Origin of the sequence: Mesorhizobium vachelliae, from assembly GCF_033977325.1 — a bacterium.
GTDB lineage: Bacteria > Pseudomonadota > Alphaproteobacteria > Rhizobiales > Rhizobiaceae > Mesorhizobium > Mesorhizobium vachelliae.
The window spans coordinates 1-56740 of sequence record NZ_JAVIIR010000021.1; the positions used below are offsets into that span (position 1 = coordinate 1).

Genomic DNA, 56740 nt, shown 5'->3' on the forward strand with positions numbered 1-56740 from the left:
CAGGGCCCATCACCTTTACCCACGGCCTCAGACGCTTCAATGCCATCACAGACGGCTTCCTTCTAGCCTCACAAAATCAACCCGAAGCAAATGTGTGCGCACGCTAGCCCCGTTGGGGAGAAGAGGTTGGCGCCGGCGCTGAAAGTCTCCTCTCCCCACCGGGGGAGAGGTCAGCCGAGCGAAGCGGGGGCTGGGTGAGGGGCTCTTCGCGCCTCACCGCCGCCCGAACAGCCTTTCGATGTCGGCGAGCTTCAGCTCGATATAGGTCGGGCGCCCATGGTTGCAGGTGCCGGATCCGGGCGTCGCCTCCATCTGGCGCAGCAGCGCGTTCATCTCCTCGGCCTTGAGCAGCCGGCCCGAGCGGACGGAACCATGGCAGGCCATGGTCGCCGCGATCTTGTCCAGCCGCTCCTTCAGCGTCTCGACGGTGTCATTGTCGGCGATCTCGTCGGCGAGGTCGCGCACCAATTGCTGCACATTGGTTTCGCCGAGCATCGACGGCGTCTCGCGCACCGCCACCGCGCCGGGGCCGAAGCGTTCGAGGCCGAGACCGAATTTGGCGAGCGTCTCAGAATGCATCGCCAGCCTCTCGGCATCCTCTTCCGGCAGGTCGACGATCTCGGGCAGGAGAAGCATCTGCGACGGCACCGCGCGCGAATGCAGCGCGTTCTTCAGCGCCTCATAGACGAGCCGCTCATGCGCGGCGTGCTGGTCGACGATGACGAGCGAGTCCCGCGTCTGGGCGACGATATAGTTCTCATGCACCTGCGCGCGCGCCGCGCCCAGCACCATGCCGAGCAGCGTCTCGGCCGGTTCTGTCATGCCGGCGCGCGCATCGGCGCTGGCGAACGGTCCGGTGTCGAAGGCTGCCTGGTCGTTCTCGGCAAAACCATTGGTTCGGGGCCTAGCCTCGCCATAACCCATGTCGAGGGGGCGCTGCGTCGAGCGCAACGGATCGAAGCCGCCGGAACCGGAAGCGTGATAGGCGGCCTCGTAGCTGCGATGGCCGTTGGCCGGGCCGGGATGCGAATAGGGCGCCGCCCCCGGCCGGAACGCCGCCATCATGCCGGCGGCACCCGTGGTCGCCGCGCGGATGCCGGCGCCGGCAAGCGCTTCGCGGATGGCGCCGACGATCAGCCCGCGCACCAGGCCCGGATCGCGGAAGCGCACATCGGCCTTGGCGGGATGGACGTTGACGTCGACCGTCGAGGGGTCGAGCGACAGGAAGAGCACCGTCACCGCATGGCGGTCTCGCGGCAGCACATCGGCGAAGGCGCCGCGGATTGCGCCGGCGATCAGCTTGTCGCGCACCGGTCGTCCATTGACATAGGCATATTGCTGCAGCGCGTTGGCGCGCGTGTAGGACGGGATCGAGACATGGCCGGCAAGATGCACGCCGTCGCGCATGGCATCGATGGCGATGGCATTGTCGGGAAAATCCTTGCCCATCACTTGCGCGACGCGGGCGAGCCGGCCCTCCGGCGTATCGCTGGTTGCCGAAAGGTCCAGCGTCGATCGGTCTGAGCCGGCCAAGGTGAAGCGGACAGCGGGAAAAGCGATGGCGATGCGTTTCACCACATCGCTGGTGGCCGAGCTTTCGGCGCGCTCGCCCTTCATGAATTTCAGCCTGGCCGGCGTGGCGAAGAAGAGGTCGCGCACCTCGACCGTGGTGCCGCGGTTCGCCGCCGCCGGCTTCACCGCCGAGACGCGGCCGCCGTCGATGCCGATCTCGGCCGCGCTGTCGCCGCCGGCCGTGCGCGAGCGGATCGACAGCCGCGCAACGGAGCCGATCGAGGGCAGCGCCTCGCCGCGGAAGCCGAGCGAGCGGATATCGTGAATGTCCTCGGCGAGCTTGGAGGTGCAATGCCGCGCGACCGCCAGCGCCAGCTCCTTTTCGGGAATGCCCGAGCCGTCATCGGTGACGCGGATGAGATTCAGCCCGCCGCCGGCCGTGACGACCTCCACGCGCGAGGCGCCGGCATCGAGCGCGTTCTCGACCAGCTCCTTCACCACGCTCGCCGGGCGCTCGATAACCTCGCCGGCGGCGATCTGGTTGATCATCGTTTCGGAAAGCGGGCGGATGGGCATCGGGCGATTATAGGCGGATTCGATCGGCGTGGGGGAGGGGTGGAATGACGTTGGCAACAGCCAATGTCGCGATCCTTCGCGTCCCGCCAGCGTTGCCTGCATCGCCGAACGAGTGAAACCTAAGCCTGCGCCACCAGCCAGTCCCTTACCCTGCGCGCATTGTCGCTGAGGTCGCGGTTCTTTGGCCAGATGACGTGGAAGCCGATGCCGGTTCGCATGACATGGTCGGTCACCGGCACCAGAAGCCCCGATGCCACCAGGCGCTCGACCAGATGCCGCCATCCGAGCGAGATGCCTTGCCCCTCCATCACCGCCTGGATCACCAGGGCATAGTCATTGATGCGCAGGCCGCGTTCGGCATTGCGCAGGCTGGTTCCCGCTGAAGCGAACCATTCGTCCCAGTTCGGCGCCTCGCGATAAGGCTCCTCGAGGTGGATCAGCCGGTGCGTCGCCAGTTCCTCGACCGTCTTCGGCTTGCCGAATTTGGCGAGATAGCTCGGCCCCGCCACCGGGAAGATCTCTTCGTCGGAAAGCGACAGCGAATGATAGTCCGGCCAGTCGCGCGGCACGCCGCCGCGCACGCCGAGCGGAATGCCCTCGGCGATGATGTCGAGATCGCGGTCGGCGGTCTGGATGCGCAGATCAATGCCCGGCAGCTCGTCGCGGAACTGCTGCAGGCGCGGCATCATCCAGAACGAGCCGAAAGCGGTCGAGGCGGCTAACGTCACATGCCCGCCGGTCGCCTGCAGGCGCAGGTCCTCCGCCGATTTGCGGATGTGCGACAGGCCGAGCGAGACGTCGGCATGGAAGCGCTCGCCGGCTTCGGTCAGAAGCACCTGGCGGTGGCGCCGCTGGAAGAGCTTGGCGCCGAGTTGCTCCTCCAGCCCGCGCACGGCGTAGGAAACGGCTGCCTGCGTCATGCCGAGCTCGCGGCCGGCGGCGGTGAAGCTCGACAAACGGCCGGCGGCTTCAAAGACGATGAGGCTGCCGGCCGAGGGCAGCAGGTGGCGCAGGCTTCGCATAAGGTGAGCTTATACAGAAGATCAGGATTTTCCAGCGTCACAGCCATATTTTCCCTCGCTAACGTGAGTGGCGGGAAGAAGGAGGCTCCATGAACGCACCGGCCGCTGAATTGACTGAACAGACCCACCGCCGGGGAGGCGGCCGTCTTGGGCGCAAGGCGCTGCGCAGCGCTCCGATCGCCTCCTTTCCGACGCTGGTGCGCAAGATCCCGGTCTACGAGATCGTGCCCGACGAGGCGGTGGAGCTGATCCACGAGGAATCGCTCAAGATCCTCGAGGAGGTGGGTTGCGAATTCCGCGACGACGGGGCGATCGCGCTATGGAAAGCGGCGGGCGCCGACGTCCGGGAAACGCGCGTCCGCATCGACCGCGCGCTGCTGATGGAACTCGTCTCGAAGGTTCCGCCCGAATTCACGCTGAATGCCCGAAACCCCGAGCGCACCGTGCGCGTCGGCGGCAAGCACTCGATCTTCGTGCCGATGTATGGCGCACCCTATGTCCGCGACCTCGACAACAAGCGGCGCTACGGCACGCTGGCCGACCTGAACAATTTCCATAAGCTCGCCTACATGGCGCCGGCGCTGCATTCCTCGAGCTCGGTCATCTGCGAGCCGATGGAGATCGCGGTGCCGAAGCGGCACCTCCACATCATCCATTCGGCGCTGAAGCATTCCGACAAGCCGTTCATGGGCATCGTGACCTCGAAGGAGCGGGCGGAAGACACGATGGCGATGGCCGGTATCGTCTTCGGCGAGGAGTTCGTGCGCGACAACCCGGTGCTGGTGGCGATCACCAACTGCAATTCGCCGCTGGTGTGGGACGCCACCATGATCGACGCCATGCGGGTCTATGCGAGCCACAACCAGCCGCTGATCCTGGCGCCTTTCGCGCTGTGTGGCGCTTCGACGTCGGCTTCCGCCGTCGGCGCGGTGGCGCAGGTCAATGCCGAGGCGCTTGCGGGCGTGGCTTTGACCCAGCTCATCCGCCCCGGCTCGCCGCAGATCTACGGTCAGTTCATGGTCACCGTCGACATGAAGACCGGGGCGCCGATGGGCGGCACGCCGGAGGCGGCCCAGATGATGTATCTGATGGGCGCGCTGGCGAGGAAGTACAAGCTGCCGTGGCGCACCTCCGGCTTCCATGTCGGCTCCAAGCTCAACGATGCCCAGGCCGGCTACGAGGCGAACATGCTGATGCATGCCGCGATCCTCTCTGGCGCCAACTACATCTGGCACGTCGCCGGCTGGCTGGAGGCGGGGCTGACCTGCGGCTATTCGAAATTCGCGACCGACTGCGAGCAGCTGGTCGGCTGGTACAAATATGCCGGCGGCGTTCCCTTCGACGATTTCAAGGAAGCGATGGCGGCGATCCGCGAGGTCGGGCCGCAAGGCCATTTCCTCGGCACGCAGCATACGCTCGAGCATTTCGAGAGCGCCTTCTTCATGCCTAACATCATGGACTTCAATTCCTTCGAGCAGTGGAGCGCCGAAGGCGCCAAGGACCATGACACGCGCGGCATCGAAAAGGCGCGCAGCATGCTCGCCGATTACCAGGAGCCGAAGCTCGACGAGGGTATCGCCGAGGGTCTCAGGGATTTGATCGCGCGGCGTGAGGAAAAGCTGCCGGACAGCGTTAGTTGATAGACCACAGTTCAAGCAAACCGGGCGAAGACCCGAAGAAATCAATGGGAGAAAGAGAATGACACTATTCAGAAGCAATGGTGACCGGGTCCCGGCCGCTATCGAAGCGATGGCCGAGGAGGCGCGCGCGGGTCGGGTAGACCGGCGCGAATTCCTCGCCCTGGCGAGCGCCTTCGGCGCATCGACGGCTTTCGCCTATGGCATGATCGGCCTTGCCGCGCCGACCAGGGCGCTCGCCGACGAGCCGAAGAAGGGCGGAACGCTGCATGTCGCCATGTCGGTCAAGGCGCAGAAGGACCCGCGCACCTATGACTGGACGGAGATGGCGAACGTCACCCGCACATGGCTGGAGCCGCTGGTGCGCTACACCCACCAGTTCACTTTCGAGCCGGTGCTGCTGGAAAGCTGGGACGTCAATGACGACGCCACCGAATACACGCTGCATCTGCGCAAGGGCGTCACCTGGAACAATGGCGACGCCTTCAACGCCGACGACGTGGTCGCCAACCTGAACCGCTGGTGCGAAAAGGGGGCTTCCGGCAATTCCATGGCCGCCCGCGTCGGCGCGCTGATCGACACCAAGACCGGCAAGGCCAAGGACGGCGCGATCACCAAGGTCGATGACCACACGGTCAAGCTGAAGCTTGTCGAACCCGACATCGCCATCATCCCGGGCTTCACCGATTATCCGGCCCTGGTCGTGCATCGCGACTTCGACAAGGATGGCGCCGATCCGATCAAGAAGCCGATCGGCACCGGAGCTTTCGAGCTGGTGTCTTACGCGGTCGGATCGAAGGCGGTGGTCAAGCGCCGCGAGAACGGTAAGTGGTGGGGCGGCGAAGCACCGCTCGACGGCGTCGAGTTCATCGACTACGGCACCGACTTCAACGCAACGCTGAATGCCTTCGATTCCGGCGAGATCGACCTCGATTTCGAAACGCCGGCCGATTTCATCGACCCGCTCGACAAGATGAATCTGGTGAAATCGGAGGTGGCGACGGCGACCACGCTGGTCGCCCGCACCAACGTCACGCATAAGCCTTATGACGACAAGCGGGTGCGCAACGCGCTGCAGATGGCGGTCGACAACAACCAGGTGATGCAGCTTGGCTATAATGGCCGCGGTACGGTCGGCGAGAACCATCACGTCGCCCCGATCCATCCCGAATATTATCCTCTGCCCAAGAAGGAACGCGATGCCGCCGGCGCCAAGAAGCTGATGGCCGACGCAGGCCAGGCCGACTTCGAGCACGAGCTGATCACCGTCGAGGACGAATGGCAGAAGAACACCGGCGACGCGATTGCCGGCCAGCTGCGCGAGGCCGGCATCAAGGTGAAGCGCACGGTGCTGCCGGGCTCGACCTTCTGGAACGACTGGACGAAATATCCTTATTCCATGACGATCTGGTACATGCGCCCGCTGGGCGTGCAGGTGCTGGCGCTTGGCTATCGCACCGGCGAGGCCTGGAACGAGACCGCCTACTCCAACCCGGACTTCGATGCCAAGCTCGCGAAGGCGCTGTCGCTCATCGACGTCGCCCAGCGCAAGGAGGTGATGAAGGACGTCGAGGCGATCCTGCAGGACTCCGGCGTCATCATCCAGCCCTTCTGGCAGAAGCTCTACTGCCATATGAACAAGAAGGTGAAGAACTATTCGATGCACCAGACCTATGAAATGGACTTCCAGAACGTCTGGCTGGATGCCTGAACGTCCCTGGACTTCATGAGCCGCAAAAAAGGCGATATGCAGGATGCGTGGTGGCGAGCTTGCCGCCGCGCACCGAACCCCGGAGATCCTGCATGAAGCCGATAGTGCTTGCCGCTGCCATGTCGATTGCCTTGCCCGGCGCCGCGCTTGCCGGGCCGGCGTCCAACGCTGTGAAGTTCTTCTATGTGCCTTCGGTGAAGTTCGAGGCGGATGCCAAATACCGCGATCGCTTCACCGAGCCGGTCACCAGGCTGTTCGAAGCCAACGACAAGGCGCAGAAGGAGAAGCCCGACGAGGTATCCTGCATCGACTTCGACCCTGGCCTCGACGCCCAGGATTTCGACCAGAAGACCCTGTCGAAGACGCTGAAGCTCACCGAGGCGGTCAATGGCGACACCGCCGAGGTGACGGCAAGCTTCAATCTTTTCCCGGAAGGCGATGACTCCAAACGCGAAATGGTGTGGTCGCTGAAGAAAGTGGACGGCAAGTGGAAGATCGCCGACATCACCTCCAAGACCAGCGACTGGAAGCTCAGCGCGCTGGGATGCGGCGCCTCGACGGAGTGACGCCGTGCTTCGCCGTTTTGTCCTCGCGCTGGCGAGCTCGTCGATGCTGGCCGCGGGGCTGAACGGCGGCGCCTCGGCGCAGGGGCTCTTCGGCGCGCCGCCGCCCAAAGCCTCATCCGGCGACAATGCGCCGGCGGATGACGCGTCACCGCCTGCGGGCGACAAGTCGCCGCCTGCGGTCGGCACCTCGCCACCGGCCGCAACACCGGCGCCGGAAACCAAACCGGTCGAACTGCCGCCTCCCGCGCCCGTCCTGCCCGGATCGCCGACGGCGGTGGTAAAGCCGTTCTACGAGCATCTCGGGCTTGAGCTCGATCCCGCTCAGCGCAAGAACTTCATCGATCCGGCGAAAACCGTGCTCGACAAGAGCGATGCGCTGCGCGCTTCAGGGCAGGGCGAATGCCTAGATCCCAATATGGCGCTCGACAATGCCGACTATGACAAGCTCGCCATCGACAAGAGCCTGCGCACCATCGAGGCCGTCAATGGCGACGACGCCAAGGTGGTGGTCGCCTTCGTCGTCGAGGGCCACCAGCACCGGCTCGAATGGAAGCTGAAGAAGGTCGGCGGCGGCTGGAAGGTCTCCGACCTTCTCTCGGTGACGGGCGAATGGGCGCTCAGCCAGTACCAGTGCGAATGATGATGGTGATTGAAGATCAGGGTCGGCGATCCTTCGCGCCCCCCTCTGTCCTGCCGGACATCTCCCCCACAAGGGGGGAGATTGGCAGCTTCGGCGCCCCGCTTGTCCTGCACCGTTGGAGATTGGCGAAAGCCGGCGTGACATCTGATCTCCCCCCAAGTGGGGGAGATGTCCGGCAGGACAGAGGGGGGCGCTGTCCCGCCAGCCTTCCGCAACTAAGAATTTCAACCTCTTCCGCGATAGGGCGCGACGCCGGTGTCGGGCAGCCACACGTCCTTGGGCGGCGCGCCGGTCTGCCAGAAGACGTCGATCGGGATGCCGCCGCGCGGGAACCAATAGCCGCCGACGCGCAGCCAGAGCGGCTTGGTCGCTTCCACGATGCGGCGGCCGATCATGACGGTGCATTCCTCATGGAAGGCGCCGTGGTTGCGGAACGAGGTCATGAACAGCTTCAGCGATTTCGATTCCACCAGCGTCCGGTCGGGCGCGTAATCGATGACGATGTGGGCGAAGTCGGGCTGGCCGGTGACCGGGCAGAGCGAGGTGAATTCGGGGCAGGTGAAGCGCACGATCGCCGGCGGACCGTCGCCGCGCTGGAACGGCACGGTCTCCAGGACCGCCTGTTCGGGGCTCTGTGGCGTCTCGACGTGCTTGCCGAGCTGGGTGAGGTTCTTGGCGTCGGTCATGGGTGGCTCCTTGCTCCCAGCCGCTGGAAGCGCAGTTCAACGGCGGCGGGCGCGAAAACAAAAGTTGAAAGAAGCGTTGCAGCCCTCGCGGGCGCAGCGCGTTTGACCGCTCATTAGCATCGGACCGAAAAGTGCGCAGCGGTTTTCGGGTGAATCCGATGCGTGAAATGGAAGCGGGAGCGCTCCGCTCCCGCACAATTTGAAACGGCAGGAAGACAATGACCAGCAACGACCCGCTTCTCCAACCCTACCAGCTCAAGCACCTGACGCTGAAGAACCGGGTGATGTCGACCAGCCACGAGCCGGCCTATTCCGAGGACGGCATGCCGAAGGAACGCTACCGGCTCTACCACGCCGAGAAGGCCAAGGGCGGCATGGCGCTGACCATGACGGCGGGCTCGGCGATCGTCTCGCGCGACAGCCCGGCCGCCTTCGGCAATCTGCATGTCTATGACGACCGCATCGTTCCGTGGCTCGCCGAACTGGCCGATTCCTGCCACGAGCATGACTGCAAGGTGATGATCCAGATCACCCATCTCGGCCGCCGCACCGGATGGAACAAGGCCGATTGGCTGCCGGTGCTTTCGGCCTCGCCGGTGCGCGAGCCGGCGCACCGCGCCTTCCCGAAGACCATCGAGGAATGGGACATCGAGCGCATCGTCGCCGACTATGCCTCGGCCGCGCAGCGCTGCCAGGCGGCCGGCCTCGACGGCATCGAGTTCGAATCCTACGGCCATCTGATGGACGGCTTCTGGTCGCCTTTGACCAACCACCGCGACGACGAGTTCGGCGGCTCGCTCGACAACCGGCTGCGCTTCACCGACATGGTGCTCGACGCCGTGCGCGCCGCTGTCGGCGATAAATTCATCGTCGGCATCCGCATGGTCGCCGATGAGGATTTCGAAAATGGCATCTCCAAGGAAGTGGGCGTCGAGATCGCCAGGCGCTTGGCCTCATCCGGCAAGGTCGATTTCCTCAACATCATACGCGGCACGATCGAAACCGATGCGTCGCTGACCAAGGTCATCCCGGTCACCGGCATGCGTTCCTCGCCGCATCTCGATTTCGCCGGCGAGGTGAGGGCGGCGACGAAATTCCCGACCTTTCATGCGGCGCGCATCTCCGACGTCGCCACCGCCCGCCACGCCATCGCTACCGGCAAGCTCGACATGGTGGGCATGACGCGCGCCCATATCGCCGACCCGCATATCATCCGCAAAGTGATGGAAGGCCGCGAGCACGAGATCAGGCCTTGCGTCGGCGCCACCTATTGCCTCGACCGCATTTACGAAGGCGGCGAGGCGCTCTGCGTCCACAACGCCGCCACCGGCCGCGAGGCGACCATTCCGCACATCATCGCGAAGAGTGAAGGACCGAAGAAGAAAGTCGTGGTGGTGGGCGCGGGCGCCGGCGGCCTGGAAGCCGCGCGTGTCGCGGCCGAACGCGGACACCAGGTGACGGTGCTGGAAGCTTCCAGCCAGGCCGGCGGACAGGTGCGCCTGGCGACCCAGAACCCGCGCCGCAAGGAGCTGATCGGCATCATCGACTGGCGGTTGGCCGAGCTCGACCGCCTCGGCGTCGAGGTCCGCTACGACACCTGGGCCGAAAAGGACGACGTGCTGGCGCTGTCGCCGGACGTGGTGATCGTGGCGACCGGCGGCATGCCGCAGAACTCGCCGCTGACGGAAGGCGACAATCTCGTCACCTCGAGCTGGGACATCATGGCCGGCAGCGTCAAGCCGGCCGAGAACGTGCTGCTTTACGACGACAATGGCGGCCATCAGGGCATGGGCGCGGCCGAACTCATCGCCAACAGCGGCTCCCGGCTGGAGCTGGTCTCGCCGGAGCGCTTCTTCGCGCCGGAAATGGGCGGTCTGAACCACGTGCCGTATGTGCGCGCCTTCCATGAAAAGGGCGTCATCGTCACCATCAACACAAGGCTGCGTTCGGTGCGGCGCGAGGGCAACCAGCTCGTCGCCGAACTCGCCTCGGACTTTGCCGACGGCTGGCGCGCCGAGCGGCGCGTCGACCAGGTGGTGGTCGAGCACGGCACCGCGCCGCTCGACGATCTCTATCTGTCGCTCAAGCCGCTGTCGAAGAATGGCGGCGCGGTCGACTATGAGCGGCTGGTGAATGGCGGCGACATCTTCCCCGCGCGCAATCCCGAAGGCGGGTTCGTGCTGTTTCGCATCGGCGACGCGGTCGCCTCGCGCAACATCCACGCCGCCATCTATGACGGCATCCGGTTCGGGATCAGGATCTGATCGGGCAAGGCATGGTCGGAAGGGATCATGCAGAAACAAGAAGACGCGCAACGGACCGTTGCAAGGAGAGCCACCTGCCGCTTTGGTCCGTTGCGCGCCGCGCCCGGTCGGTTGCGCCGGCCGTGCGATGTCAAAACAGCTTGGCTGTCGCCATGCAAAACACGGTGATGACCAGCAGCCCGCCCGCGATGCGTTCGCCTCTGGTCATTTTCGCCCGCAGCGCAGTCTGCGTCGCCTGATCGGCGCCGGCCAGCTGCCTGCTGGCGGAGGCCACGAGGGCACCCTGCACCCCGGCGGCGATCAGCGCCGTCAAAATGCCGAGCGCCAGCACCTTCTCCATCGGGCCGAACGCGCCCTCATGGAAGAAATACCAAAGCAGCAGGCCGGTCAGGAAAACCAGGCCGGAGGCGCCAAGCTGCGGCCGGATGAAGCGCTCCGCCTTGATCTCCGGGTCGCGCGCGACAGCGATGGTCGTGCCGGCCCAGAACACGCCGGCCATCACATGCAGGCCGATCGTGATGATATAGACATATTGCATGACCGCATTCCTCTCATTTGCCCGCCGCCTGCACGCCGCGACAAGGATACGGCGTCATCAATAAGACAAAGTTAGATATCTAACGATTAGATGTCAATGCATGGAGCCGAGTACCACCTTGCCATTGCATGCTCTACTGTCACGTCATGACACCGTTTGACCGCCCGCCCGTCGGCATGAATCTCGCCCGCACCTCGAAAGTGGTGGCGCAGGCTTTCGATGCCGCTATGGCCGAGGCCGGCGGCACGTTGCCGGTCTGGCTGACCTTGCTGTCGGTCAAGTCGAAGGAACTCGCGAACCAGCGCGAGCTTGCCGGCATGATCGGCATCCAGGGCGCGACGCTAACCCACCACCTCAACGCCATGGAAGCGCAAGGGTTGCTGACACGCCGCCGCGATCCGGAAAACCGCAGGGTCCATCAGGTGGCGCTGACCGAGTCCGGCGAAGCGCTGTTCGAAAAGCTCCGCCTCGCGGCGGTCGCTTTCGACAAGCGGCTGCGGGCTGGCATTCCCGATGACAGGCTGGTCGAATTCGCAGAGATGCTGGCGATGCTGCGGGCGAATGCGGGGGGCATCTAGCCGGTTGTATTGATTCGATTGGCAGCCAATGCTATATGACCACAATGGTCATATGACGGAGCTTGGCATGCGGGAAATTCAACTGAAGGATGCCAAGGCAACGCTTTCGGCAGTAGTCGATAAGGCCGTCGCGGGAGAGCCTGCCGTCATCACGCGACATGGCCGCAAGCAAGCCGTGATCTTGTCGTTCAAGGAATACGAGAGGCTATCGCGCGTGCCGAGCTTTGGACGGTTGCTGGCGGCGTTTCCGGGGGGCGAAGACGACATTGCCCCTCGCGTCCGCAAACCAGTCCGGAAGGTTGACCTGTAAGGCGGCCTTCAGCCGATGTTTTTGCTAGACACCAACATCATTTCAGCAATGGCGCCGTCCAAAAGGAATGAGCGGACGGAACTGGCGGATTGGCTTGATCAGGCCAGCGACCATTTATTCTTGTCCGTAGTCACGGCATCGGAGATCACCTCTGGAATCGCGAAAGCCGAATGCGAGGGAGCAACGACGAAAACAGCACTCCTTCGTCAATGGTGGCAGGCAATTGAATATCTTTATGGCGAAAGGATACTGCCTCTCGATCTGCGCGCAGCGCATGCCGCAGGATTGATCCTTGATCGGGCCCGCGCGCATCAGCCAGGATTTGAGGACATTGCGATCGCTGCCACAGCCAAAGTGCATGGCTTGACGATCCTTACAGGCAATGAGCGCCATTTTGCACCTCTAGGCGTGCCGATGCTCAATCCGCTGAAGGTGCTACCGGCGCTGCCCGGAGAGCGGCCAGTTCAGTCGTAGCCCGCAATCGCGCCGAAGGCGTAGTGGCGCAGCCTGAGCTCCGCGATCAGCGCCGTCAGCTTCGCCTTGCCGTCGAAGGCGTCCTGGAACATCTCGTCATGCATGAGCAGGATCAGCTTGTTCGGCCTGGCGAAATGGCCGTAGCCGAACAGATGGTCGATCTCGCTGACCAGATGGTCGACGCTCTGCACCGGCTTGCCGCTGTCCTCATGCACCCATTCGTGGTCCCAGCCATAGAGCCAGAAGCCCGACGCCGCGACGAATTCGTAATCCGGATCCTCGCGACCGGCCTCCGCCAGCCCGAGCGAATTGTCGTCCTTCGAGTAATTGGGCAGCCGGAACACGTCGCGCCCTGGCAGCCGCGCATGCACGGCCGGCTTGAGGCCCAGCACGGCATTGGCCCTGAGCATGTCCGCGACCACGCCCTCGGTATTGCCGTAGAAATGCCGGTAGTGATTGTAGGCATGGCTGTAGCTGTGGTTGCCGATCGTCACCAGCGGCATCGATTTCGCCCGTTGCAGCAGCGCCCGGTTGGCGGCGTTCGCCTCGGCATGCATGCCGACCATGAACAAAGTCGCCGGCACCTGCTCGGCCTGCAGCACGTCGAGGATATTGCTGGTGCCGTTCAGCGGACCGTCGTCGAAAGTCAGATATACGGTGCGATCGGCGGCCAGGGCCGGCGCTGCGGCGAGCAGCAGGAACGGCAGGACATAACGAAGCGGCATCCGCAAATCCCGGTTGCGATCACGATAGGCCGCCATGCCCGCCCAGTTGTGTCAAGCTTGTTGACCTACGTGCTAGGCGAGGCTGCCCTGCAGTACCTTGAGCTTCGCCTTTTTTGGGCTGCGCGCCGTCAGCCATTCGCGGGCCTTGTCCTGCGGCATCGGGAAGGCGATCGAATAGCCCTGCACCTGGTCGCAGCCGATCGCCATCAGCGAGTCGAGCTCCGCCTCGGTCTCGGCGCCCTCGGCGACGATCGAGATGCCCAAGCCCCGGGCAAGCTCGGTGATGGCGCGCACGATCTTGGTGTTGTCGCCGTTCTCATTGATGTTCTGGACAAAGCGGCGGTCGATCTTCAGCCGGTCGATCTCGTTCGGGTTGACGTGGCTGAGCGAGGCATAGCCGGTGCCGAAATCGTCGAGCTCGAGATGCACGCCCGCGGCGCGGATGTGGCGGAGCTTCGCGGCGATCCCGGTCTTCTCGTCATCGAGGATGACGGATTCGACGATCTCCAGCGCCAGCTTCTGCGGCGGCAGCCCCGCGCGCTCCAGCGTGCCGAACAGGAAGGCGTCGAAATCGGGCTCGCGCAGTTCCGTGCCCGAGACATTGACGGCGATGCGCCCGAAATCGATGCCGGCGCGGTCCCATTCGGCGGCCTCGTTGATCGCCTTGCTGATGACGATGCGGCCGATATCCGGCATGAAGCCGCATTTCTCGGCAACGGGAATGAACTCGCCAGGCGAGATCATGCCACGCGTTTCGTGCTTCCAGCGCACCAATGCCTCGATGCCGCTGATCTTGCCGCTGGTCAGCGACACCTGCGGCTGGAAATAGACCTCGAAGCTCCGGTCGGCGATCGCCGTGCGGATATCCTGTTCGAGCTGCTTGCGATAATCGAGCTCGCGCCGCAGTTCCTCGGAGAAGAAGGAGAAGTTGCCGCCGCCGAGCTTCTTGGCGGAATAGAGCGCAAGATCCGCATGGACAAGCAGGTCCTGGGCGTTGTCGGCGTCGACCGGATAGACCGCGATGCCGGCGCTGGCGCCGGGCATGATGGTCGTGCCCTGGAAGATGATCGGCTCGTTGATCTCGCCAAGGATGCGCTTGGCCAGCGCATGGATGTCCTCGGTGGTGCCGGCGCCGTTGAGGATCATGACGAACTCGTCGCCGCCGAGCCGCGCGCAGAGGTCCGACGCCCGGCAGGAATCGCGCATGCGCTGCGCCGTCACCACCAGCACATAGTCGCCCGCCGCATGCCCCAGAGTGTCGTTGATCTGCTTGAAGCGGTCGAGATCGAGCTGGATCACCGCCAGGCGCTCGCGGCGGCGGTGCGCGCCCTTGATCAGCGTGTCGAAATGGTCGGTGAGGAAGGTGCGGTTGTGCAGCCCCGTCAGGCCGTCATGCACGGCGATGAAAGCCATCGAGTTGCGCGCGTCGACCAGCTCGCGCGTCTTGCGCAGAATGGCGTTGGACATCGGCCGGAAGATGAACAGCGCCACCAGCACGATGACGCCGAGGGTGGCGAAGAACAGCGTGCGGTGCAGGTCGAGGATATTGCTGGATTTCTCGTCGGCGAAGGCGCTGATGCGCTGGCCAAGAGCCGCATAGCCGGACATGGTCGCGTTGGCGACGGAAGCGTCGAGGCCGACGCGGTCGCCGCCGCCCTTGTAGCCGTCGCTCTGCATGCCGAGTTGCGACGCGAAGGACGAGACCAACCTGTCGCCATTGGCGACGAGACCGACCGAGAAGTAATCGAGGTGGAACGGCTTGCTGAACAGCACATATTCGATCGACTTCGGGTCGTTGCGCGCCAGCGAGAGCGGATCGGCGCCGGTCTCCTTGAGCAGCCGATCGTAATTGGTCTCGAACTCGCCCGTCGCCTGCTTGAGCGCGGTGACCAGCGCCGGCTGCTTGTCGCGCGAGGCGGCACCCGTGGCGCTGGCCAGGAAGACGATGCGCTGCGACAGCGCCTTCTGCGTCGAGACGATGTCGAGCAGCGCATGGTTGTGCTGCTGCTGCGCCATCAATTGCTGCAGAAGGACGAAGGAGGCGATCACCATGGCGGCAATGATCGTCAGCGCCAGCCAGTAGCCGGTCTTGATGAGCAGGATCAGCTTGCGCGAAACGCTCTGCACTGGCTGCTGCGACATAACTTGCTGACCCCTCCGGTCGACGGATTCCTGCCTTGGATTCGTGGCGGGAAAACGCTTGCCCGGAAAGGGTTAACAGGTTGGCAAGGGAGGCTGGCGGCGATTGCGGCGGCGCGGCAAAGCTCGCAAAATGGTTATCACCTGCTTTCCCGCATACCTCTTTTTTGATCGCATTGCCGTCGCACCGTCGCAAAGGATTGCGATCGGGCTTTCGCGACGCCACCGAAGCAGTCGCTTTTGCGATGGATTTTTTGCAGCCATAGCGCGACAGTCCGGCCTCGAACCGAACAGGGCCGGACCATGAGCAAAGCATTCCTTTCCCACATCGACAGCGAGCTCCAGGGCCTGAAATCGGCCGGGCTCTACAAGTCCGAGCGGGTCATTTCCTCCATGCAATCCGCCGAGATCGAGGTTGCTGGCCAGAAAGTGCTGAATTTCTGCGCCAACAACTATCTGGGCCTCGCCGACAGCCCGGATCTGCGCGACGCGGCTAAGCATGCGCTCGACCGCTACGGCTACGGCATGGCCTCGGTGCGCTTCATCTGCGGCACGCAGGAGGAGCATAAGGAACTCGAGGCGACGATCTCCTCCTTCCTCGGCATGGAGGACACCATCCTTTACTCGTCCTGCTTCGACGCCAATGGCGGCCTGTTCGAGACGCTGCTTGGCGAGGAGGACGCCATCATCTCGGACGCGCTGAACCACGCCTCGATCATCGACGGCGTCAGATTGTCGAAGGCCAAGCGCTTCCGCCACGCCAACAATGACATGGCTGACCTCGAGGCGCGGCTGAAGGAGGCGAAGGATTGCCGCTTCCGGCTGATCGCCACCGACGGCGTGTTCTCGATGGACGGCATCATCGCCAATCTCAAAGGCGTCTGCGATCTCGCCGAGAAATACGACGCCATGGTCATGGTCGACGACAGCCATGCGGTCGGCTTTGTCGGCAGGAACGGCCGCGGCTCGGCCGAGCATTGCGGCGTCGAGGGCAGGGTGGATATCATCACCGGGACGCTCGGCAAGGCTCTGGGCGGCGCTTCCGGCGGTTACACCTCGGGCAAGAGACAGGTGGTCGACTGGCTGCGCCAGCGCTCGCGGCCCTATCTCTTCTCCAACACGCTGATGCCGGCGATTGCCGGCGCCTCGATCAAGGTGTTCGACCTGATCCGCCATGGCGACGCGTTGCGCCAACGCCTGTATGCCAATGCGGATCGGTTCCGCTCCAAGATGGGCAAGTTGGGCTTCACGCTGGCCGGCGCCGATCATCCGATCATCCCGGTGATGCTGGGCGACGCTGCGCTGGCGCAGGAGATGGCGCAGCGCATGCTGAAGCGCGGCATCTATGTCATCGGGTTTTCCTTCCCGGTGGTGCCGAAGGGCCAGGCGCGCATCCGCACGCAGATGTCGGCCGCCCACTCCAGCGCCGATATCGACCGGGCGGTCGAAGCGTTCGGGGAAGTTGGGCGCGAGCTTGGTGTGGTTGGGTAGTTTCGGATGTTTTTGCTCTACGGCGCCCCCCTCTGTCCTGCCGGACATCTCCCCCACAAGGGGGGAGATCGGCAGTTTCGCCGCCGGCGTCTTTCTTCGACGTTGGAGATTGGCGAAGGCCTTCGTGACGTCCAATCTCCCCCCAAGTGGGGAAGATGTCCGGCAGGACAGAGGGGGGCGCGACAGAGCGCAAACTTTTACAGCGTTGGGAGATCCTGATGTCGAACATGATGAAGGCGCTGGTGAAGGCCAAGGCCGAGCCGGGCATCTGGATGGAAGAGGTGCCGGTGCCGGAGATCGGCCCCAACGACGTGCTGATCAAGGTCAGGAAGACCGCGATCTGCGGCACCGACGTCCATATCTACAATTGGGATCAGTGGGCGCAGAAGACCGTGCCGGTGCCGATGGTGACCGGCCACGAATTCGTCGGCACCGTCGCCGACTATGGCGCGGCGGTCACCGAATACAAGGTCGGCCAGCGCGTCTCGGGCGAAGGCCATATCGTCTGCGGCCATTGCCGCAACTGCCGCGCGGGCAGGGGGCATCTGTGTCGCAACACGCTCGGCGTCGGCGTCAACCGCCCCGGCGCCTTCGGCGAGTACATGGCGATCCCGCAGCACAATGTCGTGCCAATCCCCGACGACGTGCCGGATGAGATCGCCGCCATCTTCGATCCATTAGGCAATGCCGTTCACACCGCATTGTCCTTCGATCTGGTCGGCGAGGACGTGCTGGTCACCGGCGCCGGGCCGATCGGCATCATGGGCGCGCTGGTGGCGCAATGCGTCGGTGCCAGAAAAGTCGTCATCACCGACATCAATCCTGTCCGGTTGGACCTAGCGCGAAAACTCGGGGTCCAGCATGTCGTCGATGCCTCGAAGGAAAAGCTGCGCGACGTCATGCCTTCGATCGGCATGAGCGAAGGTTTCGACGTCGGGCTGGAGATGTCGGGCGCCGCACCCGCCTTCCGCGACATGATCGACACCATGAACAATGGCGGCAAGATCGCCATCCTCGGCATCGCGCCCACCGGCTTCGAGATCGACTGGAACAAGGTCATCTTCAAGATGCTGCACCTGAAGGGCATCTACGGCCGCGAGATGTTTGAGACCTGGTACAAGATGATCGCTTTGGTGCAGGGGCCGCTGGATGTGTCGGGGCTGATCACTCATCGCATCGGCATCGATGATTTCCAGGTTGGGTTCGACGCGATGCGGAGTGGCAGCTCGGGTAAGGTGGTGATGGATTGGTAGGGCCTTAGGGAGACGTCGAGTTCCTTCGCGCCCCCTCTGTCCTGCCGGACATCTCCCCCATAAGGGGGGAGATTGGCAGTTGTGGCGCCCCACTCAATCCTGCAACGTTGGAGAGTGGCGAAAGCCGACGCGACAGCTGATCTCCCCCCTTGTGGGGGAGATGTCCGGCAGGACAGAGGGGGCGCGCTGTCCCGCGGCCTGTCAGCCCTACTTTCCCCCCAACGCCCTCTCCAGCGCCGCCACCCCCTTCACGATCGCCGCGCGCTCCTCTGCCTCGAGCTTCCCCAGCAACTCTCCCTCAAACGCCTTCGCCAGCGGCACCATCTCGCGGTAGGCGGCGAGCCCCGCCTTGGTCAGCGTGAGATGCTCCACACGCCGATCATTCTCGTCCGGCGTGCGTGTAAGCCAGCGCCGCCGCTCCAGCTCAGCCACCGCGCGCGACACCTTGGTCTTGTGCATAGCCGACTGCTCGCCGAGTTCGGTCGCCGTCATCGTACCGCGCTGGCCGAGGCCGGAGAGCGTGCGCCATTCCGGCCGCGTCAGGCCGTGCCGATCCTTGTAGATCTTCGAGAACTCGCGGCTGACGGTGTCGGCCAGCCGATAGAGCCGGTAGGGCAGGAAGCTTTCCAGCTCGAGGATATCCTGTTCCATGAGGCGCTCCCGGCGCAGCGCGGCCGTTGATAGTTACATTTTCGATGGTTACAAATGAAACCAGTTTGGTCAACATCGCCGGCAGGACACGTCTCTGGACGCTTGCAAGCCGGGATCAGGGAGGATCGGATGGGTTTTTCCTACATGCCGGGCTTCGGCAACGATTTCGAGACCGAGACGCTGCCCGGGTCGCTGCCGCAGGGACGCAACTCGCCGCAGCGGCCGGCCTATGGGCTCTATGCGGAACAGCTTTCAGGCTCGCCTTTCACCGCGCCGCGCGGCACCAACGAGCGCTCCTGGCTCTATCGCATCCGTCCGAGCGTGAAACATACGGGCCGTTTCAAGGGCGCGAGCTACCCCATGTGGAAAACCGCGCCCAATATCGGCGACCATGAGCTGGCGCTCGGCCAATACCGCTGGAATCCGACGCCGATGCCTTCCGAGCCGACCGACTTCATTTCCGGCATGCGCACCATGACCACGGCCGGCGACGCGGTCGGCCAGTCCGGCATGGCCGCGCATGTCTATGTCGCCAATCGCTCGATGGTGGACGATCATTTCTTCAACGCCGACGGCGAGTTGCTGGTTGTGCCGCAGGTCGGCGCGCTGCGTTTCGTCACCGAGATGGGTGTGATCGAGCTTCGGCCCGGTGAGATCGCCGTGCTGCCGCGTGGCCTCGTCTTCAAGGTCGAGCTCGCCGACAAGGAGGCGCGCGGCTATGTCTGCGAGAATTACGGCGCGAAATTCACCATGCCCGACCGCGGCCCGATCGGCGCCAACTGCCTGGCCAATCCGCGCGACTTCAAGACGCCCTGCGCCTGGTTCGAGGAGAAGGAAACGCCGTGCCGGCTGATCGTCAAATGGTGCGGCACTTTCCATGTCACCGAGCTCGGCCATTCGCCACTGGATGTGGTCGCGTGGCACGGTAACTATGCGCCCTATAAATATGATCTGGCGACGTTTTCGCCGGTCGGCGCCATCCTGTTCGACCACCCGGATCCGTCGATCTTCACCGTGCTGACGGCGCCGAGCGGCGAGGCGGGCACCGCCAATGTCGACTTCGTCATCTTCCCGCCGCGCTGGCTTGTGGCGGAAAACACGTTTCGGCCGCCCTGGTACCACCGCAACATCATGAGCGAGTTCATGGGCCTGATCCACGGCCAGTACGACGCCAAGGAGGAGGGTTTCGTGCCAGGCGGCATCAGCCTGCACAACCAGATGCTGGCGCATGGGCCGGACGCTCCCGGCTTCGAGAAGGCGACACGCGCGGAGCTGAAGCCCGTCAAGCTCGACAACACCATGGCCTTCATGTTCGAGACCCGCTTTCCGCAGATGCTGACGCGCTATGCCGCCGAACTCGGCACCTTGCAGGAGAACTATATCGACTGCTGGGCCGAGCTGAAGAAGCGCTTCAACGGCACGCCCGAGGGCGACTGGTCTTGAGGCACGCCCGATGAATGACCGGCTGGTGCTTCTGGGCTCCAAGGGCGGCCCGGCTTTGCGGCCGGGCGGTCCATGGCCGACGTCCTCACTGCTGGAACTTGGCGGACGAACCATTGTCGTGGATTGCGGTCTGGGCGTCACGCGCGGCCTGGTCGATGCCGGCATCAGCCTCAAGACGCTCGACCTTGTCTTCATCACGCATCTCCATTCGGACCATATTCTGGAGCTCGGGCCGCTGATCCACACCGCCTGGACGGCGGGCCTGGCGACGCCGGTGACCGTTTACGGCCCGCCTGGCACCAGTCATTGCTGGCGGCATTTCTGCCGGGCGATGGAGTTCGACATCGATATACGCATCGTCGACGAGGGCCGACCGGACATACGCGAGTTGGTCTTGGTCGAGGAGTTCGGCGAAGGGCTGGTGCTGGAGGAGCGTGGTCTGATGGTGACAGCGTTGCGTGTCGACCATCCGCCGGTGACCGACTGCTTTGCGCTGCGCTTCGAACTCGGCGGCAGAAGCGTGGTGTTCTCGGCCGATACGGCATTCTTTCCGCCGCTGGCCGAGTTTGCGCGCGGCGCCGACATTCTCGTCCACGAGGCCATGCTGGAGGCGGGCGTCGAGCGGCTGGTCGCCAGGACCGGCAACGGCGTGCGGCTGCGTGAGCACCTCTTCGCCAGCCATAGCCTGGCCGAAGAGACGGGCCGCATCGCCAGCGATGCCGGCGTAAAGCGCCTGGTGCTCAACCATCTCATTCCGGCCGACGATCCGGCGATCGGAGAGGCCGATTGGATCACTGCCGTCAGGAAAACATGGGCAGGCGACTTGACGATCGCTCGCGATGGCCTTGTTGTGGACTTAGCCGGCGACAACGCCGCTTCGGGAGAGGAAACCGCATGAAGCTTGCCACTTTGAAGAACGGGACGCGCGACGGAAAGCTGGTCGTGGTCTCGCGCGATCTGACGCGGTTCACCGACGCTTCCTTCCTGGTGCCGACGCTGCAGGCGGCGCTGGATGACTGGCGCCGCATCGCGCCGCATCTGGCGGCCATGGCGGAATCGCTGGAGACCAATGCGGTCCCTTCGGCGCGGTTTCATGAGCACGATGCCCATTCGCCGCTGCCGCGCGCCTATCAATGGGCGGACGGCTCGGCCTATGTGAACCATGTCGAGCTTGTGCGGAAGGCGCGCGGCGCCGAGATGCCGGCAAGCTTCTGGACCGATCCGCTGATCTACCAGGGCGGTTCGGACTCGTTCATCGCGCCGCGCGACCCGATCCGCATGGCGGACGAAGCCTTCGGCATCGACATGGAGGCCGAAGTTGCCGTCATTGTAGACGACGTGCCTATGGGCGCCGGTCCGGACGAGGCGCGGGAAGCGATCCGGCTGGTGATGCTGGTCAACGATGTCACGCTGCGCGCCGTCACCGGCCCGGAACTGGCAAAAGGGTTCGGCTTCTTCCAATCGAAACCGTCATCCGCCTTCTCGCCCGTCGCAGTGACACCGGATGAGTTGGGCGAGGCCTGGGACGGCGGCAAAGTCGATCTCGCGCTGCTGGTCGACGTAAACGGCAAGCCCTTCGGCCGCGCCAATGCCGGCGTCGACATGACCTTCGACTTTCCGGCGCTGATCGCGCATGCCGCCAAGACCCGGCCGCTCGCCGCCGGCACCATCATCGGTTCGGGCACCGTCTCCAACAAGCTCGATGGCGGGCCGGGCAAGCCGGTTGCGGCGGGTGGCGCCGGCTATTCCTGCATCGCCGAGCTGCGCATGATCGAGACCATCGAGACAGGTGAGCCGAAGACGCCCTTCCTGCATTTCGGCGACACAGTGCGCATCGAGATGAAGGACAAGGCCGGCCACTCGATCTTCGGCGCCATCGAACAGAAGGTCGAGAAATACGAGAGCTGAGCGAGGAGGACGACCCGATGACCCTGCTCGGGCATCTGCGCCGCATGGCGCGAAACAATCTGTGGTCGAACGACAGGCTCTACCGTGCCGTGCTGGCGATGCAGCCCGGCGAGTTCGAGAGCAAGCGCACCAGCTTCTTCCCTTCGATCAAGGAGACGCTCAACCACATCCTCGCGGTCGACCGTCTCTATCTCGATTTCCTGACCGATGGCGGCCTGGGTGCCGCAGCATACGACACCTTCGTGCCGTTCGACGACGTGGCGAGCCTTGCGGCGGCGCAAGCCGATTTCGACCGCAGGCTGATTGCCTTCTGCGATGGCCTCTCCGAAGCCGATCTCGATCGCCGCGTCATCACCGACCGCCGCGAGGACGGCATGATCCCCGAAAGGATCGGCGACATTCTCGCCCATGTGTTTCTGCACGACATCCACCATCGCGGCCAGGTGCACGCGATGCTCTCCGGCACTTCCGTTCCGCCGCCGCAACTGGATGAGTTCCTGCTCGACTATGACGTCAAGCTCAGAAAGGATGAGGTCGAGCGGCTGGGGTTGTGAACGAGACGACCTGAAAAATTATTGTAGTTACGAAAATTATTGACTTAATTATTGTAGGTACATAAATTCATGAAGATCGTTTGGGATGAGCCGAAGCGGCTGGCCAACATCGAGAAGCACGGGCTGGATTTTGCCGCTCTGGACGACGGATTCTTTCTCACGTCGACAATCCGAACGGCCAAGGCTAGACGCTTTATGGCGATCGGTCGACTTGTTGGCGGGGTCGTTGCGGTGGTCTTTGCCCGGCTTGGCTCCGAGGGCATTTCGATAATTTCGATGCGCCCGGCCAACCAGGCGGAAAGAAGATTGTTTGATGGCAAAGTCTAAGCTGAACATCACGAAGCCGGACCAGGAATTCCAGCCAGGCAAGGGCTTCACGAAGGAAGATTGGGACGCCGTTTCAGACAATCCCGAGTGGACCGAGGAGGACTTTCGAAACGCTCGTCCCTTCACCGAGGTCTTCCCCGACCTTGCCGAAAGCATCCGCCGATCGCGTGGCAGGCCGGCGCTCGACAATCCGAAGAAGCAGGTGACGCTACGGCTCGATAGCGACGTGATTGCCCGCTTCCGTGCCGGCGGACCCGGCTGGCAGAGCCGGATCAACGACATCCTGCGCAAAGCCGCCGGCCTGCAAAAGTAGCTCCAAACACCATCGCATCAACGCCAATGGCGTGGCGCGCCACCCACTTCAGTCGCGCCGCCGCAAGGGCGAATTCCTACCCGACCGCGACATCAAGCTGAGGAAGGTGAGATCAAGCGGCTGGTGCTGGATGATCAGACCAACGCAACGTCGTAGGCTGAGAAATGCCGATCCGCGGTGACCATCGTCAGGCCTTCAATTTGAGCCTGCGCGATGAGCAGGCGGTCGAAGGGATCGCGATGATGGAACGGCAAGTGTTCAAGTCTCGCCGCGTGCTGTTCGTTTACGCTCAGGATTGGTATCCCGTTCGACCGCAAGATGTCCACGATGTTGGCTGTGAGCGTGACTTTGCCGAGTGATTTCTTAATGGCGATTTCTGCCACCGAGATCGCGCTGACAACTACATCCTCGCCCCTGAGAAAGATGTCGCGATGGTGATCTGAAAGACGTGAATCGGCGCACCCAGAGCAGGATATAAGTGTCGACCAGATATTTGCGGCTCATTTAATGTACTCGTCCCATTCGGGACCGAGTTCATCAAAATCGTCCGATATCCGAGTTTGGCCTTTCAGAGCCCCAAACAGCCCTTTGCTTTCGCCAGTTCGGGCGGGAGCGCTCAAGGTAGCGACAATCTCTCCATGCCGTGTGAGATGAATCTCTTCGCCAGCTTGGGCACGCTTAACCAACTCGGCGAGTTGGGCTTTCGCTTTCGCCATCGGAACATTCATTCATCGTACCTCTTATGACCATAATTTAGGTCATAAGAGGCCGGGAAGCAAAAATGTTCGATGCCTACGCTGCCTTGCCGCCCAGCTTGATCACACCGCGCTTGATCTGGTCCTGTTCGATCGACTCGAACAGCGCGCGGAAATTGCCCTCGCCAAAACCTTCGTCGCCCTTCCTCTGGATGAATTCGAAGAAGATCGGGCCGATGACGGTTTTCGAGAAGATCTGCAGCAGGATCTTGGTCATGCCGCCATCGACCACGCCTTCGCCGTCGATGAGGATGCCGTGCTTCTTCATGCGCTCGATCGGCTCGTCATGGCCGTGCACGCGCTCATGCGACATCTCGTAATAGGTGTCGGGCGGGCCGGGCATAAATTTCAGCCCGTTGGCGGCAAGCTTGTCCGTGGCCTCGTAGATGGCGTCGGTGCCGACCGCGATATGCTGGATGCCTTCGCCATTGTACTTCTTCAGATACTCGGCGATCTGGCTGGTCTCGTCCTTGGACTCGTTCAGCGGAATGCGGATCTTGCCGCAGGGCGAGGTGATGGCGCGGCTGACAAGGCCGGTGATCTTGCCGTCGATGTCGAAGAAATGGATCTGCTTGAAACCGAACAGGTCGCGATAAAAGTCCCACCATTTGTCCATGTTGCCGCGATAGACATTGTGGGTGAGGTGGTCGAGAAAATAGAAGCCGACGCCTTCAGGCTTCGGGTCGCGCTCGCCCAGCCACTCGAACTCGGCGTCATAGGCCGAACCTTTTTCACCATAGGCCTCGATGAAATAGAGGAGCGAGCCGCCGATGCCGACAATGGCCGGCACATCGAGCGCCTTGTCTGTGCCTTCATAGGGCGTCGCGCCCTTCGACACCGCATGGTCGAAAGCGTGCTTGGCGTCGACCACGCGCCACGCCATCGAGGCGGCGCAGGGGCCGTGCTTCTCGACGAACTTCATCGCATGCGAGCCGGGCTCGGCATTGACGACATAGTTGATGTCGCCCTGCCGCCAGACGGTGATGTCCTTGGTCCGATGCTTCGCCACCGCGACATAGCCCATGCGGGTGAAAAGCTCGGCGAGCTTGGCGGGCTCCGGATGCGCGAACTCGACGAATTCGAAGCCGTCGGTACCGGCGGGGTTCTGCTTGCTGATCTTGGCGGGCGGGGCGTCGTGCGGGAAGGGGCCCATGGCAGTTCTCCGAAAGCTGTTTTGGCCGGACTCGACCATCTTTCACCATGCTAGCCCGAGACCTCCGCACGGTGCTTGCATTCAACCGCTTGAAATGCGCATCATGTGCGCAAACCATGCATGAATGGAGAAGAATCCATGGATGATGCGCGCCTCGATCAATTTGACCGCAAGATAATGGCGCTTTTGCAGGACGATGCGCGCTATACCAACAACGATTTGGCGGAGCGCGTGAACCTGTCGCCCTCACAATGCTCGCGCCGCCGTCTGCGGCTGGAGGAGGACGGCTATATCAAGGGCTATCGCGCCGTGCTCGACCGCGATCGTCTGGGCTTTTCGCTGGTCAACGTCATCTCGGTGACCTTGGCCACCCACAACCGAGACAATGCGCGGCGCTTCGGCGAACTGGTCGCCCGCCTGCCTGAGGTGCAGGAGGCGCATGCGCTGACCGGTGAGATGGATTACATCCTGAAGGTAGTGACGCCTGACCTCAAGTCACTGTCGGAGTTCGTCAACGGTGTGCTCCTGCCGCACGAATCCGTGCAGCACGTGAAGACGGCGATCGTGCTGGAGACGCTGAAGGAAACCGGCGCGCTGCCGATTTAACCCCGCTGCTGCTGGATCAGCCCATAAAGGTTGGTGCAGCGCGCGCCTGAACGGCAATAGGCGAACACCGGCCCTTCGAGCTCGTCCAGCGCTTCGGCCTGGTCCTCGACATTGTCCATGGTGATCTGGCCGCTGATGACCGGAATGTAGCGGAAGCCAAGCCCGGCCGCCTCGGCCGCGGCCTGAATGCTGCTGGCAGCGGGCTGGCCCGGCTGCTCATCGTCCGGCCGGTTGCAGATCACGCTCTTGAAGCCGGCATCCTTGATGGCGGCGATGTCCTCGGGCTGGATCTGGCCGGAGACCGAATAGTCGTCACTGATCTGGCGGTATTCCATGATGTCCTCGCAAGTTTGGTGCCTCGTGGCTTGGCCGATGTTTTGCCACTCTCCGAGCGGTCCGGCAACTGCTGCTACGCGGAGGCCGGCTGAGCGAACCGGGTTCGGGCGAAGCGGGCCACGACGATACCGGCGATGACCGCCGCGACAAAGACCGGCGTCGACGAATAGCCAAGGCCGAGCGCCGGAATTGAGGCCCCGGGACAAAAGCCGGCAATGCCCCAGCCGATGCCAAAGACAGCAGCGCCGCCGACCAGTTGTCGGTCGATGGTGCTTTTGGTTGGCAGGGCAAAGGCACTCTCGAACATCGGCGCCTCGCGCTGGCTGAACACGAGCCGGTAACCGACGAAGGCGACCGCCAGGCCGCCGCCCATCACGAAGATCAGGCTCGGGTCCCAGGTGCCGGCGATGTCGAAGAAGTTCAGCACCTTCGCCGGATTGATCATGCCCGAAACAGCGATGCCCAGACCGAAAATCCCACCGATCAGGAAGGCCGAGACGAGTTTGCGCATGGGTCAGCCTCCCATCACGTGGCGGATGATGAAGACGGTGACAAAGGCGGTGGCCATGAAGGTGGCGACCGCGACGAACGAGCGAGGCGACAACCGCGCGATGCCGCAAATGCCGTGCCCGCTCGGGCAGCCGCCGCCGAAATGCACGCCGATGCCGACCAGGAAGCCGCCCACGACGAGCGCGGCCGTTGGGACCGGCACGCTGAACGGGATCTGCTTGCCGGCAAGCACCAGGAGCAGGGGAGCGGCGATAGCGCCTGCGAGAAACACGGCGCGCCACTGCCAGTCGGCCGACAGCGGCGGGATGACGCCGGTCAAGATGCCGGTCATGCCGGCGATGCGGCCGTGCAAAGCCATGAGCAGCACCGCCGACAGGCCGATGAGGGCGCCGCCAAGCAGAGACTGGAGAGGCGTGAAGTCAGTCATGGAAAAGCCAATCCGAATTGCGTTAACCGCTGTTCAGCAGATAGACATTTCCGTACGCGAATCCAGCCGGAACTTGGTCCGGCCGGAGGGAGTGACCGTTTCCGCGCCTGGGTTGAGCTCAGCTCCCCAGGATCGCGCCTTTGATCTGAGTGATGTTGTTGTGCATCATGTCGATATAGGTCGAGGCTGGGCCGTCCGACCCCGAAAGCGCGTCCGAATAGAGCGTCCCGCCCACCTTGATGCCCGTCTCGCCGGCGATCTGCTCGATCAGCCGCGGATTGGTGATGTTTTCCACGAAGATCGCCGCCGCCTTGTCTTGCTTGACCTGTTCGACCAGCTTGGCGACATCGGCGGCCGACGGTTCGGAATCGGTCGAAATGCCTTGCGGCGCGAGGAAGGTCAGCCCGTATTCGTGCTCGAAATAGCCGAAGGCGTCATGCGAGGTGATGACGACGCGCTTCGCTTCGGGGATCGACTGGATTGCCGCTTTCACTTCGCCTTCCAGCGCATCGAGCTTGGTGGTGTAGGCGGCTGCGTTGGCCTTGTAGCTGTCGCAGCCTTCGCTGTCGGCTGCGCAGAACGCCTCGGCGATGTTCTTCACATAGATCCTGGCGTTGGCAATCGACTGGAAGGCATGAGGGTCGGTGACGGTCTTGCCGCCGCCGGTGCCTGCGCCTTCGGCGGCGTCCGCATCGGCGAATTCCGGCTTGAAGTCGATCGGGGTGATGCCTTTGGTCAGCGTCACGATCGCAGCCTTGGTGGCGCTAGCGTCGACCAGGCGCTGCAGGAAACCCTCGAAATGCAGGCCGTTTACCAGCACCACGTCGGCTTTGGCCATCGCCACAGCGTCAGCCGGGCTCGGCTCATAGACATGCGCGTCGCCGTCCGGGCCGACGATGGTGGTGATGTTGACGCGGTCGCCGCCGACATTTTTGGCAAAATCGGCAATGACGGTGAAGCTCGCCACGACCTTGAGCGGCGCCGCGAAGGCCGACGAGGTTGCGAATGCGCTTAATGTTATAACGCTCAACGCCAAAGCGGCATGGAAGGATTTCAACATTGGGGACGGTCTCCTTGCTTGGGGATTGGGATCAGGCAGTCCGGTGTCGGTGATGCACGATGCGGGCGCGCAGCACGCCGCGCGTGCCGAACAGGATCGAGCAGAAATAGATGACGCCGGCCGAAAGGATGATCGCCGGGCCGGAGGGCAGCGACGCGTGATAGGACAAAAGCAGCCCGGCAACGCAGGAGCCAAAGCCGATCAGCACCGCCAATACGCACATCGGCTCGACACGCACCGTCCAGAAGCGGGCGGCGGCGGCGGGCAGCATCATCAGCCCGACCGAGAGCAGCGTGCCCAGCGCCTGGAAGCCGCCGACGAGGTTGAGCACGACCAGCCCCAGGAAGATGAAATGCACCGGGCTGCCCATGCGGCTCACCGAGCGCAAGAACAGCGGGTCGAGGCATTCGGCGACAAGCGCGCGCCAGAAGATGGCGAGGCAGGCAAGCGTCACCACGACGATGCCGCCGATCAGGATCAGTGCCTCATTGTTGAGCGCGAGCACCGTGCCGAAGAGCACATGCATGAGGTCGACGCTGGAGCCGCGGATCGACACCATCAGCACGCCGACGGCCAGCGAGATGAGGTAGAAGGCCGCCATCGAGGCGTCCTCGCGCTGGATGGTGAAGCGCGAGACGGCGCCCGCGCCGAGCGCGACGACGATGCCGGCGATCAGCCCGCCGACGGTCATCGGCAGGATCTCGAGCCCATAGAGCAGGAAGCCGGCCGCCGCGCCCGGCAGGATGGCATGCGCCATCGCATCGCCCGACAGGCTCATGCGCCTGAGCATCAGGAAGACGCCGACCGGGCAGGCGCCGAGCGACAGCATCAGCGAGCCGAACAGCGCCCGCTGCATAAAGGCGAAATCGGCGAAGGGTTCGATGAGCAGGCCGTAGAGGAAATCCATCACGCCGCCCTCGGTCCAGAGCCATGCTGATGGTCATGATGGTGATCATGCGCATGATCATGATGGTCGTGCCCATCGTCGTCATGGGCGTGATCATGTCCGCTCGGCTCGCACCAGGGCGCGTTCTCTTCCCACGCCTCGTGGAAGCGCCGCGCCTTGAGCAGGTTTTCCGGCCGCAGCGTTTCCTTCGTGTTGCCCCAGGCGACGGGCTGGCGCGCGAGCAGCAGCGTCTCCGGGAAATTCTGCCGCACCAGATCGAGATCGTGCACCACGACCATGATCGTGCGTTCCTCGCCATGCCAGCGTTTGATGAGCTGGATGAGGTCGCCGACCGTCTTGGCGTCGACCGCGTTGAACGGCTCGTCGAGCAGGATGAGGTCGGCGTCCTGCAAAAGCACGCGGGCGAACAGCGTGCGCTGCAACTGGCCGCCGGACAGCGTGTCGATCGGCCGCTTCTCGAAGCCGCCGAGCCCGACCGCCATCAGCGCCTTGCTGACGGACTCGCAGTCTTCCTTGGTGTAGCGCCCGAGCATGCCGCGCTTCGGCCAGAGCCCGAGCGAGACCAGGTCGACGACACGCGCCGGAAAGGAACGGTCGAGCTCCGACTGCTGCGGCAGATAGGCGGTGCGCACGCCTTGCATGCGGACCACCGCGCCTTCCATCGGCTTCAGCACGCCGACGATGCCCTTCATCAGCGTCGACTTGCCCGAACCATTGGCGCCGACCACGGCGGTCAGCGAGCCTTTGCGGACGATGCCGTTCAAATGATGGATCGCCGGATGGCTGCCGTAGCCAAGCGTCAGGTCGCGGAAGGTCAGGCAGGCATTGGTCATGAGACGTCGGTCCGCGAAATCGAATGCGTCGTCGATATGTGATGTTATTACATTAGTCAACATGGCGGCCCGGCGGAATTGTGTCACGCGCGGTCAACTCGCCGTGTAGGCCGGCCGTTCAGGACCAGACAATTGGCTCAATTGGTTTCGCGCCCGCCGGCCTTGCCCCGAGCCGGCCCGGATTCTAAAGAGCAGCGACTCCCACAATGAAGGAACCTCCAATGAGCATTCGTCGCATCGATGTCGGCCCGCGCATGAGCCAGATCGTCATCCACGGCAACACCGTCTACCTGGCCGGCCAGGTCGGCGAGCCCGGCGGCAATGTCGCCTCGCAGACCCGCGACATCCTCAAGACCATCGACGAATTGCTGGCCAAGGCCGGCACCGACAAGACCAAGATCGTGCAGGCGATCATCTGGCTGGACGACATGAAGACCTTCGCCGAGATGAATGCCGAGTGGGACAAGTGGGTGCCGCAGGGCCACACGCCCGCCCGCGCCACCGGCGAAGCCAAGCTCGCCGGCCCGGAATATCTGGTCGAGATCATTGTGACGGCGGCGCTATAAGGCGCGGCGCCGAAACTGCCAATCTCCCCCCTCGTGGGGGAGATGCCCGGCAGGGCAGAGGGGGGCGCGAAGGAACGCCAACCTTTCAATTTCAGCATATGCCCAGGTCAAGCCAGTCGAGGTTCGCGCTCTACGGCGCCCCCCTCTGGCCTGCCGGCCATCTCCCCCACGAGGGGGGAGATCACTCATCCCTGCGACGGGGTAAATCTTGCCACCAGCGTGTGGCTCTCCGCCGGATAGACGAACCGCACGTGGGTAACCGGGTGCTCGGCGCTCCAGGTACGGCGCTCGACCACCAGGCAGGGCGCGCCCGCGTCGATGTCGAGCGCGTCGGCGATCGTCTCGTCCGCCGCCATGGCGCGGATGCGGTGCTCGGCCTCGCTCCACGGAACGCGGCCGATCAGCCAGGGGCCTGGGGCGATCTCGAGGAACTCCTCCTCACCGGCCTCGGCCACCGCTGAAAGATTGATCAGGCGCTGCTCCAGCGCGAACGGCCGTTCGCCGGCAAAATGCAGGCCCTCCAGCGCAAGCACCGGCCCTGGCGCGGCAAGCCCTAGCAGCGCGCGTTCCTCGGCGCCGCTGCGCCGCTTGACGCGCTCTAGCCGCTCATAGCGATAGGGCAGGCCAAGGGCCTCGACCTCGATCCTGATGTCGTGCAACTCCAGCACCGCCGCCTGAGACTGCGGCTGGCGCACGAAACTGCCGGAACGGCGGCGGCGCTCGATCAACCCGGCCTTGGCGAGCTGCGACAGCGCTTTGTTCACCGTCATGCGCGAGCAATTGTACTGAGCCGTCAACTCGTGCTCGAAGGGTATGCGATGTCCAGGCGCCCACGCGCCGGACAAGATCTTGTCGCGGATGTCGGAGAGGATGCGCTGGTGTAGCGAGAGGCTCTCGCCGCCTTCGACATCGTCTGTCTCGACAAGGCTCATCGGACGATCCTGTTCAGCCTTGCGACAGTGCGGTCATGACTTCTCGGAACCGTCTTGCGACCGGCTCCCGCTTCGCATGCCTGCCGCCGCTGACCTGTTTCTTGCCATGCACCCAGGCGCAATCGACCTTGCTGCCATTGGCAAAGATCCAGGCATCGAGGATCGCATCGCCTGCCTTGCCGGCCAGCGATGGATGGTTTTGGTCGAGCGAGACGAGATCGGCAGGGCAGCAGGCGGCAATCCGCGACGGGCCGGCGCCTAGCGCCTGGCTGCCGCCGTCGAGCGAAGCGTCGAACAGCGCCCGCCCGGTCGAGCCGCCGGCGCGGGCCAGCACATTGCGGGCGCGGTGGACGAGGCGCTGCGAATATTCGAGCTGCCGAAGCTCGTCCGGCAGGCCGATCAGCACATTGGAATCGGAACCGACCCCGAAGCGGCCGCCATGCTCGACGAAGAGCGGGGCCGCGAAAGTGCCGTCGCCGAGATTGGCCTCGGTGATCGGACAGAGCCCGGCAATCGCGCCGCTCTTCGCCATGGCGATCGTTTCGGCCTCAGTCATATGCGTGGCGTGGATCAGGCACCAGCGTTTGTCCACCGTGGTGTTGGCAAGCAGGAATTCGACCGGACGCTTGCCCGACCAGGCAACGCAATCCTCGACTTCCTTCACCTGCTCGGCGACATGGATGTGGATCGGCCCGTCCGGTGCCATCGCCGCGACGGCATTGATCTCGTCCGGCGTTGCGGCGCGCAAACTATGCGGCGCGACGCCGACGACCGCCTGCTCCAGTGAGCGAATGCTCTCGCGGCTTTTCTCAAGCAAGCGCCCGAAGCGTTCGACATCATTGATGAATCGCCGCTGACCTTCGTTGGGCGCAGCGCCGCCGAAGGCGGAATGGGCATAGAAGACCGGCAGCAGCGTCAGTCCGATGCCGGTATCGGCGGCGGCTGCCGCAATCCGCTCCGCCATCTCGGCGATGTTGGCGTAGGGCTGTCCGTCCCGGTCATGATGCAGATAGTGGAACTCGCCGACGCGCGAGAAGCCGGCCTCCAGCATTTCGACATAGAGTTGCGCCGCCACCGCCTCGACCTGATCCGGCGTCATCGACAGCGCGAAGCGGTACATCACCTCGCGCCAGCTCCAGAAACTGTCGGCCGAAGGGCCGCGCAGCTCGGCCAATCCCGCCATGCCGCGCTGGAAGGCGTGGCTGTGCAGATTGGGCATGCCGGGCAGGACGATGGCATGGCGCTCGTCGCCGGCTTGCGCGGAAGCGCCGGCCTCGACTGTCGAGATGCGGCTGCCGTCCAAGGCGATCCTCACATTGCCCTGCCAACCGCCGGGCAGCAGCGCCTGTTCCGCAAAGATCGCCGTCACGTCCATCTCCGAATCTGAATGCCCAGGCGACATTATCACTTGCGTCGCGTTTCAATATGTATATACATAATCGCTATCCAAGCAAATGGAAAAGATGATGGGTGGAGCAAACGGGAAGAGCGGCCATCGGGTCTGGCGCAATGCGCGCCTGGCGACCATGGCCGATGGTGCGGCCGGTCTCGGTATCGTCGAGAAGGGCGCGGTCGCCGCGCGTGACGGGCTTATTGTCTATGCCGGCCCTGAGGCCGATATGCCGGCCGTTGCCGGGCAGGGCGCCGAGACCGTCGATTGCGCTGGCCGTTGGATCACCCCCGGCCTGATCGACTGCCATACGCACCTTATCTATGCGGGAAACCGCGCCAATGAATTCGAGATGCGCCTGGCCGGCGCTACTTATGAGGAAGTGGCGCGCGCCGGCGGCGGCATCGTCTCATCGGTCAAGTCGCTGCGCGCCGCCAGCGAAGACGAGTTGGTCGCCCAGACCTTGCCGCGCCTCGATGCGCTGATTGCCGAAGGCGTCACCACCGTCGAAGTGAAGTCGGGCTACGGCCTCGATGCCGACAATGAGAAGAAATCGCTGCGTGCAGCCCGCCGTCTGGCCAACGAGCGCCCCGTCACTGTACGCACCACTTGTCTCGCAGCGCATGCCCTGCCGCCGGAAGCCAAGGGCGACAAGGATGCGTTCATCGGTCTTGTCGCCGACACCATCCTGCCGGAGGTCGCCGCCGAAAATCTCGCCGACGCCGTCGATGGTTTTTGCGAGGGCATTGCGTTTTCGCCGGAGCAGATGACGCGCGTCTTCGACAAGGCCAAAGCGCTGGGCCTGCCGGTGAAGCTGCATGCCGATCAACTCTCCAACCTGCATGGCGCGGCGCTTGCGGCGCGCTATGGCGCGCTGTCGGCCGATCATCTCGAATACACCGACGAAGAGGGCGCCGAAGCGATGGCCAGGGCCGGCACGGTGGCGACGATCCTGCCCGGCGCCTATTACTTCATCCGCGAGACGAAGAAGCCGCCGGTCGATCTCTTCCGCCGCCACGGCGTGAAAATGGCCGTCGCCACGGATTCCAATCCCGGCACATCGCCGCTTACCTCGCTGCTGCTCACCATGAACATGGCCGCGACGCTGTTCGGCATGACCGTCGACGAGTGTCTCACGGGCGTCACCCGCGAGGCGGCGCGTGCGCTGGGGCTTCTGGACAAAACCGGCACTTTGGAAGCCGGCAAATCGGCCGACCTTGCGATCTGGGACATCGAGCGCCCGGCCGAACTCGTCTACCGCATGGGCTTCAACCCGCTCCATGCCCGCATCTGGAGAGGACAATGACCGAACTGACCCTGAAGCCCGGCAGCGCGACGCTTGCCGACTGGCGCGCCATCTATCGCGGCGCCGTGCCGAAGCTCGACGCCGCCTGCCGGCCGAAGATCAAGGCCAGCGCCGAGGCGGTCGCCCGCATCCTCGCCAAGGGCGAGCCGGTCTATGGCATCAACACCGGCTTCGGCAAGCTCGCCAGCGTCCGCATTCCTGGCGAAGATCTCGAGACGCTGCAGCGCAACATCGTGCTTTCGCATGCCGCCGGCGTCGGCGAGCCGATGCCCGTCGCGGTGGTGCGGCTGATGATGGCGCTGAAGCTCGCCAGCCTTGCCCAGGGCGCTTCCGGCGTTCGCGCCGAGACCATCGACCTGCTTCAAGGAATGCTCGCCAACGACGTCATTCCGGTCGTGCCGGCGCAAGGCTCGGTCGGCGCCTCGGGCGACCTCGCGCCACTGTCGCATATGACGGCGGTGATGATCGGCGTCGGCGAATGTTTTACCCCGCATGGCCGTTTCCCCGCCAAGGTCGCCTTCGTGTCGCATGGGCTGGAACCGGTGACGCTCGGTGCCAAGGAGGGGCTCGCGCTGCTCAACGGCACGCAGTTCTCGACCGCCTTCGCGCTCGCTGGCCTGTTCGAGGCCGAGACGCTCTATCAGTCGGCGCTGGTTGCCGGCGCGCTGTCGACCGACGCGGCGCGCGGCTCCGACGCGCCGTTCGATCCGCGTATCCATCTGTTGCGCAAGCATCGCGGCCAGATCGAGACGGCGGACGCATTGCGCAACCTGATGGCCGGCAGCGCCATTCGTGAATCGCACCGTGTCGGCGACGAGCGCGTGCAGGATCCGTATTGCCTGCGCTGCCAGCCGCAGGTGATGGGCGCAGCGCTCGATGTGCTGCGCAAAGCCGCCGACACCCTTGAGACCGAAGCCAACGGTGTCACCGACAATCCGCTGATCTTCGCCGAGGACGACACCGCGCTCTCCGGCGGCAATTTCCACGCCGAGCCGGTCGCCTTCGCCGCTGACATGATCGCTTTGGCCGTCTGCGAGATCGGCTCGCTGTCCGAGCGGCGCATCGCCATGCTGGTCGATCCGGCGCTGTCCGGCATGCCGGCCTTCCTGACGCCGAAGCCAGGGCTCAATTCCGGCTTCATGATCCCGCAGGTGACGGCGGCGGCCCTTGTCTCGGAAAACAAGCAGAAGGCTTATCCGGCGAGCGTCGATTCCATTCCGACTTCCGCCAACCAGGAAGATCATGTCTCGATGGCCGCCCACGGCGCGCGCCGGCTGCTCGGCATGATCGAGAATGCGACCGCCGTCATCGGCATCGAACTGCTGGCCGCGGCCCAGGGCTGCGACTTCCACCAGCCGCTTGCCTCCAGCGAGGCGTTGGAAGCGGTGCGCAAGCTGGTCCGGGCCGAAGTCCCGCATCTCGACAATGACCGGCATTTCCATCCCGACATGGAAAAGGCGATCGCCATGGTGCGCAGCGGCGCGGCGGTGAATGCGGCGGGTGCCGTGAAGCTGCCGGGGATTGCTTTGTGACCCGCCATGGTCTGAGGCGCCGAGTTCCTTCGCGCCCCCCTCTGCCCTGCCGGGCATCTCCCCCACAAGGGGGGAGATTGGCAGCTTTGGCGCCCCGCTCATTCCCGCGACGCTGGAGATTCGCGAAAGCCGTCGTGACATCTGATCTCCCCCCTTGTGGGGGAGATGCCCGGCAGGGCAGAGGGCGGCGCCGTAGAGCGCTAGCCTGCGGAGGTCTCGCATGACACCTTCTTGGCTGACGATAAAGCAAGGCACCGCTCCGCTCCTGGTCTCGATCCCGCACACCGGCATCGACCTTGCCGGCCTCGACTCCCGCCTGGTCTCCACCTGGCTCGGCCGCCGCGACTGCGACTGGTGGATCGACAAGCTCTATGATTTCGCCACCGATCTCGGCGCGACCGTCGTCCACACCGCCATCTCGCGCACCGTCATCGACGTCAACCGCGATCCTTCGGGCGTCTCGCTCTATCCCGGGCGGGCGACGACGACCCTTTGCCCGACGGACACTTTTGACGGCGATCCGCTCTACCGCATGGGCGAGGAGCCGACCCCATCCGAGATCGACGAGCGCCGCGAGACCTACTTCGTGCCTTACCACGACGCCTTGCAGGCCGAGATCGACCGGCTGCGCGGCATGCACGAAAACATCGTGCTTTACGACTGCCATTCGATCCGCTCGGTGCTGCCGCGCCTGTTCGAAGGCACGCTGCCGGTGTTCAATCTCGGCACCAATGACGGCAAGAGCACCGATCCGTCGCTGCAGGAAAAGGTGGTCGCCATCCTCGCCCAGACCGGCGAGACCTGGGTGGTCAACGGCCGTTTCAAGGGCGGCTGGATCACCAGAAGCTTCGGCCGGCCTGAGAATGGCGTCCATGCGCTGCAGATGGAGCTCTCAAATCGCGGCTATATGCGCGAGCCGAACCAGAAGGGCTCCCCGGAAAACTGGCCCGAGCCCTACGACCCCAGCTACGCGGCGCCGATCCGCGCCACGCTGAAAACCATCCTCGAAACCGCCATTGACTGGGCCGGGCGCTGACGCGCCGCCTTACTCGAAAGGGACAATGATGAACGATCCCCGCCACAACATCCGCGAAGTGCGTGCTCCCCGCGGCGACAAGCTCAACGCCCGCTATTGGACGACTGAGGCGCCTCTGCGCATGCTGATGAACAACCTCGATCCTGAGGTCGCCGAGAACCCCAACGAGCTGGTCGTCTATGGCGGCATCGGCCGGGCGGCCCGCACATGGAACGATTTCGACCGCATCGTCGCTTCGCTGAAGACGCTGGCCGAGGACGAGACGCTGCTCGTCCAGTCGGGCAAGCCGGTCGGCGTCTTCAAGACCCATTCCAACGCCCCGCGCGTGCTCATTGCCAACTCCAACATCGTGCCGCACTGGGCGACCTGGGAGAAGTTCAACGAGCTCGATAGGAAGGGCTTGATGATGTACGGCCAGATGACGGCCGGCTCCTGGATCTATATCGGCACGCAAGGCATCGTGCAGGGCACTTACGAGACCTTCGTCGAGGCCGGCCGCCAGCATTACAATGGCGACCTCAAGGGCAAGTGGATCCTCACCGGAGGTCTCGGCGGCATGGGCGGCGCCCAGCCTCTGGCGGCTGTCATGGCCGGCGCTTCCTGCCTGGCCATCGAGTGCAACCCGGATTCGATCGATTTCCGCCTGCGCACCCGCTATCTCGACGAGAAGGCCGAGACGCTGGACGAAGCGATGGAGATGATCAATCGCTGGACCAAGGCCGGCGAGGCGAAGTCGGTCGGCCTGCTCGGCAACGCCGCCGAGATCGTGCCGGAGATGTTCAGGCGCGGCATCCGCCCCGACATCCTCACCGACCAGACCTCGGCGCATGATCCGATCAACGGTTATCTGCCCAAGGGTTGGACGATGGCGCAATGGCGCGAGAAGCGGACCTCGGACCCGAAGGCGGTGGAGAAGGCGGCGCGCGCGTCGATGCGCGAGCATGTCGAGGCGATGGTGGCGTTCTGGAACGCCGGCGTGCCGACGCTTGACTACGGCAACAACATCCGCCAGGTCGCCAAGGACGAAGGTTTTGAAAACGCCTTCGCCTTCCCGGGTTTCGTGCCGGCCTATATCCGCCCGCTGTTCTGCCGCGGCATCGGTCCGTTCCGCTGGGCGGCGCTCTCGGGCGACCCGGAGGATATCTACAAGACCGACGCCAAGGTGCGCGAGCTGACCCCCGGCAACACGCATCTGCACAATTGGCTCGACATGGCGCGCAAGCGCATCTCGTTCCAAGGCCTGCCGGCGCGTATCTGCTGGGTCGGCCTCGGCGACCGCCACCGGCTCGGCCTCGCCTTCAACGAGATGGTGGCCAGGGGCGAGCTCAAGGCGCCCGTCGTCATCGGCCGCGACCACCTCGATTCCGGCTCGGTCGCCTCGCCGAACCGCGAGACCGAAGCGATGAAGGACGGCTCCGACGCCATTTCCGACTGGCCGCTGCTCAACGCGCTGCTCAACACCGCGTCCGGCGCCACCTGGGTGTCACTGCACCATGGCGGCGGCGTCGGCATGAGCTTTTCCCAGCATGCCGGCATGGTGATCGTCGCCGACGGCACGCCCGAAGCGGCCAAGCGCCTGGAGCGCGTCTTGTGGAACGATCCGGCGACCGGCGTGATGCGCCATGCCGATGCCGGCTACGATATCGCCATTGAGTGCGCCAAGGAGCACCAGCTCAACCTGCCGGGCATCCTGGGCTAAGGCGATGCGCATCCTTCGTGCCGCCGGCTACCGCGTCATGCCATGGAAGAATGGCGGCGGCACGACCACCGAGATCGCCGTTTCGCCCGACGGAGCCGGGCTCGACGATTTCGACTGGCGCGTCTCCATGGCCCGCGTCGAGACCAGCGGGCCGTTCTCGAGCTTCGCCGGCATCGACCGCACATTGTCGGTGCTGGAAGGCGAGGGGATTGTCCTCGACGTCGCCGGCCAGCCTCCGACGCGGCTGACTGCGGCCTCGGTGCCGCTCGCCTTTCCGGGCGACGTGCCGACCGGCGCGGCGCTGATCGGCGGCCCGATCACCGATCTCAACGTGATGACCCGCCGTGGCCGCATGGCTCATAGCGTCGAGCGCCGGCCGCTCTCCGGCGAGATTCGCATCGCGCCACGCGCCGACACCACGCTTGTTCTTGCCGTCGGCGCCGGCGTCACGCTCTTCACGGACGATGAGGCGAGCCTGGGACCGTTCGACACGCTGATGCTCGACCGCGACAGCCCGGAATTGGGGCTTCGGCCCGTGGGGCGGGGCCTGCTTTTCGTGATCAGGCTCCACCGCCTCGCCGCCAACCATTAACGGCTGTTGCCAAACATGATCGCGGCATGGGCGAATTATCGCCCGTCCCCTTGCATGTATCACGAAAAAGCCTGAATCCTTGCCCTGATCCAACCGGGGGCGGAGAGCGAGGGGCGTTCGCCCACGAGCTGTCGAAAGGGCACGCCCCTGTCGTGGTGCGCAAAACAAACTTTCGGCCGATCAGTCATGCAACCAATTGCAATTGAACCGGTTTTAGGGGCATTGCCGTGGCGGTGACGCCGCATTGCGCCCCCGCTTACGGAATTTTCAATGAACATTCAGACGAATCCGAACAAGATCGAACAGACAAGCGCCGGCTTCCCGGCGGTGACGGAAGCGCCGATACGCTCCAATTTCCTGCCTGAGGACCGGCTGCGCGCCTTGGGCGTCGCGCTCGCCAAGGGCGAGGTCAAGGAATTGTTCGGCCTCGCCCCGTTCGAGTTCCAGGCCCGCATCCGCGACAGTGCCAAGAAAATCCTCGAAGTCTATCGCTCGACCAATGCCGCCCAGGCCAAGGGCGAAACCATCACGCCGGCCGCGCAATGGCTGCTCGACAACAATTACCTGGTCGAGGAGACCATCTTCCAGGTCAAGCGCGACCTGCCGCGTCGCTTCTATCGCCAGCTGCCGACGCTCACGCTCGGCGACGGCACGGTGCTGCCGCGCGCCTTCGTCGTTGCCTGGAGCTATGTCGAGCATTCCGACAGCTCCGTCTCGGCCACCATGTTCAAGGCGATCGTCGAGGGCTTCCAGTCGATCGAGCCGATGAAGATCGGCGAGCTCTGGGCGCTGCCTTCGCTGCTGCGTTTCGTACTGATCGAGAACCTGCGCCGCATCGCTGTGCGCGTCGAGCGCACCCGGCAGATGCGCCATATCGCGAACGAGGTCGCCGACCGCGTGCTTGCGACCGACGACAATGCCGATCGCACCAGGATCCTGTCCAACTACAGCGCGCACGCGCAGGACACCACTTTCGCCACCCAGTTGCTCTACCGCCTGCGCGATGGGTCGCAGAATGCCGGCCGCGCGCTGGAATGGCTGGAAGGCGAGCTCGAAAAGACCGGCTCCGACGCCGAGGAGATCATCATCTCCGAGCATCAGACGCTGTCCAGCGGCAACGTCACCACCGGCAACATCATCCGCGGCCTGCGCCTCATCAACGACGTCGACTGGACGGTCTGGTTCGAAGGCGTCAGCCGCATCGACACGCTGTTGCGCGAGCGCACCGATTTCGCCGACCTCGATTTCTTCTCGCGCGACCAGTACCGCACCGCGATCGAACAGCTGGCGCGCCGCTCGGATCTCTCCGAATACCGCGTCGCCGAAAAGGCGATCGAGCTTGCCGGCCACACGCCCGGTGTTACCGACGCCTCCGGTGTGCCCGAAACCGCCGATCCCGATGTGCATACCGATGTCGGTTTCTTCCTCGTCGGCCCGCGCCGGCAGGAGCTGGAAAGGGCGATCGGCTACCGGCCGCCTTTCTATGTGACCTTCAAGCGCGGCTTCGCCAGCGCCGGCTGGCTGGGCATCGTCGTGCCGGTCTTCCTGCTGACGGTGCTGCTGTTGGTGCTGTCGGGCAGGGCGCTTGCCAATCTCGGCCTGTCGGTCGAATCGATCACGTTGATGCTGGCGCTGTTCGCCGTGCCGGCCAGCGAGGGCGCGCTCGCCTTCTTCAACACCGTGGTTGCATTGTTCCTGAAGCCGACCCGGCTCGTCGGCTACGACTACAACAAGCAGGGCATTCCGGCCGAGTCGCGCACGCTGGTCGTCGTGCCTTCGCTGATCGGCTCGCGCGACGATGTCGAGGAAAACATCCGCAACATCGAGGTGCACCACCTCGCCAACACCGCGCAAGAGATCCATTTCGCGCTTTTGTCCGATTGGCCGGATTCCAAGACCGAGATCGACGCCGCCGACATCGAGATCCTGCAATATGCCCGCGACGAGATCGCCAGGCTCAACGCGCGGTATCCGTCGGAGGGCTCGCCGCGCTTCTACCTCCTGCACCGGCGCCGGCTCTACAACCAGGCGCAGGGCTGCTGGATGGGCTGGGAGCGCAAGCGCGGCAAGCTGCATGAGCTGAACCTTCTGCTGCGCGGCGACAGCGACACCACCTTCCTGCCGCTCGACGTGCCGCTGCCGGAAAAGGTCGTCTATGTGATGACGCTGGACGCCGACACGCGCACCACGCGCGACGCGGTTTCGAGCCTGGTCGGCAAGCTCGCCCATCCGCTCAACCGCCCGCATTTCGATCCGGTCAAGCGCGTCGTCACCGCCGGCTACACCATCCTGCAGCCGCGCATCACCGCTTCGCTGACCAGCGGCGACGACGCCTCCTTCTTCCAGCGTGTCTTCTCGGCCAATCGCGGCCTCGACCCCTATGTGTTCGCCGTCTCCGACGTCTATCAGGACGTCTTCGGCGACGGGTCCTTCACCGGCAAGGGCCTTTACCATGTCGACGCCTTCGAGGCGGCGCTGAAGGACCGCATCGATGAAAACACGATCCTCAGCCACGATCTGCTCGAAGGAGCGCTCGCGCGCGCCGCGCTGATCACCGACGTCGAGCTGGTCGAGGACTATCCGACCCGTTACTCGGTCGACGCCTCGCGCCACCATCGCTGGGCGCGCGGCGACTGGCAGCTGCTCGGCTACATCTTCGACCCGCGCTCCGGCGTGCCGGCGCTGTCGCGCTGGAAGATGGTCGACAATCTGCGCCGCTCGATCAGCCCGATCTTCTGGGTCATGGCCTGCGTCGCCGGCTGGACGCTGCTGCCCTTCACCCAGGCGGCCCAGTGGCAGGCGCTTCTGATCCTCAGCCTGTTCATGGCGCCGACCTTCGACATCGTGAATGGCATCCTGCCCAAGAGCGGCGACCAGACGCCGCGCGGCCATTTCTCGGCGCTCGCCCGCGACACCGTGTTCGGCACGGCGCTTGTGGCGCTGAAAGTGCTGTTGATGGCGCATCTCGCCTGGATGATGGGCGATGCCATCATCCGCACCATCTACCGGCTCTTCGTCAGCCGGCAGAACCTGCTCGAATGGCGCACTGCCTCGCAGGCCGCCAAGGGCGGGAACGATCTCGGCGCCTATTACGGCATGATGTACGGCGCGGTGATCATCGGCGTCGTCGGCCTGGCGATTCCCGTGCTCGCCGATTCCACCGGCGCCTTCGTCGCCTTCTTCTTCGCCATCTTCTGGATCGCTTCGCCCGCCGTGGCCTGCTGGATCAGCCGCTCGGCCGAGACCGAGGACAGGCTGCGCATCTCGACCGCCGACGTTCACGCGCTGCGCACCTTCGCGCGCCGCACCTGGCACTATTTCGAGACCTTCGTCACGCCCGAGCAGCATCATCTGCCGCCGGACAATTTCCAGGAAAGCCCGGCGCCCGTGGTGGCGCCGCGCACCTCACCGACCAATATCGGCGTCTATCTGCTGTCGGTGGTGTCGGCGCGCGATTTCGGCTGGATCAGCCTGTCGGACGCCATCACCCGCATCGACGCCACGATGACGACCATCGAGAACATGCCGCGCGAACGCGGCCATCTCTACAACTGGTACGATACGACGACGCTGAAGCCGCTCTATCCGCTCTACATCTCCGCGGTCGACAGCGGCAATCTCGCCGGACATCTGGTTGCGGTTGCGGCCTCATGCGCGGAATGGGCCGAAGCGCCGTCCGTGCACCTGCAGGGCGATTTCGAAGGCATCATCGACACCGTCACCATTCTCGACGAAAGCCTGGACGATCTGCCGGACGACCGCCGGCAGTTGCGGCCGCTGCGCCAGCGCCTGGCCGACCGCCTCGACGGCATGCGCCGCGCGGTTGCGACCATCAAGGCGCAGCCCGAAATGGCGTCGATCCGGACCATCAACCTGGCCGTGCTTGCCGGCGAGATCCGCAAGCTCGCCACCGCCATCCACACAGAGGCGACCTCGCCGAAAAGCGATGTCATCGTCGACTGGGCGGCCAGGCTCGAGGCGACCTGCGAGGCGCATGTGCATGACTCGCACAATGACGAGAGCGCCGTCGCCGCATTGCGCGCGAAGCTGCTTGCCCTGCGCGAGCGCTGCCGCCGTTATGCCTTCGAGATGGATTTCTCCTTCCTGATGCGGCAGGAGCGCAAGCTGCTCTCGATCGGCTACCGGGTCGAGGAGCGCCAGCTCGACGAGAGCTGCTACGATCTGCTCGCTTCCGAGGCGCGGCTCACCAGCCTGTTCGCCATCGCCAAGGGCGACCTGCCGACCGAGCATTGGTTCCGTCTGGGACGTCCGATCGTCGAGATCGGCTTCCAGGGCGCGCTGATGTCGTGGTCGGGCTCGATGTTCGAGTATCTGATGCCGCCGTTGGTGATGAAGGAGCCGCAGGGCTCGATCCTCAATCAGACCAGCAAGCTCATCGTCAAGCGCCAGATCCAATATGCGCGCTCCAAGAACGTGCCCTGGGGCATTTCGGAAGCGGCCTACAACGCCCGCGACCGGGAGCTTACCTATCAATACACCAACTTCGGCGTGCCCGGCCTCGGCCTGAAGCGCGGCCTCGGCCAGAACACCGTGATCGCCCCCTATGCGACGATCCTGGCCGCGCAGTTCAGCCCGCGCGAGGCCGTGCAGAACCTGCAGCGCCTGCGCTCGATCGGCGCGCTTGGTCGCCACGGCTTCTACGACGCGGTCGATTTCACTCCGCAGCGCGTGCCCGAAGGCACCGACCACGCCGTGGTGCAGAACTACATGGCGCACCATTCCGGCATGTCGATCGCTGCCGTAGCCAACGCCATTTTCGAGGGCAGGCTGCGCGAGCGTTTCCACAGCGACCCGGTGATCGAGTCGGCCGAGCTTCTGTTGCAGGAGAAGGCGCCGCGCGACATTCCGACCGCAACCGTCAGGACGGAAGCCGACGAGCGATCCAAGGACGAGACCGAGGCCGAGAGCCCGGATAGCCGCGTCATCCTTGACCCGATCAAGGCGCTGCGCGCGACCAACGTCATGTCCAACGGCCGCTATTCGGTCATGGTCACCGCGACCGGCTCCGGCTACAGCCGCTTCGGCGAGCTTGCCGTCACCCGCTGGCAGCCGGATCCGAGCGAGGATCGCCTTGGCTCCTATATCTTCCTGCGCGACACCGCGACGGGCGACTGGTGGTCGGCCACCGCCGAGCCGAAGCGCGCCGAGGGCGAGCGCGTGCAGACGCTGTTTGGCGACGACAAGGCGAGCTTCACCAAGTCCGTCGGCTCGCTGCGTTCCGAGGTCGAATGCATCGTCATTTCCGAAGGCAACGGCGAAGGCCGCCGCATCACGCTTTATAATGACGGCCCGACCGACCGGCATATCGAGGTGACGTCCTTCGCCGAGCTGGTGCTTGGCAACGAGGCCTCGGACAATGCGCATCCGGCCTTCTCCAAGATGTTCGTCGAGACCGAGATCGCGCCGAACAACGGCGCGATCTTCGCCACGAGGCGCAAGCGCGACAAGAATGATCCCGACATCACGATGGTGCATTTCGTCACCGATCCGTCTGGCCCGTCGCGCGACGCCGAGGCCGAGACCGACCGGCGCGCCTTCATCGGCCGTGGCCGCACCATTGCCGATGCCGTAGCCTTCGACCCCGGCGTCAGGCTTTCCGGTGGCCAGGGCTTCACGCTGGACCCGGTGGCGGCGCTGCGCCGTCAGGTGCGCGTGCCGGCCAACAAGAAGATCTCGCTGACCTTCTGGACCGCCGTCGGCGCCAATCGCGCCGAGCTCGACGAGGCAATCGCCCGCCTCGATCACCAGGAGAGCTTCGCCCGCCAGGCCATGCTCGCCTGGACGCGCAGTCAAGTGCAGACGCGCCATCTGGGGCTCAGCCTCACCGACGCCGCCAATGTGCAGAAGCTGGCGCGCTACCTGATCTACCCCGATCCGTTCCTGCGCCTGCCGGCGGAATCCATCGCCTCGGGCCTTGGCCGTCAGTCGAGCCTGTGGCCGACCAGCATTTCCGGCGATTTCCCGATCTTCCTCGTGCGCATCGGCGACGTCGCCGATCTCGAGATCGTCGCCCAGGCGCTGCGCTTCCAGGAATATATGCGGGCGCGCGGCATGATGATCGACTTCGTCGTCGTTAACGAGCAGGCCTCGTCCTATGTGCAGGACCTGCAGCGTGCCGTGGAGACGCTGTGCGAGAACAGCCGCCTGCGCGGCCGCGAGCTCGGGCCTCGCCAGCACATCTTCGCGGTTCGCCGCGACCTGATGGACGAGCCGACCTACAAGACCTTGCTGTCGGTCGCGCGCGTCGTGCTGCACACCCGCAACGGCACGATCTTCGATCAGCTCGAACGCGCCGAGACCGCGGCCCTCCAGGCGCGCGACGCCTTGTTGCAGGCTGAAGGTGGCGCGCCGCGCGAGCCCAGTCCGCCGCTGCCCCTGCCGGTGCCGGCGAGCCAGGGTGGAACGGACATCGCCGCCGACGGCAGCGGCCTCAGCCTCTGGAACGGCTTTGGCGGCTTCGACGGCGACGGTCGCCACTATGTGACGCGGCTGACCGGACGGCGCTCGACGCCGCAGCCCTGGATCAACGTCATCTCCAACGCTTCCTTCGGCTTCCACGTCTCGGCCGAAGGCGCCGGTTTCACCTGGAGCCGCAACAGCCGCGACTACCAGCTGACGCCGTGGTCGAACGACCCGGTGTCGAACCGGCCGGGCGAGGGCTTCTATATCTATGACCAGCTGAGCGGCAAGGCGTTCTCGCCGATGGCAGCAGTGGTGCGCGATCCGTCGATGACCTATGAAACCTGGCATGGCCAGGGCTTTTCGACCTTCCGATCGAAGCGCGGGCCGCTCTCGATGGATCTGACGCAGGTGGTCGATCCCGTCGATCCGGTGAAGATCACGCGGTTGCGCATCCAGAATGCCGGCCCGGCGCCGGCGCGCCTGCGCATTTACGCCTATGCCGAATGGGTGCTGGGCGGCCACCGCTCGCGCACCGCGGCGACCATCGTGTCCTCGCGTGACGCCGCAACGGGCGCGCTTCTGGCGCAGAACCCCTATGGCCTCGACTTCGGCGAGCGCGTCGCCTTCCTGGCCGCCGCCCATCCCGTCCATTCGGTCACCGCGGACCGCTCCGAGTTCATCGGCAGGCACGGCACGACCGAATATCCGCAAGCCGTGCTTGGCGGGCTTGCGCTCTCCGGCCGTATCGAGGCGGGCGACGATCCTTGCGCGGTTCTCGCCAGCGACATCGACATTCCGGCTGGTGGCGACGTGACGCTGATCTGGCTGCTTGGCGACGCGGCAACGCCCGCCGAAGCGAGCGCGCTTGCGCAGATCCATCGCGGCAAGGATTTCGACCGGCGCCTGGCCGACAACGAACAGGCCTGGCGCGGCTTCCTTGACACCATCCAGGTCGAGACGCCGGACGAGGCGATGAACGCCATGGTCAACCATTGGCTGCCTTACCAGAGCCTGGCGTGCCGCATCCGCGCCCGCTCGGCCTTCTACCAGGCAAGCGGCGCTTTCGGCTTCCGCGACCAGCTGCAGGACACGCTCGCCCTGCTGGCGCACGACCCGAAGCTGGCGCGCGACCAGATCCTCAATGCCGCGCGCCGGCAGTTCCCGGAAGGCGACGTGCAGCACTGGTGGCTGCCGCGCACCGATGCCGGGGTGCGCACCATGATCTCGGACGACGTCGTCTGGCTGGCGCATGCGACCGCCCGCTACATCGAGGTGACCGGCGACGCCGGCATCCTCAAGGAGCAGTTGCCCTTCATCGACGGGCAGGAGCTCGGCGAGGGTGAGCACGACGCCTTCTTCACGCCCGAGATCACCAAGAACACCGCGCCGCTCTATGACCATTGCGCGCGGGCGCTCGATCTCGCCATCAAGCGCAGCAGCCCTGCCGGCCTGCCGCTCATCCTCGGCGGCGACTGGAACGACGGCATGAACCGTGTCGGCGAGGGCGGCAAGGGCGAGAGCGTGTGGCTGGGCTGGTTCCTCCTGAAGACGCTCACCGACTTCGTCCCCGTCGCCAAGGGACAGGGCGACACCAAGCGGGCGCAGGCCTGGGCCAAGCACGCGGACGCGCTGAAGCGGGCGCTGGAAAGCACCGCCTGGGACGGTCAGTGGTACCGGCGCGGCAGCTTCGACGACGGCACGCCGCTCGGCTCGCACAATTCGGACGAGTGCAAGATCGACTCCATCGCCCAGTCCTGGAGCGTGCTGTCGGGCGAGGGCGATCCTGCCCGTTCGACGACGGCCATGGAACAGGCGACCAATATGCTGGTCGACGACGAGCTCAAGATCGTCAAGCTGTTCACGCCTCCCTTCTCGAAGAGCGAGAAGGACCCCGGCTACATCAAGAGCTATCCGCCGGGCGTGCGCGAGAATGGCGGCCAGTACACCCATGCCGCCACCTGGTTCGTCATCGCGCTGGCCGAGATGGGCCGTACCGACGAGGCCTATCGCTGCTTCTCGATGCTGAACCCGGTCAACCACGCCTCGGATGAGGCGGCGGCCGAGCACTATCGCGTCGAGCCCTATGTCGTGGCCGCCGACATCTATGCCGGCGAAGGCAAGGGCGGCCGCGGTGGCTGGACCTGGTACACGGGCTCGGCCGGCTGGCTTTACCGCGCCGCGGTGGAAGGCATTCTCGGCATTGAGCGGCGCGGCAAGCAGATCACGTTTAGGCCGAAGCTGCCCGGGCACTGGGACGGCTACGCCGCGACGCTCAAGATGTTCGACGGCGAGATCAAGCTTCGCGTCATCCGCGACAAAAAGACCAAGTCGATCTCGCTAGAAGTCGATGGCTCGAAGAAAAAATCGGGCTCTTTCGAGCCGAAAGCGGGCGACAAGACCGAAGTCGTCGTCAGGATACCTGCGTAAAATCAGAGGCTTGGCTTGCCGGCCGCGCGTCCCTCGGGATGCGCGGCCGATCGCCGTTTTTTACTTGGCGCGGCCTCTGCGCCTGATCGCGTGCCTTCCTTCAGGACAGGCTAAGAAAGCGGCCTCTGATTAAAAATGTGGCAGCGGGGGCAAAGTGCCATTATTTTGCCGTAAGGCTGACATTTCACCTTTTATCTCAAACCGTTAGGTGATCACGTCAGATTTCGTGCCGTCGCTATCTTTTGTTCGCTAAATGGGAACGGAAGGGATAGATGACGCATTGTTTCGCGACACGTTAACCGATACGTGTCGAAAAATGGTGCGGTGCACAATCCGGGCATTGAGCACACAAAAGAGTTTGGCGGAGTAGCTGAAGTGTCACTTCTGCAGATCTACTTTAGAGCGCTGGGTTATCTGGCGGCCGACAAGAAGCGTGTGGCGCTGATTTGCGGCGCCAACGTCGCGCTCGCGGCAATCGCGATCCTCGAGCCCATCCTGCTGGGCCGGGTGATCGGTGCCATTTCCGAAAATGGCCCGGTGTTTTCGACGCTCGCCGTCTGGGCCGCTATCGGGGTCTTCAACGTCATTGCCTTCGTGCTGGTGGCGCGCGGCGCCGATCGCTTTGCCCATGCCCGCCGCTCCGAAGTCCTGTGCCAATCCTTCGAACGCGTCATCACCATGCCGCTCTCCTGGCACCACCAGCGCGGCACCTCCAATTCGCTGCACACGCTGCTGCGCGCGGTCGAGACCCTGTTCAGCCTGTGGCTCGAATTCATGCGCGTGCATCTCTCGACGGCCATCGCGCTGGTGCTGCTGGTGCCGACCGCGCTTGCCATGGACATCCGCATGTCCGTCGTGCTGCTTGGCCTCGGTGTGCTTTACGTCGGCATCGGCCGCGCCGTCATGCGGCGCACCAAGTCGGGGCAGACGGCCGTCGAGCGCCACTACCACACCGTCTTTGCGCATGTTTCCGACAGCGTCAGCAATGTCGCCGTGCTGCAGAGCTACAACCGCATCAGCCATGAGACCGCGACGTTGAAGCGTTACGTCAAGGATCTGCTCGACGCGCAGAACCCTGTGCTCGACTGGTGGGCGATCGCCAATGCGCTGAACCGCCTGTCCTCGACCATCTCGATGATGATCGTGCTGTCGATCGGCGCCTATCTCGTCACCCGTGGCCAGCTCCATGTCGGCGATGTCGTCGCCTTCACCGGCTTTGCCGGAATGCTGATCGCCCGTCTCGACCAGATGTCGGCTTTCACCACCCAGATTTCCGAGGCCCGCGCCAAGCTGGAGGACTTCTATCGTCTCGAGGACTCGGCCGCCGAGACCATCGAGCCGGATGGCCTGCGCGAGCTCACCAACGTCACCGGCCATGTGCGCTTCGAGGACGTCAGCTTCGAGTTCGCCAATTCCGGCCACGGCATCGAGGATGTCTCGTTCGAGGTCCAGGCCGGCCAGACGGTCGCTATCGTCGGTCCGACCGGCGCTGGCAAGACGACGCTCATCAATCTGTTGCAGCGGGTCTTCACGCCGTCCAGAGGCCGCATCCTGATCGACGGCGTCGATACCCGCACGGTGACCCGCAAGTCGCTGCGCCATTCGATCGCCACCGTCTTCCAGGACGCCGGCCTGCTCAACCGCTCTATCGAGGATAATATCCGCGTCGGCCGCGCCGATGCGAGCAATGACGAGGTGCACGCTGCCGCCAATGCCGCCGCTGCCCAGGACTTCATCCTCTCCAAGAGCGGCGGCTACGATACCGTCGTCGGCGAGCGCGGCGGCCAGCTCTCGGGCGGCGAGCGCCAGCGTATCGCCATCGCACGCGCCGTGCTCAAGGATGCCCCCATCCTGGTGCTCGACGAGGCGACCAGCGCGCTCGACGTCGAGACCGAGGACCGCGTCAAGGAAGCGATCGACGAGCTGCGCCGCAACCGCACGACCTTCATCATCGCCCACCGTCTGACCACGGTCCGCGACGCCGACCTCGTCGTCTTCATGGACAAGGGCAGGGTGGTCGAGATGGGCGGGTTCACCGAGCTGTCGCTGCGCAACGGCCGCTTCGCCGCCCTGCTGCGCGCCGGCGGCCTGCTCAACGACGAGGAAGTCCGCCGCCTCAGCCGTCCGGTGACGGAAGCGGCGTAATCCTGGGGCTCCACCTTCTCCCACAAGGGGAGAAGGAAAAACCTGCGACATCCGTCCAATTGCCCCAAACCTCATGCCGGTCTATTTAGGTCGGCATGAGCGATACCACCTCACGGCTTGCCGCATGGACCGATCTCGCCAACCCGACGCGCTTCGTCGGGCTGGCCGACAGGGTTATTCCATGGCTGGCAGTGGTCGCGGCGATCCTGCTCGCCGTCGGTCTCTATATGAGCTTCACTGCGCCCGAAGATTTCCAGCAGGGCATCACGGTGCGCATCATGTATATCCACGTGCCTTTCGCCTGGCTCGCCATGATGTGCTACACGATCATGGCGATCTCGGCGCTGGGCACGCTGGTCTGGCGCCATCCGCTGGCCGACGTGGCGCTGAAATCGGCGGCGCCGATCGGCGCCACCTTCACGGCTCTGGCGCTGATCACCGGCTCCATCTGGGGCAAGCCTATGTGGGGCACCTGGTGGGTCTGGGACGCGCGGCTGACCTCTGTCTTCGTGCTTTTCCTGATGTATCTCGGCATCATCGCGCTAACCCGCGCGCTGGACGATGCCGGCCGCGCCGCCTGGGCCGCCGCCATCATCACGCTGGTCGGCTTCATCAACATCCCGATCATCAAATTCTCGGTCGACTGGTGGAACACGCTGCACCAGCCGGCGTCGGTCTTCCGCCTCGGCGGCCCGACCATCGACCCATCGATGCTGTGGCCGCTGGCGGTGATGGCGCTGGGCTTCACCGTGCTGTTCTTCGCGCTGCATCTGATGGCGATGCGCACGGAGATTTTCCGGCGCCGGGTGACCGCGATGCGCAGGGTTGCGGCGCGGCAGGCCGCTTAACCTTCTCCCACAAGGGGAGAAGGAGAGGCGCTTCTCACCCCATCCGCCCCCGCGCCGCCACCGGCAACGTCTCCAGCGCCTTGTCACCGTCGATCAGATGCACTTGGTCGAACAGGTTCGTCACCACACAGCAATGGTCGGGCACGACGCGCACGCGCTCGCCGATGCGCAAGGCGGCGCCATCGGCAAGCGTGACGGTGCCGTGCTCTTCGCTCAATCCGGTCACGCGCGCGCCAGGAACGCCGAGCAGCTCGCCGAAATCCGGCAGGCCCAGCGTATCGGACGACAGCGCCTTGCTGCCGCTGTCGAGGATGGCGCGCGTCTCCGTGGGGTGGCTGACCACGGTTGCCAGCACCGTCAGCGCGCAATCGTCGAGCGTGCCGACGCCTCTCGCGACCTGGGAGCGGTCCATATAGATGTAAGTGCCCGGGCGGTACTCGGTGACGACGCTGTTCTGTCCCGAACGCCACATATCCGGCGTGCCGCCGCTGGAGATGCGTTGGCATTCCAGGCCGGCCGCCGCAAGCATGCCGCGCGCGGCCTTCAGCCAGGCGTCCGCCTCGGCGGCGCGCCCCGCCGCCGGATAGGTCATCAGCCCGCCGAAGCTGAGGCCCTTGGCTTTGTCGATCACCTTCGCCAGCGCCAGCGCTTCGTCGGAGCTCTGCACGCCGCAGCGGCCCATGCCGGTGTCGCACTCGACCAGAACCGATAGCGGATGTCCGGCATCGGTGAAGGCGGCGGCAAGCCCTTCCAGCGTCTCGTGGCTGTCCGCCGTCACCGACAGCGTGACGCGGCCATGCAGCGCCTTCAGCCGCTCCAGCTTGGCGCGGCCGAGGATGTTGTAGGGCAGGAAAATGTCGGTCAGCCCGGCATCGGCCATCACCTCGGCCTCGCCGATCTTCTGGCAGGTGATGCCGACGGCGCCGGCCGCGACCTGCTTCTTCGCCCAGTAAGGCAGCTTGTGCGTCTTGATATGCGGGCGCAGCTTCAACCCATGCGCGTCGGCATGCGCCTGCGCCTTATTGATGTTGGCTTCGGCGCGGGCCGCATCGATGAGGATCGCCGGCGTGTCGAGGTCGTCTATGCTTGGCATGGGATCACCGTCCAAAGCATGCCTGCCGATTCCGGCACAAGGACATGCGTTTCAAAAACCGACTGGGTTTATGGCCCCGATCCGGCCGGATGTCACGGGTCCAGAACTGCCGGTTTGCGTCGACAGCGGACCGGCATTGGGCTATTCGGAAGGTCGGAATTCAGCAGACAGCGGCCGGAAGGAAAAGAACCCATGAAGCGCTCCAAGATCAACGACATCATCCGCGAAGCCGACGCCTTCATCCGCTCCTTCGGCTATATCATGCCGCCCTTCGCCTATTGGTCGCCGGACGAGATGAAGGCGCACAAGGCCGATTCCTCCGCCATCTTCACCTCGCGCCTCGGCTGGGACATCACCGACTACGGCCAGGAGAAGTTCGACGATCTCGGCCTGTTCCTCTTCACCGTGCGCAACGGCCGCTATGAGGACATGAAGCTCGGCATGGGCATGCTCTATGCCGAGAAGATCATGATCTCGCGCAAGGACCAGCTCTCGCCGATGCACCGCCACAACATCAAGGCCGAGGACATCATCAACCGCGGCGGCGGCAAGCTGGTGCTGGAACTGTTCATGCACGACCGCGACGGCGGCATCGACCCGAAGGCCGAGGTCTCGGTGCCTGTCGACGGCACCATCACCAGATTGCCGGCCGGCGGCCTCCTGAAGCTCGATCCGGGCCAGAGCGTGACGCTGCTGCCCGGCGTCTGGCACGCCTTCTGGGCCGAAGGCAAGGACGTGCTGATCGGCGAGGTCTCGACCGTCAATGACGACCTCACCGACAACGTCTTCCGCGAGCCGATCGGCCGCTTCTCCAACATCGATGAAGATGTGGCGCCGCTGCATCTGCTGGTGTCGGACTATGAGAAGTGGGTGGGGTAGGGGAGGCCTAGTCGTCCCAATTCAGCTGCTGAAGGAACGTCCAGACACTGATAGTGCTGTCGTCTCGATCGCTCGTGCTGTGCAGCGTGAGGACAATATCCACGGCGGGCGGCGCTTTGATCATGACTGTGATCATGCGCGTCCCGTCGTCAGGTACGATCCCTATGCCTGAGGTCATTTCCCAATTTCCTCCGGCTTGCTGAAGCCGGGGAGAGGAATCTTCGAATTGCTCCCTCATCGATGCATCGTTTGGAAACGGTTCATCCGTGAGTTTTGCAAACTCCTCCCACGACCCGGAAACTGCTGCCCGAATGGCGCTTTCTATTCTGGCGCTCTCGGCTTGGCTGATTGTTTCAGACATACTGAGAACTCCAATCTATCGCGCGTACTTATCCGCCTTGCGGTTCCCGAGCAGCAGCTTGCGTTCGAGATGCGCCCGGAGCTCGCCGTAATAGGCGGTGAGAAATGCCTTTGAATCCACCGGCTCGACCCTGGCGCCGATCTTGCGGGCGATCGTCTCCGCCACCGCCTTCAGCGCGGAATAGTCGTCGCGGCGCAGCACTTCCTCCAGTTTCTGCAGCTCGGCGATGCCATAGGCGTCGAGCTGCGCGGGGCTGAACTGGAAGCGCGCGGCGACCGGGTCCTTGCGCAGCGAAAGGTCCTCGACCAGCGCCACTTTCGGCGCCTCGACAACCCAGGTGCCGGCGAGCAGGTCGCCGATCCTCAGCCGGTCGCGGTTGAACAGCGGAAACAGCGAGAACAGCAGCGCCCAGACCAGGCCGAAGATGGTCGTCAGCGTGTCGGCGACATCGGCGCTGGCGCGCGCGGCGAGGATCGACAGCGGCAGGAAAACTTCGATCTCGCGCATCAGGTTGCGCGCGATGACCTGGTCGAGCGTGAGGCCGGCGCCGCTGCGCGACGCGACTCTCACGCCGACCATGCGCTTGCCAGGTGTCGCTGCCCGCCGTCCCGCCTCGAAGGCGATGAAATAGATGTTGCGCAGGAAGAAGATGAAGATGATCCAGACGATGAACAGCGGCTCGGCATCCTGCACGCCAAGCCCGCCAAGGCCGAACAGCGCGACAAGGCTTACCACGACCGCCGCCACGGTGATGATCACGACGTCGAGCAGGAAGCCGGAAGCGCGGGTACCGGCGTCGGCGAGCTTCACCCTGAGGTCGACGCCCTCCGGCGTGACCAGCGGGCGGATCAGCGCTGCCGGGTCCTTGACCTTCGCTGCCCTAGCGGTCGCCATGCCGCACCATCCGGAACAGGTAGAAATAGCAGAGCCATAAAGCCAGCATGCCGCCGCCGATCGAATAGCGGACAATATCGCTGGTGATCGTCTGCCGACCGATGCCTTCCAGCAGTCCGGCGAAAAGCAGCATCACCGTGACGCCGATCATCGCGGTCGCCGCCACGCGCCCGGCCCGGGCGGCAGCGGCCATGCGGGTCAGCTCGCCGGGAAAGGCGATGCTGGTGCCGATGCGCATGCCGGCGGCACCCGCAATCGCGATGGCGAACAGTTCCGTCGTGCCGTGGATCGAAAGCCAGCCGCCGAGCTCGAAGCCCAGGCTCTTGGCGGCATAGATCTGGAAAATGGCGCCGAGCATGCAGCCATTCATAAGGATGATCAGCACGCTGGGCACAGCGAAGGCGAAGCCCAGCGCGAAGGCCAGGATCGAGACCTGCGTGTTGTGGGTGAAGAGATAGGCGGCAAAGCCCGACAGGAAATGGTCGCCGCCGCCGTAAAGCACGGCCCGCAGCGTCTCGGCCGAGGAATCCGGGTTGCGTCCGCCCGCCAGGCTCGGCGCGATGATGGCGTCGTACCAGCGCTTGTCGGAGGCGACCAGCCAATAGCCGGCAATCGCGCCGATCACCGTCAGCCCGACCGATGTCCACACCTCGCGCCACAGGTCGCGGATCGCCGCCGGCCAATCGTGCAGGAAGAAGTCGCCGATGCGGGTTCTTAAAGATCGCCGCGCGCCGTAGAGGTAGAAATAGCCGCGCAGGCATAGCGCTTCGAGATAAGCGATCAGCGCACGGTCGAGCGAGGTCGCGCGCGCCACCGAAAGCGATGACAGCGCCGAGCGGTAGAGCAGCGGCAGCGACAGGAGCTCGTCTTCCGACAACGCACGGGGCGCACGCTTCTCGACGCGCGCCAGCAGCGCCTCGAAGGCTTTCCAGTCGGCCTCGCGCTCCTGGCGGAAGCTTGCCAGCGACTGGCGCACCGCATCGGTGCCGGCGGACAGCGTCATAGGAGGTTCTCCTCCTTGAGCTGGATATAGCGCTCGACCAGCGCCGGGCCGAGCCGTTGATGGTCGGCCTCGATGACATGCGCGCCGAGCAGCCGGAGCCTGCCGATCACCACCTGCCGCTGCCGCAAGAGGTCGCCGGCGATGACGGAGCGGGCGACGTCCTCCGGCGCCGCCGGCGCCATGTCGGCCAGCGTTTCCAGTTCGACGTCCCGCATCAGCATGAACAGCACCAGATGCCGCTCGGTCAGCCGGCCCACGGTGCGCAGCATCAGCTCGGCGCTGATCGGATCGACGAAATCGGTGAAGACGATGACCAGTGAGCGCCGGTCGAGCCTGGCCGAAAGCGTGGTGAGCGCCAGGGTGAAGTTGGTCTCCTCGGTCGAATAGTCGATCTCGGCAGCGCGCTTCTGGATCATGGTGAAGCTCGGCGAGCCGCGCACCGCGCCGCTGGAGACGCGCGGCCTGGCATCGAAGGAGAACAGGCTGACGAGGTCGCCGCCCTTGAGCGCGATGAAGGCCGACAGAAGTGCTGCCGTCACGGCGCGGTCGACTTTCGGCACGCCATCGACCGGCTCGCACATCAGGCGGCCGCTATCGATGGCCAGAACGATGTTGTTGTTCTCTTCGATCCGGAATTCGCGCGCCAGAAGCTTGCCGTGGCGGGCGCTGCGCTTCCAGTCGATCATGCGCCGGCCCATGCCGGGCTGGTAATCCTTCAGCGCCTCGAACTCGCGGCCCTGGCCGGCGCGCTTCTGCGCGTGCCCGTCGGCAAGGGCGGAGCGCTGCAGAAGCGTGATCGCCTCGTCGCGCGCGCTGTTGACGTTGGGCAGCACCGCAACCTTGCGGTCGACCGGCAGCACGACCTGGTTCCAGACCAGTCCGAACGGGCCCTGCCAGCGCAGCCACAGCCGGTCGAAACTGGCGATGCCGCGGCGGATGGCCTCGAATTCGAGATCGAGCGTGCCGCCATTGGCCGGCAGCGCGCCGCCGGTGCCCGCGACCGGCAGCAGCCGCTGGTCGTGCCCGACACGCGCCTGCAGGCGTCGTAGCTTTGCCCCGACACCTGCCGCGATGTGCAACGTGAAGCGCCCGCCGATGCCCACCTGCGACGGCGCTGTCAGCGTCGCATCGAGCGAGGCGCGGCCGCGGCCCGCGGCGGCGTCCACCGCCAGGAAGGCAAGCAGCACGCAGATCCACAACAGGCCGAGATACCAGATAGAGGGCAGCGCAAGCGCGATCAGGAAGGCGGGGATCGCTCCCGCCGCCGCCGCCCAGACCGCTCTTCCGCTCGGATAGATCAACGCGGCGCTTCCGTATGGTCGACAAGGTCGGAGACGATCTGCTCGACCAGCCGCCCGTCGATCTGCGCGGCCGGCGAGAGAACGACGCGGTGGCGCAGCGCCGGCACCGCCAGCGCCTTGACGTCGTCGGGGATGACGTAGTTGCGGCCGTCGAGCGCCGCCCTGGCGCGCGCGGCCCGCGCCAGCATGGCGCCCGCGCGCGGGCTGGCGCCGACCTCGAGGTCGGGGCTTTCGCGCGTGCCGCGCACGAGTGCCGCGATATAGCCGACGACATCGTCGACCAGCGTGACGTCGCCGACCGTCGCAAGTGCGGCTTCCAGCGTCTTGCGGTCGGTCCGCGCCTTGATGCCGTATTGCTCGATATCGTGCGAAGCCGAGCCGCCGTGATGGACGATGATGGCGCGCTCT

The 56740-nt window shown here is 64.6% G+C and carries 51 protein-coding genes (1 of these 51 cut by a window edge); 27 read left to right on the forward strand and 24 right to left on the reverse strand.

Annotated elements, in window-relative coordinates:
- Positions 1 to 213 precede the first annotated feature (213 nt).
- The gene (gene mutL / locus RFM41_RS30475) at positions 214 to 2088 is read right to left on the reverse strand and encodes a DNA mismatch repair endonuclease MutL (RefSeq protein WP_320253073.1); all 1875 of its coding nucleotides are present in this window, start codon (positions 2086 to 2088) and stop codon (positions 214 to 216) included.
- Between the two features lie 119 nt (positions 2089 to 2207).
- Positions 2208 to 3110 (reverse strand): LysR substrate-binding domain-containing protein, encoded by a 903-nt coding sequence (locus RFM41_RS30480; protein WP_320253072.1) that lies wholly within the window; start codon positions 3108 to 3110, stop codon positions 2208 to 2210.
- Between the two features lie 89 nt (positions 3111 to 3199).
- Here RFM41_RS30480 and RFM41_RS30485 point away from each other — a divergent pair, with 89 nt between their 5' ends.
- From RFM41_RS30485 to RFM41_RS30500, 4 genes are all read left to right on the forward strand, one after another.
- A complete protein-coding gene (locus RFM41_RS30485) occupies positions 3200 to 4750 on the forward strand; it encodes a trimethylamine methyltransferase family protein (RefSeq protein WP_320253071.1) in 1551 nt (516 codons plus the stop codon).
- Between the two features lie 58 nt (positions 4751 to 4808).
- On the forward strand, positions 4809 to 6458 hold the full coding sequence (locus RFM41_RS30490; RefSeq protein ID WP_320253070.1) for an ABC transporter substrate-binding protein: 1650 nt from the start codon (positions 4809 to 4811) through the stop codon (positions 6456 to 6458).
- A gap of 92 nt (positions 6459 to 6550) precedes the next feature.
- Positions 6551 to 7024 carry a DUF3828 domain-containing protein gene (locus RFM41_RS30495; protein ID WP_320253069.1) on the forward strand — a complete coding sequence of 158 codons (474 nt, stop codon included), beginning with the start codon at positions 6551 to 6553 and terminating at the stop codon, positions 7022 to 7024.
- A 4-nt stretch (positions 7025 to 7028) separates the two neighbouring features.
- Entirely contained in the window at positions 7029 to 7664 is a 636-nt protein-coding gene (locus tag RFM41_RS30500) for a YqhG/Tai3 family protein (RefSeq protein ID WP_320253068.1), read from the forward strand.
- 224 nt (positions 7665 to 7888) lie between these two features.
- On the opposite strand, the gene queF is transcribed toward RFM41_RS30500, so the two are convergent.
- Positions 7889 to 8350, reverse strand: coding sequence for a preQ(1) synthase (gene queF, locus RFM41_RS30505; protein ID WP_095818451.1), 462 nt, complete (start codon positions 8348 to 8350; stop codon positions 7889 to 7891).
- A gap of 218 nt (positions 8351 to 8568) precedes the next feature.
- On the opposite strand from queF, the gene RFM41_RS30510 reads away from it, so the two are divergent.
- A complete protein-coding gene (locus tag RFM41_RS30510) occupies positions 8569 to 10614 on the forward strand; it encodes an oxidoreductase (protein WP_320253067.1) in 2046 nt (681 codons plus the stop codon).
- 130 nt (positions 10615 to 10744) lie between these two features.
- Here RFM41_RS30510 and RFM41_RS30515 read toward each other — a convergent pair whose 3' ends face one another.
- Positions 10745 to 11152, reverse strand: coding sequence for a hypothetical protein (locus RFM41_RS30515; protein WP_320253066.1), 408 nt, complete (start codon positions 11150 to 11152; stop codon positions 10745 to 10747).
- A gap of 146 nt (positions 11153 to 11298) precedes the next feature.
- On the opposite strand from RFM41_RS30515, the gene RFM41_RS30520 reads away from it, so the two are divergent.
- The 3 genes from RFM41_RS30520 (at position 11299) to RFM41_RS30530 (ending at position 12514) form a co-directional block, all read left to right on the forward strand.
- Complete coding sequence (locus RFM41_RS30520) at positions 11299 to 11730, forward strand: MarR family winged helix-turn-helix transcriptional regulator (protein WP_320253065.1); 432 nt, start codon at positions 11299 to 11301, stop codon at positions 11728 to 11730.
- Positions 11731 to 11797: 67 nt separating this feature from the next.
- Positions 11798 to 12040 (forward strand): type II toxin-antitoxin system Phd/YefM family antitoxin, encoded by a 243-nt coding sequence (locus RFM41_RS30525; protein ID WP_320253064.1) that lies wholly within the window; start codon positions 11798 to 11800, stop codon positions 12038 to 12040.
- Between the two features lie 15 nt (positions 12041 to 12055).
- Entirely contained in the window at positions 12056 to 12514 is a 459-nt protein-coding gene (locus tag RFM41_RS30530; RefSeq protein WP_320253063.1) for a type II toxin-antitoxin system VapC family toxin, read from the forward strand.
- Here the strand turns inward: RFM41_RS30530 and RFM41_RS30535 are convergent.
- On the reverse strand, positions 12505 to 13239 hold the full coding sequence (locus RFM41_RS30535; protein ID WP_320253062.1) for a polysaccharide deacetylase family protein: 735 nt from the start codon (positions 13237 to 13239) through the stop codon (positions 12505 to 12507). The genes RFM41_RS30530 and RFM41_RS30535 overlap by 10 nt on opposite strands.
- Positions 13240 to 13311: 72 nt before the next feature.
- Positions 13312 to 15381: a putative bifunctional diguanylate cyclase/phosphodiesterase gene (locus RFM41_RS30540; RefSeq protein WP_320253061.1), complete on the reverse strand. Its 2070-nt coding sequence runs from the start codon at positions 15379 to 15381 to the stop codon at positions 13312 to 13314.
- A gap of 300 nt (positions 15382 to 15681) precedes the next feature.
- Between RFM41_RS30540 and RFM41_RS30545 the strand changes: the two genes are divergently transcribed.
- Positions 15682 to 16869 (forward strand): glycine C-acetyltransferase, encoded by a 1188-nt coding sequence (locus RFM41_RS30545; RefSeq protein WP_320253060.1) that lies wholly within the window; start codon positions 15682 to 15684, stop codon positions 16867 to 16869.
- Between the two features lie 218 nt (positions 16870 to 17087).
- Positions 17088 to 18122: an L-threonine 3-dehydrogenase gene (gene tdh, locus RFM41_RS30550; RefSeq protein ID WP_320253059.1), complete on the forward strand. Its 1035-nt coding sequence runs from the start codon at positions 17088 to 17090 to the stop codon at positions 18120 to 18122.
- 207 nt (positions 18123 to 18329) lie between these two features.
- On the opposite strand, the gene RFM41_RS30555 is transcribed toward tdh, so the two are convergent.
- Positions 18330 to 18773 (reverse strand): MarR family winged helix-turn-helix transcriptional regulator, encoded by a 444-nt coding sequence (locus tag RFM41_RS30555; RefSeq protein ID WP_320253058.1) that lies wholly within the window; start codon positions 18771 to 18773, stop codon positions 18330 to 18332.
- Positions 18774 to 18902: 129 nt separating this feature from the next.
- Here RFM41_RS30555 and hmgA point away from each other — a divergent pair, with 129 nt between their 5' ends.
- The 6 genes from hmgA to RFM41_RS30585 all read left to right on the forward strand — a co-directional run bounded on the left by hmgA (position 18903) and on the right by RFM41_RS30585 (position 23318).
- Positions 18903 to 20216, forward strand: a complete 1314-nt coding sequence (hmgA, locus tag RFM41_RS30560; RefSeq protein ID WP_320253057.1) for a homogentisate 1,2-dioxygenase — start codon at positions 18903 to 18905, stop codon at positions 20214 to 20216.
- Between the two features lie 10 nt (positions 20217 to 20226).
- The gene (locus RFM41_RS30565; RefSeq protein WP_320253056.1) at positions 20227 to 21114 is read left to right on the forward strand and encodes an MBL fold metallo-hydrolase; all 888 of its coding nucleotides are present in this window, start codon (positions 20227 to 20229) and stop codon (positions 21112 to 21114) included.
- Positions 21111 to 22124, forward strand: coding sequence for a fumarylacetoacetate hydrolase family protein (locus tag RFM41_RS30570; protein WP_320253055.1), 1014 nt, complete (start codon positions 21111 to 21113; stop codon positions 22122 to 22124). Before RFM41_RS30565 ends, RFM41_RS30570 begins: the two co-directional genes overlap by 4 nt.
- A 17-nt stretch (positions 22125 to 22141) precedes the next feature.
- Positions 22142 to 22678 carry a DinB family protein gene (locus RFM41_RS30575; protein WP_320253054.1) on the forward strand — a complete coding sequence of 179 codons (537 nt, stop codon included), beginning with the start codon at positions 22142 to 22144 and terminating at the stop codon, positions 22676 to 22678.
- A 69-nt stretch (positions 22679 to 22747) separates the two neighbouring features.
- Positions 22748 to 23005, forward strand: a complete 258-nt coding sequence (locus tag RFM41_RS30580) for a BrnT family toxin (RefSeq protein ID WP_320253053.1) — start codon at positions 22748 to 22750, stop codon at positions 23003 to 23005.
- On the forward strand, positions 22992 to 23318 hold the full coding sequence (locus RFM41_RS30585; RefSeq protein ID WP_320253052.1) for a BrnA antitoxin family protein: 327 nt from the start codon (positions 22992 to 22994) through the stop codon (positions 23316 to 23318). The genes RFM41_RS30580 and RFM41_RS30585 overlap by 14 nt, the downstream gene beginning before the upstream one ends.
- Positions 23319 to 23452: 134 nt before the next feature.
- On the opposite strand, the gene RFM41_RS30590 is transcribed toward RFM41_RS30585, so the two are convergent.
- The 3 genes from RFM41_RS30590 to hppD all read right to left on the reverse strand — a co-directional run bounded on the left by RFM41_RS30590 (position 23453) and on the right by hppD (position 25226).
- Positions 23453 to 23809, reverse strand: a complete 357-nt coding sequence (locus RFM41_RS30590) for a type II toxin-antitoxin system VapC family toxin (RefSeq protein ID WP_320319329.1) — start codon at positions 23807 to 23809, stop codon at positions 23453 to 23455.
- A gap of 9 nt (positions 23810 to 23818) precedes the next feature.
- Positions 23819 to 24046: a type II toxin-antitoxin system Phd/YefM family antitoxin gene (locus RFM41_RS30595; RefSeq protein WP_320253051.1), complete on the reverse strand. Its 228-nt coding sequence runs from the start codon at positions 24044 to 24046 to the stop codon at positions 23819 to 23821.
- A gap of 64 nt (positions 24047 to 24110) precedes the next feature.
- On the reverse strand, positions 24111 to 25226 hold the full coding sequence (hppD, locus tag RFM41_RS30600; protein ID WP_320253050.1) for a 4-hydroxyphenylpyruvate dioxygenase: 1116 nt from the start codon (positions 25224 to 25226) through the stop codon (positions 24111 to 24113).
- 138 nt (positions 25227 to 25364) lie between these two features.
- On the opposite strand from hppD, the gene RFM41_RS30605 reads away from it, so the two are divergent.
- A complete protein-coding gene (locus tag RFM41_RS30605; protein WP_320253049.1) occupies positions 25365 to 25832 on the forward strand; it encodes an Lrp/AsnC family transcriptional regulator in 468 nt (155 codons plus the stop codon).
- On the opposite strand, the gene RFM41_RS30610 is transcribed toward RFM41_RS30605, so the two are convergent.
- From RFM41_RS30610 to aztA, 6 genes are all read right to left on the reverse strand, one after another.
- Entirely contained in the window at positions 25829 to 26167 is a 339-nt protein-coding gene (locus RFM41_RS30610) for a protein tyrosine phosphatase family protein (protein WP_320253048.1), read from the reverse strand. The two genes, RFM41_RS30605 and RFM41_RS30610, sit on opposite strands and share 4 nt — an antisense overlap.
- Before the next feature lie 74 nt (positions 26168 to 26241).
- Positions 26242 to 26679, reverse strand: a complete 438-nt coding sequence (locus RFM41_RS30615; RefSeq protein ID WP_320253047.1) for a DUF6691 family protein — start codon at positions 26677 to 26679, stop codon at positions 26242 to 26244.
- A gap of 3 nt (positions 26680 to 26682) precedes the next feature.
- Positions 26683 to 27105: a YeeE/YedE family protein gene (locus RFM41_RS30620; protein WP_320253046.1), complete on the reverse strand. Its 423-nt coding sequence runs from the start codon at positions 27103 to 27105 to the stop codon at positions 26683 to 26685.
- 118 nt (positions 27106 to 27223) lie between these two features.
- Positions 27224 to 28165 carry a zinc ABC transporter substrate-binding protein AztC gene (gene aztC, locus RFM41_RS30625; RefSeq protein ID WP_320253045.1) on the reverse strand — a complete coding sequence of 314 codons (942 nt, stop codon included), beginning with the start codon at positions 28163 to 28165 and terminating at the stop codon, positions 27224 to 27226.
- 31 nt (positions 28166 to 28196) lie between these two features.
- A complete protein-coding gene (aztB, locus tag RFM41_RS30630; RefSeq protein ID WP_320253044.1) occupies positions 28197 to 29072 on the reverse strand; it encodes a zinc ABC transporter permease AztB in 876 nt (291 codons plus the stop codon).
- On the reverse strand, positions 29072 to 29905 hold the full coding sequence (gene aztA / locus RFM41_RS30635) for a zinc ABC transporter ATP-binding protein AztA (RefSeq protein ID WP_320253043.1): 834 nt from the start codon (positions 29903 to 29905) through the stop codon (positions 29072 to 29074). Before aztA ends, aztB begins: the two co-directional genes overlap by 1 nt.
- A 221-nt stretch (positions 29906 to 30126) precedes the next feature.
- Between aztA and RFM41_RS30640 the strand changes: the two genes are divergently transcribed.
- Positions 30127 to 30471, forward strand: a complete 345-nt coding sequence (locus tag RFM41_RS30640; RefSeq protein WP_320253042.1) for a RidA family protein — start codon at positions 30127 to 30129, stop codon at positions 30469 to 30471.
- Between the two features lie 185 nt (positions 30472 to 30656).
- On the opposite strand, the gene hutC is transcribed toward RFM41_RS30640, so the two are convergent.
- Together hutC and RFM41_RS30650 are read right to left on the reverse strand one after the other, a co-directional pair.
- A complete protein-coding gene (gene hutC, locus RFM41_RS30645; protein ID WP_320253041.1) occupies positions 30657 to 31403 on the reverse strand; it encodes a histidine utilization transcriptional repressor HutC in 747 nt (248 codons plus the stop codon).
- Positions 31404 to 31416: 13 nt separating this feature from the next.
- Positions 31417 to 32772, reverse strand: a complete 1356-nt coding sequence (locus RFM41_RS30650) for a formimidoylglutamate deiminase (protein ID WP_320253040.1) — start codon at positions 32770 to 32772, stop codon at positions 31417 to 31419.
- Between the two features lie 97 nt (positions 32773 to 32869).
- Between RFM41_RS30650 and hutI the strand changes: the two genes are divergently transcribed.
- From hutI to RFM41_RS30690, 8 genes are all read left to right on the forward strand, one after another.
- On the forward strand, positions 32870 to 34099 hold the full coding sequence (gene hutI / locus RFM41_RS30655) for an imidazolonepropionase (RefSeq protein ID WP_320253039.1): 1230 nt from the start codon (positions 32870 to 32872) through the stop codon (positions 34097 to 34099).
- Positions 34096 to 35631, forward strand: a complete 1536-nt coding sequence (gene hutH, locus RFM41_RS30660; RefSeq protein ID WP_320253038.1) for a histidine ammonia-lyase — start codon at positions 34096 to 34098, stop codon at positions 35629 to 35631. Before hutI ends, hutH begins: the two co-directional genes overlap by 4 nt.
- 220 nt (positions 35632 to 35851) lie before the next feature.
- On the forward strand, positions 35852 to 36667 hold the full coding sequence (gene hutG, locus RFM41_RS30665; protein WP_320253037.1) for an N-formylglutamate deformylase: 816 nt from the start codon (positions 35852 to 35854) through the stop codon (positions 36665 to 36667).
- Between the two features lie 25 nt (positions 36668 to 36692).
- On the forward strand, positions 36693 to 38366 hold the full coding sequence (gene hutU, locus RFM41_RS30670) for a urocanate hydratase (RefSeq protein ID WP_320253036.1): 1674 nt from the start codon (positions 36693 to 36695) through the stop codon (positions 38364 to 38366).
- 4 nt (positions 38367 to 38370) lie between these two features.
- Complete coding sequence (locus RFM41_RS30675; protein WP_320253035.1) at positions 38371 to 38958, forward strand: HutD/Ves family protein; 588 nt, start codon at positions 38371 to 38373, stop codon at positions 38956 to 38958.
- Between the two features lie 270 nt (positions 38959 to 39228).
- Positions 39229 to 47808: a glycoside hydrolase family 94 protein gene (locus tag RFM41_RS30680; RefSeq protein WP_320253034.1), complete on the forward strand. Its 8580-nt coding sequence runs from the start codon at positions 39229 to 39231 to the stop codon at positions 47806 to 47808.
- A 375-nt stretch (positions 47809 to 48183) separates the two neighbouring features.
- Positions 48184 to 49953, forward strand: coding sequence for a glucan ABC transporter ATP-binding protein/ permease (locus tag RFM41_RS30685; protein ID WP_320253033.1), 1770 nt, complete (start codon positions 48184 to 48186; stop codon positions 49951 to 49953).
- Between the two features lie 95 nt (positions 49954 to 50048).
- Positions 50049 to 50801, forward strand: coding sequence for a heme ABC transporter permease (locus tag RFM41_RS30690; RefSeq protein ID WP_320253032.1), 753 nt, complete (start codon positions 50049 to 50051; stop codon positions 50799 to 50801).
- Between the two features lie 34 nt (positions 50802 to 50835).
- Here RFM41_RS30690 and RFM41_RS30695 read toward each other — a convergent pair whose 3' ends face one another.
- The gene (locus RFM41_RS30695; protein ID WP_320253031.1) at positions 50836 to 51894 is read right to left on the reverse strand and encodes a D-TA family PLP-dependent enzyme; all 1059 of its coding nucleotides are present in this window, start codon (positions 51892 to 51894) and stop codon (positions 50836 to 50838) included.
- 192 nt (positions 51895 to 52086) lie between these two features.
- Between RFM41_RS30695 and RFM41_RS30700 the strand changes: the two genes are divergently transcribed.
- Positions 52087 to 52773, forward strand: a complete 687-nt coding sequence (locus tag RFM41_RS30700) for a D-lyxose/D-mannose family sugar isomerase (protein WP_320253030.1) — start codon at positions 52087 to 52089, stop codon at positions 52771 to 52773.
- Positions 52774 to 52780: 7 nt separating this feature from the next.
- Here the strand turns inward: RFM41_RS30700 and RFM41_RS30705 are convergent, their stop codons facing one another.
- The 5 genes in view from RFM41_RS30705 to RFM41_RS30725 are tightly spaced (at most 15 nt apart) and all read right to left on the reverse strand, a layout consistent with a single transcriptional unit that may run on beyond the window.
- Positions 52781 to 53134, reverse strand: coding sequence for a hypothetical protein (locus RFM41_RS30705; protein WP_320253029.1), 354 nt, complete (start codon positions 53132 to 53134; stop codon positions 52781 to 52783).
- Between the two features lie 15 nt (positions 53135 to 53149).
- Positions 53150 to 54028 (reverse strand): RDD family protein, encoded by an 879-nt coding sequence (locus RFM41_RS30710; protein ID WP_320253028.1) that lies wholly within the window; start codon positions 54026 to 54028, stop codon positions 53150 to 53152.
- On the reverse strand, positions 54015 to 55031 hold the full coding sequence (locus RFM41_RS30715; protein ID WP_320253027.1) for a stage II sporulation protein M: 1017 nt from the start codon (positions 55029 to 55031) through the stop codon (positions 54015 to 54017). The genes RFM41_RS30710 and RFM41_RS30715 overlap by 14 nt, the downstream gene beginning before the upstream one ends.
- Complete coding sequence (locus tag RFM41_RS30720) at positions 55028 to 56332, reverse strand: DUF58 domain-containing protein (RefSeq protein ID WP_320253026.1); 1305 nt, start codon at positions 56330 to 56332, stop codon at positions 55028 to 55030. The genes RFM41_RS30715 and RFM41_RS30720 overlap by 4 nt, the downstream gene beginning before the upstream one ends.
- On the reverse strand, positions 56329 to 56740 hold the final stretch of the coding sequence (locus tag RFM41_RS30725) for an AAA family ATPase (protein WP_320253025.1). It continues 542 nt past the right edge of the window; 412 of the gene's 954 nt are visible here — the last part of the coding sequence; its start codon lies off the right edge, out of view; it ends in the stop codon at positions 56329 to 56331. The genes RFM41_RS30720 and RFM41_RS30725 overlap by 4 nt, the downstream gene beginning before the upstream one ends.

Excerpts from the sequence above, each read along its gene's own strand:
- mutL (WP_320253073.1), bottom strand. The coding sequence starts at position 2,088 with ATGCCCATCCGCCCGCTTTCCGAAACGATGATCAACCAGATCGCCGCC.
- hmgA (WP_320253057.1), top strand. The coding sequence starts at position 18,903 with ATGGGTTTTTCCTACATGCCGGGCTTCGGCAACGATTTCGAGACCGAG.
- RFM41_RS30525 (WP_320253064.1), top strand. The coding sequence starts at position 11,798 with ATGCGGGAAATTCAACTGAAGGATGCCAAGGCAACGCTTTCGGCAGTA.
- RFM41_RS30570 (WP_320253055.1), top strand. The coding sequence starts at position 21,111 with ATGAAGCTTGCCACTTTGAAGAACGGGACGCGCGACGGAAAGCTGGTC.
- hutC (WP_320253041.1), bottom strand. The coding sequence starts at position 31,403 with ATGAGCCTTGTCGAGACAGACGATGTCGAAGGCGGCGAGAGCCTCTCG.
- RFM41_RS30610 (WP_320253048.1), bottom strand. The coding sequence starts at position 26,167 with ATGGAATACCGCCAGATCAGTGACGACTATTCGGTCTCCGGCCAGATC.
- aztB (WP_320253044.1), bottom strand. The coding sequence starts at position 29,072 with ATGGATTTCCTCTACGGCCTGCTCATCGAACCCTTCGCCGATTTCGCC.
- hutG (WP_320253037.1), top strand. The coding sequence starts at position 35,852 with ATGACACCTTCTTGGCTGACGATAAAGCAAGGCACCGCTCCGCTCCTG.
- hutI (WP_320253039.1), top strand. The coding sequence starts at position 32,870 with ATGGGTGGAGCAAACGGGAAGAGCGGCCATCGGGTCTGGCGCAATGCG.
- RFM41_RS30615 (WP_320253047.1), bottom strand. The coding sequence starts at position 26,679 with ATGCGCAAACTCGTCTCGGCCTTCCTGATCGGTGGGATTTTCGGTCTG.
- hutH (WP_320253038.1), top strand. The coding sequence starts at position 34,096 with ATGACCGAACTGACCCTGAAGCCCGGCAGCGCGACGCTTGCCGACTGG.
- RFM41_RS30530 (WP_320253063.1), top strand. The coding sequence starts at position 12,056 with ATGTTTTTGCTAGACACCAACATCATTTCAGCAATGGCGCCGTCCAAA.
- RFM41_RS30495 (WP_320253069.1), top strand. The coding sequence starts at position 6,551 with ATGAAGCCGATAGTGCTTGCCGCTGCCATGTCGATTGCCTTGCCCGGC.
- RFM41_RS30515 (WP_320253066.1), bottom strand. The coding sequence starts at position 11,152 with ATGCAATATGTCTATATCATCACGATCGGCCTGCATGTGATGGCCGGC.
- RFM41_RS30675 (WP_320253035.1), top strand. The coding sequence starts at position 38,371 with ATGCGCATCCTTCGTGCCGCCGGCTACCGCGTCATGCCATGGAAGAAT.
- queF (WP_095818451.1), bottom strand. The coding sequence starts at position 8,350 with ATGACCGACGCCAAGAACCTCACCCAGCTCGGCAAGCACGTCGAGACG.
- RFM41_RS30510 (WP_320253067.1), top strand. The coding sequence starts at position 8,569 with ATGACCAGCAACGACCCGCTTCTCCAACCCTACCAGCTCAAGCACCTG.
- RFM41_RS30620 (WP_320253046.1), bottom strand. The coding sequence starts at position 27,105 with ATGACTGACTTCACGCCTCTCCAGTCTCTGCTTGGCGGCGCCCTCATC.
- RFM41_RS30705 (WP_320253029.1), bottom strand. The coding sequence starts at position 53,134 with ATGTCTGAAACAATCAGCCAAGCCGAGAGCGCCAGAATAGAAAGCGCC.
- RFM41_RS30605 (WP_320253049.1), top strand. The coding sequence starts at position 25,365 with ATGGATGATGCGCGCCTCGATCAATTTGACCGCAAGATAATGGCGCTT.
- RFM41_RS30555 (WP_320253058.1), bottom strand. The coding sequence starts at position 18,773 with ATGGAACAGGATATCCTCGAGCTGGAAAGCTTCCTGCCCTACCGGCTC.
- RFM41_RS30680 (WP_320253034.1), top strand. The coding sequence starts at position 39,229 with ATGAACATTCAGACGAATCCGAACAAGATCGAACAGACAAGCGCCGGC.
- RFM41_RS30535 (WP_320253062.1), bottom strand. The coding sequence starts at position 13,239 with ATGCCGCTTCGTTATGTCCTGCCGTTCCTGCTGCTCGCCGCAGCGCCG.
- RFM41_RS30565 (WP_320253056.1), top strand. The coding sequence starts at position 20,227 with ATGAATGACCGGCTGGTGCTTCTGGGCTCCAAGGGCGGCCCGGCTTTG.
- RFM41_RS30585 (WP_320253052.1), top strand. The coding sequence starts at position 22,992 with ATGGCAAAGTCTAAGCTGAACATCACGAAGCCGGACCAGGAATTCCAG.
- RFM41_RS30710 (WP_320253028.1), bottom strand. The coding sequence starts at position 54,028 with ATGGCGACCGCTAGGGCAGCGAAGGTCAAGGACCCGGCAGCGCTGATC.
- aztC (WP_320253045.1), bottom strand. The coding sequence starts at position 28,165 with ATGTTGAAATCCTTCCATGCCGCTTTGGCGTTGAGCGTTATAACATTA.
- RFM41_RS30700 (WP_320253030.1), top strand. The coding sequence starts at position 52,087 with ATGAAGCGCTCCAAGATCAACGACATCATCCGCGAAGCCGACGCCTTC.
- RFM41_RS30695 (WP_320253031.1), bottom strand. The coding sequence starts at position 51,894 with ATGCCAAGCATAGACGACCTCGACACGCCGGCGATCCTCATCGATGCG.
- hppD (WP_320253050.1), bottom strand. The coding sequence starts at position 25,226 with ATGGGCCCCTTCCCGCACGACGCCCCGCCCGCCAAGATCAGCAAGCAG.
- RFM41_RS30485 (WP_320253071.1), top strand. The coding sequence starts at position 3,200 with ATGAACGCACCGGCCGCTGAATTGACTGAACAGACCCACCGCCGGGGA.
- RFM41_RS30580 (WP_320253053.1), top strand. The coding sequence starts at position 22,748 with ATGAAGATCGTTTGGGATGAGCCGAAGCGGCTGGCCAACATCGAGAAG.
- RFM41_RS30545 (WP_320253060.1), top strand. The coding sequence starts at position 15,682 with ATGAGCAAAGCATTCCTTTCCCACATCGACAGCGAGCTCCAGGGCCTG.
- RFM41_RS30540 (WP_320253061.1), bottom strand. The coding sequence starts at position 15,381 with ATGTCGCAGCAGCCAGTGCAGAGCGTTTCGCGCAAGCTGATCCTGCTC.
- aztA (WP_320253043.1), bottom strand. The coding sequence starts at position 29,905 with ATGACCAATGCCTGCCTGACCTTCCGCGACCTGACGCTTGGCTACGGC.
- RFM41_RS30715 (WP_320253027.1), bottom strand. The coding sequence starts at position 55,031 with ATGACGCTGTCCGCCGGCACCGATGCGGTGCGCCAGTCGCTGGCAAGC.
- RFM41_RS30520 (WP_320253065.1), top strand. The coding sequence starts at position 11,299 with ATGACACCGTTTGACCGCCCGCCCGTCGGCATGAATCTCGCCCGCACC.
- RFM41_RS30490 (WP_320253070.1), top strand. The coding sequence starts at position 4,809 with ATGACACTATTCAGAAGCAATGGTGACCGGGTCCCGGCCGCTATCGAA.
- tdh (WP_320253059.1), top strand. The coding sequence starts at position 17,088 with ATGTCGAACATGATGAAGGCGCTGGTGAAGGCCAAGGCCGAGCCGGGC.
- RFM41_RS30690 (WP_320253032.1), top strand. The coding sequence starts at position 50,049 with ATGAGCGATACCACCTCACGGCTTGCCGCATGGACCGATCTCGCCAAC.
- RFM41_RS30595 (WP_320253051.1), bottom strand. The coding sequence starts at position 24,046 with ATGAATGTTCCGATGGCGAAAGCGAAAGCCCAACTCGCCGAGTTGGTT.
- RFM41_RS30640 (WP_320253042.1), top strand. The coding sequence starts at position 30,127 with ATGAGCATTCGTCGCATCGATGTCGGCCCGCGCATGAGCCAGATCGTC.
- RFM41_RS30575 (WP_320253054.1), top strand. The coding sequence starts at position 22,142 with ATGACCCTGCTCGGGCATCTGCGCCGCATGGCGCGAAACAATCTGTGG.
- hutU (WP_320253036.1), top strand. The coding sequence starts at position 36,693 with ATGATGAACGATCCCCGCCACAACATCCGCGAAGTGCGTGCTCCCCGC.
- RFM41_RS30480 (WP_320253072.1), bottom strand. The coding sequence starts at position 3,110 with ATGCGAAGCCTGCGCCACCTGCTGCCCTCGGCCGGCAGCCTCATCGTC.